The sequence below is a fragment of the Bradyrhizobium guangdongense genome (assembly GCF_006483445.1).
GTDB lineage: Bacteria > Pseudomonadota > Alphaproteobacteria > Rhizobiales > Xanthobacteraceae > Bradyrhizobium > Bradyrhizobium guangdongense_A.
In genome coordinates, this window is sequence record NZ_PPPT01000021.1 from 57,672 (window position 1) to 114,464 (window position 56,793).

Below are 56,793 nucleotides of genomic sequence, written 5' to 3' on the forward strand. Positions count from 1 at the left end.
AACGCGGCCACCGCAGACCTGTAGCGCCGGCTGCCCCCGAGCGTCTGCCCGTTGTCGAAGGTGAGCTCAAAGTCCCCTGATGGTTTGAAGTCGACGCCGCTCACCCGGTCGAGATTGGCCAGCTTCGTACGGTGAACGCGCGCGATGCCGAAGCGCGAGAGCTCGCTTTCGGCCAGTGCGAGCGTGCCGCGGATCAGGTGCTGGGTGCCGTCGGCGAGGCTGTATTCGATGTAGTTGCCGGCGGAAGCGATCCAGAGAATGTCGCGCGGGGCAACGCGAATGCGGCTCGTGCCGTCCCGCAGCCAGATCAGGTCGGGGAGCTCGGATTGCTGCGCAGCGCCGGTCGGGGGCGGAACGACCGCGGCAGCCCGCTTCAGTTCACGCCGGCTTTCGAGCAGCCAGAGCGTGCCGCCGATCAAGAGGACGGCCACGGCATCCTTGCGAAACTCGTACAGAACCGTCGCAAGCGAGAAACGGAAATCGTATTCGCCGCCGGCGAGCCAGAGCGCGAGCTTCCGGATCCAGACCATGCCGGTGATGTGGAGAGCGGAGAACGCGACCAGGGCGACCACAGCGATCCCGGCCCGCAGGGCGAGGCTGGATGTTCCGCGCATGCGCCTGATCGCGAGCACCAGGATCGGCAGCAGCAGGAGGATGACGGCGATGCTCGATGCCTCCCAGAACAGCCGCCGGCCGACGTCGGAGCTGTCGCCGCGCCAGGCGGCGTCCTGCGCGCCGGAGAGCGCATTCACGATTCCGATGGCGAGCGCGACGACCGCGATCGCGGCCAATGGCGTCCAGTCGCCGCCGATCCCCCAAAGGCCACCGCTCGTCCCAGCGACCGGCGTTTCGTCCCCTCGCGCCGGGGCCTGGTCCCAAACCGGCTCGACGCGCTCCGTTTGTGGGGCATTTTCGGTGTCAGCCATGGCCAAAGAACCGTGCTTGGCGTCCCGTCAAGGAGCAGAAAACCATGTCAACACCAGAGCAACTCCCGGCCTCGGAACGGCGCATCGATCTCGACTGGGTGAGGATTTTAGCCTTCGGGCTTTTGATCTTCTACCACGTCGGCATGCTCTACGTGTCCTGGGGATTTCACATCAAGAGCGACCACCGGCTGACCTGGCTCGAGCCGCTGATGCTGGTCCTCAATCCTTGGCGGCTGTCGCTCTTGTTCCTGGTTTCCGGTGTCGCCACCCGATTCATGCTGCGCAAATACGACCTAGGCGCCTTCGTCCGCTCACGCTCGGCCCGGCTCTTGATCCCCCTGGTCTTCGGCATGCTCGTGATCGTGCCGCCGCAGTCCTACCTCCAGATCGTCGAGGCTCTCGGCTATCCCGCCGGGTTCGACGACTTCTATGCCCGGCACTATCTCGCGTTCGGCGCGCAGTTCTGCCCGAACCCCTGCATCGTGCTGCCGACCTGGAACCATCTCTGGTTCGTGGTCTATCTGTGGGTCTACACCATGGCGCTCGTCGGCGTGCTCTGGCTGTGGCCGCGGCTCGTCGATCGGTTCGGTGACAAGCTTGCGGCGCTGCTTGCAGGCCCCCGGATTCTGATCCTGCCGTGCCTGTTGTTCGCCGCCTGGCGTCTGTTCCTGTACCCGGCCTTTCCCTCGACCCATGCGCTGTTCGGCGATTGGTACAACCATGCGGACTATGCGACGGCGTTCCTGATCGGCTTCCTGCTCGCCAAACAGGACGGCATCTGGCGCGACATCGAGCGTCAGCGCTGGACCGCGCTCGCCGCCGCCGCAATCTTCTTCGCCGCGTTCATTCTGGTTCGCACCGGTCTGTTCGCGCCGTCGCCAGTGCTGAGATGGTTCGTGAGCTCGGTGTATGGTTGCTATCAGTGGCTGGCGATGGCCGCGGTGCTCGGCTTTGCGCGGCGCCATTTCGTCGCCGACGGCCCCGTGCGCCGCTACCTGACCGACGCGATCTTTCCCTATTACATCATGCATCAGACCGCGATCATTGTGATCGCGCATGCGTTGAAGGGCGATGGTCTCTCGGCCGGAAGCGAAGGCTTCATCGTGATTGCCGGCACTGCGCTCACCTGCGTCGTCACCTATGAGGTCGTACGGCGGATCGCCTGGCTGCGGCCGTTGTTTGGACTGCGGTGGGAGCCGGGCCGCTCCGCCGGAATGGTGCAGCGGCAGCACGCATGACGGGGGCCGTTGCGATTGGCGCGGCGGCAAAAGGTGCTAAGAGGGCCGCATGCCAACCCGCGTCTATCTCGACTGGAATGCAACCACGCCGCTACGCCAGGAGGCGCTGACGGCGATCGTCGCGGCCTATGAGCTCGTCGGCAATCCCTCCTCGGTCCACGCCGAGGGCCGCGAGGCGCGGCGGTTGGTCGAGGACGCGCGGGCGGCACTGGCAGGCGCGGTCGGTGCCTTGCCGCGGAACGTCGTCTTCACCTCGGCCGGAACCGAGGCCAATGCGCTGGCGCTGTCGCCGGGTCTGCGGCGGGGCGCGGGCGCTCCCGTAGAGCGGTTGCTGGTGTCGGCCATCGAGCACGCCTCGGTGTTGGCAGGCGGTCGATTCCCCACGGCGTCCATCAGCCAGATCAAGGTGACGCCGGCCGGGGTCGTCGACCTCGACCACCTCAGGGCGCTCCTTGCCTCCGGACCGCCGGCGCTGGTGTCGATCATGGCGGCCAACAACGAGACCGGCGCTCTTCAACCCGTTTCTGAAGCGGCGGGGATCGTGCATGAGGCGGGGGGCCTCCTGCATGTCGACGCGATCCAGGCGTTGGGCAAGATTCCCTTCGATATCAAAGCTATAGCTGCCGATCTTGCGACCTTCTCTGCGCACAAGATCGGTGGCCCCAAGGGTATCGGCGCACTGGTCGTGGCGGAGGGCGTGGCGGGACTGGAACCGCAGCTTCGCGGCGGCGGCCAGGAACTCGGCCGCCGTGCAGGGACCGAGAACGTCGCCGGGATTGCCGGCTTTGGCGCGGCCGTTCGGGTCGCGATTGAGGCTCTGGCGGAGGATGCGGCTCGGCTGGCAACGCTCAGGAATCGTTTGGAAAATGGGCTGCGTGAGGTCGCCGGCGCTACGGTGTTTTCAGATGCGGCGGAACGGTTGCCAAATACCGTCCTGTTCACGGCACCCGGCCTGAAGGCCGAGACGGCCGTGATTGGCTTCGATCTGGAGGGCATCGCGGTGTCCTCAGGCTCGGCCTGTTCCTCCGGAAAAGTCCAGCCGTCTCATGTGCTCATCGCCATGGGGCTGGACCCCCAAACGGCCCAGGGAGCGGTGCGCCTCAGTCTGGGCTGGTCCACGCAGGAAGGGGACATCAATCGGGCCCTGGAGGCTTGGCGGAAGCTTGGTAATACCCTACTTAAGGGATGAGCGATGAAACACGCCCAGAATGGTTCTAAGGGCGTGCGTTCCGCGAAAAAACATCGTAGAAGTCGTTCGAGTTTGATCCACCGCGGTCCTTGAAACCGCGAGCGGAGGAATGGATGCCAGCCGTACAAGAGACGGTCGAGCGCGTGAAGCGTATCGACGTCGACCAGTATCGTTATGGGTTTGAGACCCTGATCGAGTCCGACAAGGCCCCCAAGGGGTTGTCGGAAGAGACCGTCAAGTTCATCTCTGCGAAGAAGAACGAACCCGCCTGGATGCTCCAGTGGCGGCTCGAAGCCTATCGCCGCTGGCTGACCATGACGGAACCGACCTGGGCCCGCGTCGACTATCCCAAGATCGACTTCCAGGACCTCTATTACTATTCGGCGCCGAAGCCGAAGAAGACGGTCACCTCTCTCGACGAGATCGATCCGGAGATTCTCAAGACCTACGAGAAGCTTGGCATTCCCCTGCGCGAAGTCGCGATGCTCGAAGGGGTCGAGCCCAAGCCCGGCGAGGAGGATCCTAACCGGCGCAAGATCGCCGTCGATGCGGTTTTCGACTCGGTCTCGGTTGCGACCACCTTCAAGGCCGAGCTGAAGAAGGCCGGCGTGATCTTCATGCCGATCTCGGAAGCCATCCGCGAACATCCCGAGCTGGTGCAAAAATATCTCGGCTCCGTGGTGCCGACCTCCGACAATTTCTATGCGACGCTGAACTCGGCGGTATTCTCCGACGGCTCGTTCGTCTACGTGCCGCCGGGCGTGCGCTGCCCGATGGAGCTGTCGACCTATTTCCGCATCAACGAGCGCAACACCGGCCAGTTCGAGCGCACGCTGATCATCGCCGACAAGGGTTCCTACGTCAGCTATCTCGAAGGCTGCACCGCGCCGCAGCGCGACGAGAACCAGTTGCACGCCGCCGTCGTCGAGCTCGTCGCGCACGATGACGCCGAGATCAAATATTCGACGGTGCAGAACTGGTACCCCGGCAATTCGGAAGGAAAGGGCGGCATTTATAATTTCGTCACCAAGCGTGGCGACTGCCGCGGCAACAATTCCAAGATCTCCTGGACCCAGGTCGAAACGGGTTCGGCGATCACGTGGAAGTATCCGAGCTGCATTCTGCGTGGCGATAATTCGCGCGGCGAGTTCTATTCGATCGCGATCTCGAACGGTTTTCAGCAGGTCGATAGCGGCACCAAGATGATCCATCTCGGCAAGAACACGACGAGCCGGATCATCTCCAAGGGCATCGCCGCCGGCAAATCGCAAAACACCTATCGCGGTCTCGTCACCGCGCATCGCAAGGCGACCGGCGCGCGCAACTTCACCGCCTGCGATTCGCTCCTGATCGGCGACAAATGCGGCGCGCACACCGTGCCGTACATCGAGGCCAAGAATTCTTCGGCGACGTTCGAGCACGAGGCGACGACCTCGAAAATCTCCGAGGACGTGCTGTTCTATTGCATCCAGCGCGGCCTGTCCCAGGAAGAAGCCGTCGGCCTCGTCGTCAACGGCTTTGTGAAGGACGTGCTGCAGCAACTGCCGATGGAGTTCGCGGTGGAAGCGCAGAAGCTGATCTCGATCTCGCTGGAAGGGTCGGTCGGCTGATTGCCGACCCTCGCGGCGCGCCTCTGGCGCCCCCTGTCATTTGAATAGACTGGAACCAAAGATGCCATTGCTTGAAGTGAAAGACCTGAAAGTCCGTGTTGAGGAGCGCGAGATTCTCCACGGGCTGACGCTGACCGTGAACGAGGGTGAGGTGCACGCGATCATGGGGCCGAACGGCTCCGGCAAGTCGACGCTCTCGCACGTCATCGCCGGCAAGCCCGGCTATGAGGTCACCGACGGCCAGATCCTGTTCAGGGGCGAGGACCTCCTGGAGATGTCGCCGGACGAGCGCGCCGCCAAGGGCGTGTTCCTGGCGTTCCAGTATCCGGTCGAGATTCCCGGCGTCGCCACCATGACCTTCCTGCGCACCGCGCTGAACGCGCAACGCAAGGCGCGGGGCGAGAGCGAATATTCGACACCGGATTTTCTCAAGAAAGTCCGCGAAGTCTCGAAATCGCTGAACATTCCGCAGGACATGCTCAAGCGCGGCGTCAATGTCGGCTTCTCCGGCGGCGAGAAGAAGCGCAACGAGGTGCTGCAGATGGCGCTGTTCGAGCCGAGCCTGTGTATCCTCGATGAGATGGATTCCGGCCTCGACATCGATGCGCTGCGCATTGCGGCCGACGGCGTCAACGCGCTGCGTTCACCCAAGCGCGCGATGGTCGTCATCACCCACTATCAGCGGCTGCTCAACTACATCGTGCCCGACGTCGTGCACGTGATGTCGAAGGGCCGCGTCGTGAAGAGCGGCGGCAAGGATCTGGCGCTGGAGCTGGAAGCCTCCGGCTACGCCCAGTTCGAGGACGCGGCGTAAGGGAATTTGAGGGATGAACGTTGCTTTGGCCAAGACCGGGAGCGGCCGCGCGGTGAGCGATCTCTTCGCCAGCGCCGAAGGCCTGCTGCCGGGTTCGCCCGCGATCAAGGCGGCGCGCCGCCAGGCCTTTGAGACCTATGAACGTCTCGGCCTGCCGCATCGTCGGATCGAGGAATGGAAATACACCGACCTGCGCGCGCTGGTCGGCGAGGTGCTGCCGCTGGCGGCGAGCCCCGATGCTGGTGCGCTGTCGAAGGCGGCCGATGCGGTGAAAGCCCATGCCATTGCGGGCGCCCGCAAGCTGGTGCTGGTGGATGGCGTGTTCGCCGCCGATCTGTCCGACGTGAAGGCGATCGCCGCCGAGGCCAGCGTCAAAACGCTGCGCGAGACGCTGGAAAAGGATGCCGGCGATATCCTCACAACCAGCTCGACCGATGCCGTGATCTCGCTGAACGCGGCGCTGGCGACCGACGGCGTGGTGCTTGAGATCGCCGACGGCGCGCAATTGTCCGCGCCGATCCAGATCATCCATGTCGCGACTGCGGCTTCCGCCTCGGCCTACAGCCGTTCGCGGGTGCGGATCGGGAAGGGCGCTCGTGCCACCTTCATCGAAAGCTTCGTTGCGGCCGGCGCTAAAGCCTACCAGGTCAACGACGCCGTTATCGTCGAGATCGGCGACAACGCTGATGTCGCGCATATCCGCCTGATGGACGACGCGCCCGATGCGGTGAACATCACCTCGCAGTTCGTCACGGTCGGCGCCGACACCAAGCTGAACTTCTTCAACATGACGACCGGCGGCGCGGTCAGCCGTCTCCAGGGCTTTATCAAACTGGCGGGCGAGGGCAGCGAGCTCTCCATCAACGGCGTGAACCTGCTCAAGAAGACCGAGCATGGCGATCTGACGCTGGTCGTCGACCACGCCGTCCCCAACTGCACCAGCCGCGAGATCTTCCGCGCCGTGATCGACGATCGCGCCCATTCGGTGTTCCAGGGCCGCATCATCGTGCGTCCCGATGCGCAGAAGACCGACGGCAAGATGATGACCCGGGCGCTGCTGCTCTCTGACGAAGCCGAGGCCGACAACAAGCCCGAGCTCGAGATCTTTGCCGACGATGTCTCCTGCGGCCACGGCGCCACCGCCGGCGCGCTGGATGACACGCTGCTGTTTTATCTGCGTGCCCGCGGCCTGCCCGAGAAGGACGCCCAGGCGCTGCTGATCCAGGCCTTCGTTGGTGAAGCGATCGAGCAGATCGCCGATGACGATCTGCGCGAGCATGTGGTCGGCATGGCCGAACGCTGGCTGGAGCGCCGGTCATGAGCACGCATCCCGCAGTCAAGAACGGCGCCTACGACGTCGCGCGCGTGCGCCAGGACTTTCCGGCGCTCGCCATGCAGGTCTATGGCAAGCCGCTGGTCTATCTCGACAACGCAGCGTCGGCGCAGAAGCCTCTCGCCGTGCTCGACCGCATGACGCAGGCCTATACGAGCGAATACGCCAACGTGCATCGTGGCCTGCACTACCTCGCCAATGCCGCGACCGAAGCCTATGAGGGCGGCCGCACCAAGGTGGCACAGTTCCTCAATGCCCACCGCACCGAGGAGATCATCTTCACCCGCAATGCGACCGAGGCGATCAACCTGGTCGCGTCGTCCTGGGGCGAGCCGAACATCAAGGCTGGTGACGAGATCATCATCTCGATCATGGAGCACCATTCCAACATCGTGCCCTGGCACTTCCTCAGGGAACGCCACGGTGCCGTGATCAAATGGGCGCCGGTCGACGACGAAGGCAACTTTTTGATCGACGAGTTCGAGAAGCTCTTGAGCGCGAAGACCAAGCTGGTCGCGATCACGCAGATGTCGAACGCGCTCGGCACCATCGTGCCCGTCAAGGACGTCGTGAAGCTCGCCCATGCCCGCGGCATTCCCGTGCTGGTCGACGGCAGCCAGGGCGCCGTGCATCTCAATATCGACGTGCAGGACATCGACTGCGATTTCTATGTTTGCACTGGTCACAAGCTTTACGGCCCGACCGGCATCGGCGTGCTCTATGCCAAGTACGACCACCTCGTCGCGATGCGCCCCTACAATGGCGGCGGCGAGATGATCCGCGAGGTCTCCCAGAACGTCGTCACCTATGGCGATCCTCCGCACAAGTTCGAGGCTGGTACGCCGGCGATCGTCGAAGCTGTGGGGCTTGGTGCCGCCATCGATTACGTCAATTCGATCGGCAAGGAGCGCATCGCCGCACACGAGCACGATCTGCTGACTTACGCCCAGGACCGCCTGCGCGAGGTCAACTCGCTGCGGCTGATCGGCACCGCCCGGGGCAAGGGCCCGGTGATCTCCTTCGAGATGAAGGGGGCGCACGCCCATGACGTCGCCACCGTGATCGACCGCCAGGGCATCGCGGTGCGCGCCGGGACCCATTGCGTGATGCCGCTTTTAGAGCGGTTCAACGTCACCGCGACGTGCCGGGCGTCGTTCGGCATGTATAATACACGGGAAGAAGTGGACCATCTGGCACAGGCGCTGCTGAAAGCGCGGGATTTGTTCGCATGAGTGACACGGCCGAAATCAAAGCCAATCCGATGGAGACTCATTCGGCGCTGCCGCCGGAGGAGACCGAGCGTCTGTCGCGCGAGATCATCGCAGGGCTCAAGACGGTGTTCGATCCGGAAATTCCGGCCGACATCTACGAGCTCGGCCTGATCTACCGGGTCGAGATCAAGGACGATCGCTCCGTGGACGTGCAGATGACACTGACGACGCCGAACTGCCCGGCCGCCGGCGAATTGCCGACCATGGTCGAGAACGCGGTCGCCAGCGTCCCCGGCGTCGGCGTGGTCGACGTCAAGGTGGTCTGGGAGCCGGCTTGGACGCCGGAACGCATGAGTGACGAGGCCCGCCTCGTGCTCAACATGTGGTGAGTGTGGGTGAGGCAGGCGTTGCACTGAACTTGCTGGATTGAATTTCACATCCGAACGGACCACATAACCAATATGACCCAGGTAACATCAGCTCCCGTCAAGCCGAAGCGGCCCCGCCCGCAGGTCATGCGTCTCACAGACGCAGCGGCTGAGCGCATCAGTGAGCTGACCAAGCGCGCGGACTCCGAGATCGTCGGCCTGCGCGTCGGCGTGAAGAACGGCGGCTGCGCCGGCCAGTCCTACACGGTCGAATATGCCCACGACATCCGCCCGACCGACGAGGTCGTCGAGGACAAGGGCGTCAAGATCCTGGTCGATCCCAAGGCCGTGCTGTTCCTGCTCGGCACCGAGATGGACTACAAGACCGACAAGATGTCGGCCCAGTTCGTCTTCAACAACCCCAACCAGATTTCGGCTTGCGGCTGCGGCGAGTCCGTGGAGTTGAAGCCGGCCAAGGTTGACGGCTAGACCGTCTCTCGCCAAACACTCCGCTGTCGTCCTGGCGAACGCCAGGACCCATACCGCGTGACCTCTCGTGGCGGGGGGATGGCAGTACCAATCAATCTTACGACTCTAAGTCTTCGCAAAACTCCTCCCTGTGGTAATGGGTCCTGGCGTTCGCCAGGACGACCTTGCGGAGAGAGTTTGCCATGGACCGCGAATTCCTGATCGATCTGTTCGCCGATTTCGGCCCCGTCACCATCCGAAAAATGTTCTCCGGCCACGGCATCTCCGCCGACGGCACCAATTTCGCGCTGTCGCTGCGCGCGGGCCTCTACTTCCGTGCCGACGAGGTGACGATCCCGAGCTTCGAGGCCGAGGGTTCAAAGCCGTTCCAGTACCAGACCCGCGCCAAGACGGTGACCGTCAATTCCTACTGGCAATTGCCGGCACGGCTGTTCGACGATTCCGAGGAGCTTGCGCAATGGGCGAGGGCGGCGCTCGCCGCGGCCCAGCGCGCCAAGGTGAAAAAGCGGCCGAAGAAAGCGAAGAAGGTTGTCCCGAAGAAGCAATCCGCCAAGAAGCGGCCGGTCAAGAAAACGGTTCGTAGGGTGGGCAAAGCGAAGCCATAGCTCGAAGAGCGAGGCATCGCGTGCCCACCATCTTTCCACGATTGCCGCAGACGCGGTGGGCACGCTTCCGTCTCGCTCTTCGAGCGATGCCGGAATTTTTGCCCACCCTACGGCACTTCAGTCCGCGGCCTTGGTCAGGCCGACCCGCATATCCTTCGCCGTGAAGACGCAAGTGCCGTCGGCAAGCACACGGCCATCGGCAATTCCAAGCACCAGCTTGCCGCGCCGGACCATACGCATGGCAACCTCGTAGCGCACGGAGCGCGTCTGTGGGGTCACGGCTCCCGTCACCTCGACCTCGCCGACGCCGATAGCGCGGCCCTTGCCCGGTGAGCCCGACCACCCCAGCCAGTAGCCGACCATCTGCCACATCGCGTCCAGGCCGAGACTTCCCGGCATCATCGCATCGCCGCGATAGTGGCAGTCGAAGAACCAATGCTCCGGCGCAATATCCAGCTCGCCGATGATGTGGCCCTTGCCGAAATCGTCGCCGTCCAAGCTGATCTCGGTGATGCGGTCCATCATCAGCATGGGCGGCGCCGGCAATTGCGCATTGCCTGGGCCGAAGTAACCGCCTTCGCTCGATCTCAGCAGTTCGTCCTTGGTGTAGGACGGCTGCGGCTTGTGAAAATCGTGTGGGTTGGGCACGACGACAAGACCCTCGCGCGCGGTATGGCGCGATGAGGATGTCGGTCGTCTCAGGGTGATGTCAAGGGTGCGAGTGGCGGCTCGCGCCTCACGCCACCTGGCTGCGCGTCTCGCTGACGTATTCCGGATCGACTTCGCAGATCACGCGATTGCGGCCGTTGCGCTTCGCTGCATAGAGGCAGGCATCGGCGCGCTCGATCAGTGAATAGGTGTCGTCGCCCTGCTTGAGCATGGAGACGCCGACCGAGATGGTGACGCGGCCGAGAATCTCGCCGGTCGACTTCTTCTTCAATTCCTTCGCCATGACGGCGCGGCGGATGTGATCGGCGACCGTGAGCGCCTGGCGTAGCGCGGTGTTGGGCAGCACGACAGCGAATTCCTCGCCGCCATAGCGCGCGGTGATGTCCTGGCCCTTGATCGTCTGCTTCAGTGACAGGCCGACGAGCCGCAGCACCTGGTCGCCGGTGAGGTGGCCGTAGGAATCGTTGAACGATTTGAAATGGTCGATGTCGAACAGCAGCAGCGACAGCGGCTCGCCGCTGGCGAGCGCGTTCTGCACGGCCATGCCGATCATGCGGTCGAAATACTTGCGGTTGCCGAGCCCCGTGAGCGGATCGGTCAGGCTCTCGGCGCGGATCGCTTCGAGGCTCTGCTGGAGATTGCTGATCTCGCTCTTGGACAGCGTCAGCCGGTCCTCCAGCGCCTTGTTGGTCTCGCGCATCTCGTGCGTCGACTTGATCAGCGTCTCGACGATCGCCTTGACCTGCTCGGCGCCTTTGGCAGAGGACAGTTTTTTCGTGGCGCCCGACAGGCTCGCATCGTAGACGGCCGACATGCCGAGCGCTTCGCCCAGCAGCTTCATCACGTCGTCGATCTCGCCGATGACGCGCGCGCCGACCTTGTCGATGCGGTCGGTGGTCTTGATGTGGGAGAGATAGGTCTCGTAGATCTGCTCGAGATCGGCCTCGGTCAACTTGCCGTGGCGCGCCAGCGTCTCGTTGATGATCTTGTTGAGGGGGGCATTATATCCGGTCGCGTAGACGTACCAGATCTCGTAGTTGCGGGGAATCGCCGTTTGCCGGAGTGAGCGAATCTGGCCAAGGGCCACTTCGGCAAACGCCATCGTGCGTTCGTGTTCGTCGAGCGCCTTGACCACAGAACATTCCCCACAGCGATCGGTTTCACCCGATCGCAGCAATGCTTAAATTATGGTCTCAGACTAGAGGACGAGTGTGAACGACCCGTAAATTTACGGCCAGCGGCCGTTCACATATCACGCACCTGCGGGAGTGCGAACGGGTCGCAGCAGGAACGCGGGGAGGTGGGAGTGATCGCCGGGCTCGGTGTCGGCCGGACGCTGCGCGCGACGCGGCTCGGGACGGCCGATCGACGGCACGTTTGACGTATCGGCCTGCGGACGCGCGCGCTTGCGCGCATCGGAAGCATGCCGGTGCTCGTGGCTGCGCTGTTCGCGCGGCTCATGATTGCGCTCACGCGATTCCTGATGGCGCTCGCGCGGCTCCTGGCTTCGTTCACGCGGTTGCTCACGCGCTTCCTGGCTGCGCGCTTCACGCGGCTCGTGGGTGCGCTCGCGCGCCTCCTGATTGCGCTCGCGCGCCTCTTGGCCGCGCTCGCGATCGTGTCCGCGCGGTGATCTGCCGCGGCCGCCACGGGAGCGCTCCCGGCCGCCACGCCCTTCGCGCGGACGTTCGGATGCATCAGCACCTTCGCTGCGGATGTCGTAATCGCCTTCGGCGCGCGGAATGGTTTGGCCGATCAGCTTTTCGATGGCCGCCATCGACTTCTGGTCGAGCGGCGTCACCATCGAGATCGCGGTGCCGGTGCGGCCCGCGCGTCCCGTACGGCCGACGCGATGGACGTAGTCGTCGGGATGGTGGGGAACGTCGAAATTGAAGACGTGGCTGACCTCGGGAATGTCGAGGCCGCGGGCGGCGACGTCGGAGGCGACCAGCAGCGGAAGCTCGCCCTTGCGGAACTGCTCCAGCGCCGCCATGCGGGCCGGCTGATCCATGTCGCCGTGCAATGCGCCGACGCTGAAACCGTGCTTCTGCAGCGATTTGTGAACGATGGCGACTTCGCGCTTGCGATTGCAGAAGATGATCGCGTTCTTGAGATCCTTGGCCTCGCGCAGCAGGCGGCGGAGCAGTTCGCGCTTCTCGTGCGCCTCGCGCCCGGCGGGCACCTGGGACTGCGTGACGGTTACGGCGGTCGTCGCGGGCTTGGAGACTTCGACCTTCTGCGGGTTGTGCAGGAAGGTTTCGGTGATGCGCCGGATTTCCGGCGGCATGGTCGCGGTGAAGAACAGGGTCTGCCGCGTGAAGGGGACGAGCTTGCAGATGCGCTCGATGTCGGGGATGAAGCCCATGTCCAGCATGCGGTCGGCTTCGTCGATGACGAGCAGCTCGACGCCGGTGAGCAGCAGGCCGCCGCGCTCGGTGTGGTCGAGCAGGCGGCCGGGTGTTGCGATCAGCACATCGACGCCGCGCGTCAGCTTGGCGTCCTGGTCGCCGAACGAAACGCCGCCGATCAGCAGCGCGACGTTGAGCTTCTGGCCGGCGCCGTAGCGGTCAAAGTTCTCTTTGACTTGCGCTGCGAGCTCGCGGGTCGGCTCGAGGATCAGGGTGCGCGGCATGCGTGCCCGGGCGCGACCCTTTTCGAGGATGGTGAGCATCGGCAGCACGAAGGCCGCGGTCTTGCCGGTGCCGGTCTGGGCGATGCCGAGGACGTCCTTGCGGGCAAGGACGTGAGGGATCGCCTGTTCCTGGATGGGGGTGGGGGTGGTGTAACCTGTGGCCGCGACTGCGGCGAGGACTTTTTCGGATAGTCCGAGATTGGAAAAGGACATTGAGCCTCTGGTCGAAACCGCCGTTCGGAATCGAGGGTAATTAAGGCTGTCGCGTTCCACCCCGAAACGGCGCGCTCTCAAAGAAGCTGGGGGTGCTGACTCACGCGAACAAAGCGCCAAGCTCAGGAATCGCTTTTCGATACCGAGCCGCGTCGACCCGGAACATAGGGTGGAATCGGCCAAAGTCAATGGAGCAGCCGCGGGAAGGTCCTAAAAACCCTAAGGTTTTTGCTCAAATTGCGGGCGAGGCTGAGCTTTTCGGGCCTGGAATGGCTCTAGGCCGAGGCCGCCTGCTGGTTCCGGAAATCGCCCGGCGCCATGCCGAAAGCGGAGTTGAAGGCCCGGTAGAAGGTCGCCAGGCTCTCGAAGCCGGAGGCAAAAGCGATGTCGGCAATCAGCCGCTCAGGCGCATCGACCAGCAGTCGGCGGCTGTGGGTGAGGCGGGCCTCGGTCACGGTCTGGGAGAAGCTCCGCTCCGCCATTTCGAACAGCATGTGCATGTGGCGGACGGAGACGCCGAGCAGGTCCGCCACCATGGCGGGCGACAGTTCGGGGTTGGCCATGTGGCGCCCGATCAGCCGCCGCGCCAACGACAGCCGTCCGACCCGCAGTGCGTGCTGTCCGCGGCGGCTGTTGCGGTTGACGACGCCGCGCTCGATCAGCGCCAGTTGCGCCAGGGCCTGAACCTGCGGCGTGGCGTGATCCCCGGCGGCGGTGCCTTCGACGAGATCTGTGAAGCAGGACGTCACGAGCGGCGCCAGCGTGCCATCCGCAAAGGTCTTCGCGGTGAGGCCGCGCAATTGGCGCGCCGGCGCAGGCACGTGCGCTGCAGGGATCTTCAGGATGCGCAGGTGAAAGCCGGCATTGCCAAGCGGCGCGGTGCGGTAGGGCAGGTCGGTATAGCTCGTCGCGAAGCTGCCGCTGTCGATGGCAAAATCATCGCCGGGCAGGCCGCCGAACCAGCCGCCGCCGCCGAGCTGCTGATAGACGCAGATGCTGTCGCCCGGTGCGTCGGCAATGTCCGCCTCGCTCCGCTCGACGCGGTATGGGGAGGCCCGCAACTCGACGAGACCGGCATCCCCGACCTTGCGCAGTGAGAACTCGCCGAAGAAGTCCGCGCGCTGCTCGCGTTCAAGTTCAGCCGTGACGCCAAACAGTCCCTTGGAGCGCACCTCACGCCAATAGTCGAAGCGGTTCTGCGGTTCGACTTCGTCTGTACACCAGGAGTACACGGAAAACCTCGATGAGACAGGTATTGGCCAAACAGAGAGCAGATTCCAGCCGAACCCGCTAGTTAACATCATGCGGCAGGGTGACCCGGTCAACTCCTGGGGCGGTTTTTGAACCGCCGATATGCCTCGGCCGACTATCCATCAGCGGCGGCAGGAACCGCAAACCTCTCCTGCAACGGGATAACCTTCGATGATGCGACCGCTTTTCAGAATCCTGGCGTCACTCGGCGTTGCCGCGGGCCTGCTGTCGTCAGCGGTCCCCGCAGAGGCCGCAAAGCGCGTGGCCCTCGTCATCGGGAACAATGACTACCGGAACGTGCCAAAGCTGCTGAAGGCGGTGAACGACGCCCGCACCATGGGCGATACGCTGCGCCAGCTCGGCTTTGCCGTGATGGTCGCCGAGAACCAGAGCCGGCAAGCATTCTCCGAGACGCTGCTCGCCTTCGACAAGGCGATCGAGCCCGGCGACACCGCGTTCTTTTTCTACGCCGGCCACGGCTTCGAGATCGCGGGCCAGAACTACCTGCTGCCGACCGACGTGCCGGCGGCGACTGAAGGTCAGGAGGAGCTGGTGCGCGATTCCTCCATCCTCGCCGACCGCATCGTCGAGCGCTTGCAGAACAAGAAGGCGCGCACCTCGATCCTGGTGTTCGATGCCTGCCGCAACAATCCGTTCGAGCGTTCCGGCACGCGCGCGGTCGCCGGTAGCGGCGGACTTGCGCCGATGGTGCAACTGCCAGAAGGTGTGTTCTCGGTATTTTCGGCAGGTCCGCGCCAGACCGCGCTCGATCGTCTCTCCAACGACGACGCCAATCCCAATTCGGTGTTCACGCGCACCTTCGCCAAGGAGCTGCTGCAGCCCGGCATCAACCTCGTGCAGGTGGCGCAGCACACCCGCCGGACGGTCAGCGAACTGGCCGACACCGTGAAGCACAAGCAGGTGCCTGTCTATTTCGACCAGATGGTCGACGACGTGTTCTTGACCGGGACGGCCAAGCCGGCATCTGACAAGGTTGCATCGGATTCGTCGGCGCCGAATCCCAACGCGCGGCCGGCCGATGCACCGATGAAGGTCGCAGCCCTGCCGCCGGTTGCGCCGTTGAAGGTGCCGAAGGAAGAATCCCTCAATGCGCCGATCGCGATGTTCTCGCGCCACAATGGCGGCTGGACCGTCGTGTTCTCGATCGCCGACCCCACGCTCGGCATCTCCTGGCGCATGGGCGAGAGCGGGGACTTCCGCGAGACCGGTTTCCTCGACACACTGGATTCGCGCACGCGCAAGCGCATGCCCAATCCCTCGATCGAGCTTCCCTCCGACGCGCCGGCCGCCACAATCCAGGTGCGCTATGTCGACGCCTCCGGCGAGATGCAGGGGCCGTTCCCGATCAAGTTCGACCCCGAAGCCGCGCTGATCCGCGACCAGCGCAAGATCCTCGACATGACCGCCAATAGCTGGCTGTCGTTCCGCCAGTTCAACGGGCTGCTGGTCTACTACACCCATCTGGTGTCGTATCGGTGCGCGATCCGCGAGGTGAAGATCGGCATCGACAGCGCGGTTCCCAACCAGGTCCTCGCCATGCCGCCCTGCGACATGCGCGACCCGACCGCGGTCTCCGCTGGCATGCCGCTCTACGCGAAGCTCAACCCGGCGACGCAGTTCATCTCGGTCGAGCTGACCTACCGCGACGGCAGCGTCTCCGAGATCAAGAGCTTTCGCACGGCGAACCGCAGCAATAATTGATCTCGTGCCGTTGCGCGGGGATGACGGATCGACTGTGCTGCGCGCTGCATAAACTCGCGCTACAATCCCGGCCGAAGATCAATCCAAAGGCCGGATCATGGATGCAACCTCCCCAGGACAGCCTTTAAGTCGCGCCAAAAGAGTCCGCTGTTGCATCGTCGGCGGCGGGCCCGCCGGCATGATGCTCGGCTATCTCCTGGGACGCGCCGGCGTCGACGTCGTGGTGCTGGAGAAGCACGCCGACTTCTTCCGCGACTTTCGCGGCGACACCGTGCATCCCTCGACGCTTCAGGTGATGGACGAGCTCGGCCTGATCGACGGTTTCCTCAAGCTGCCGCATCAACGCCTGCAGAAGATGGACGGCATGTTCGGCGGCACACCCGTGCGGATCGCCGATCTCGCCCGGCTCGACACGAAATACCCTTTTATAGCCTTCATGCCGCAATGGGATTTTCTGAATTTTCTGCGCGAGGCCGGCCAGCGCTTTACCTCGCTCAAGGTCATGATGAGCACGGAGGCGACCGACCTGATCCGCCGCGGTGACGCGATCGCCGGCGTGCGTGCCAATACGCCAGATGGTCCCATCGACATCGAAGCCGATCTGACCATCGCCTGCGACGGTCGTCATTCGACGGTGCGCGCGCGGGCAGGCCTCGTCGTCGAGGAGATCGGCGCGCCGATGGACGTGCTGTGGTTTCGCGCTGCCCGCAAGGCCAATGAGACCGAGAACGTGTTTGCCCGCGTCGAACCGGGCAAGATGATGATCACCTTCGATCGCGGCGACTATTGGCAATGCGCTTACGTCATCGCCAAGGGACAGTTTGAGTCAGTCAAGGCGAGGGGGCTTCAGGCGCTGCTCGACGACATCGTCCGCATGGCGCCGATCCTCAAGACCGGAATTGCCGACGTCAAGAGCTGGGACGACGTCAAGCTGCTGACCGTTGCGATCAATCGCCTCGCGCGCTGGACGCGGCCGGGGCTGTTGTGCATCGGCGACGCCGCGCATGCGATGTCGCCGGTCGGCGGTGTCGGCGTCAATCTCGCCGTGCAGGATGCGGTGGCGACGGCCAATCTGCTGGCGGCCAAGATAAGGATCGGCTGTCCGTCCGAGGAGGAGCTCGACGCCGTGCGCCGGCGCCGAGAATTCCCCGTGAAGATGACGCAGCGCATGCAGATCGTCGTGCAGAACAACATCATCAGCGGCGCGCTTGCCTCAGGCAATCAACCGCTGAAGGTTCCGCTTGTCGTGCGGCTGCTCACGGCGCTACCCTGGCTGCAGGGAATTCCCGCGCGCTTCATCGCACTTGGCGTGCGGCCGGAACACGTGCATTCCCCGGTCGTCAAGGCGATGTGAGAGTTCGGCAGTGCGAGCGCGATCGACCGGCCGAGAGAGCAGGCAAGGATGTGAGGGGCGTCGGTGGGATATATCATCGAATGGATTTTGGAAGGACAGTCGGCGCCATATCGCGAGACCTTTGCCGACGCACCTAGCGCTTGGGATGCCATCAGTCACTTCCAGCGCGATGGTTACTGGGACTGCAAGATAACCGATCTCGATGGCAGACCTGTAAGCGACGCAGAGTTCTATGAAGCTTTGCTCCCGTACCGGCGCAAATAGGAGGAGGCTCATGCGCGCACCCCAGCCGCAATTTGGTAAGGATAACGGCGCGTTAAAGTGCGCGCCGATCGTTGCCTGCGTGCAACAGCGCATGGGGATTCGAAGCGCGCCGCGCGTCGATCCCGCGGCTTAACTTTGTTGATTCAAATTTGAGTAAGAACTGTCTGTGAGCGTGCGCCCATCAAAGAAACGGGGTGTACCATGCGTTCCAAGTTGATTGCCGCCTTCGCCTGCACGACCGCGCTCGTCGCGAGCGGTGCTGCTTCCGCCGCCGACCTTGGCGCGCGGCCCTACACGAAGGCGCCGATCTACGCCGAGCCGCTTTTCAACTGGACAGGCTTCTATGTCGGCGGTCATGTCGGCGGCGCCTGGACCAATCAGCAGTGGATCAACAGCGCCAACACCACGGCGTTCGGCGATCTCGCGCCGGGGCAGGGCTTTCGTCAGCGCGGCGCGGGCGTCCTGGGCGGCGCGCAGATCGGCTACAACTGGCAGGCCAGCCAGTTCGTGTTCGGTCTTGAAGGCACCATTTCCGGCCTGAGCAATTCCGGCACCGTCAACAACACGGTGTTCGGTGTCGGTCTCGACGACCAGTTTAGCTGGCGCACCAACGTGCTCGCGACGATCGTCGGCCGCGCCGGCGTCGCCGTGAACAACAACCTGTTCTACGCCAAGGGCGGCTACGCCGGTGCGAACAACCGTCTCTCCGTCGTCGACAACGTCGCTAACCCGTCAACCGGCTCGGGCGGTCAGACGCACTGGGCCAATGGCTGGACCGTCGGCGCCGGCTGGGAATACGGCATCACCCCGAACTGGATCGTCGGCCTCGAATACAACTACGCGTCCTTCACGAGCCAGAGCTATCAGCTCGCGGGCACCGCGGCCGGCACCTACACGTTCGACGCAAAGCCCCGCGACATGCAGTGGGCCGTGGTTCGCGCGAGCTACAAGTTCGGCAACCCCGTCGTCGCGCGCTACTGATATTTTCGAAGCTGCCGATATTCTCGAAGAAGTCTGGTCACTGCCAACAACTGAAGGCCCCGGCATCGTCCGGGGCCTTTTCTTTGTCGGTGTGGATCCTCACGCCATCACGGAAAATCCGCCATCGACCGGGATCGCGGTGCCCGTGACGAAGTTCGAGGCCGGCGAGGCCAGGAACACCGCAATGCCGGCGAAATCGTCGATGTGGCCCCAGCGGCCGGCGGGCGTGCGCGCGAGGACGCGCTCGTGCAGGCCCGTGACCTCCTTGCGCGCCCCGCGGGTGAGGTCGGTGTCGATCCAGCCCGGCAAAATGGCGTTGACCTGGATGTTGTCGGGCGCCCAGGCATTGGCGCAGGCGCGGGTGTACTGCACGATGCCGCCCTTGCTTGCCGCATAGGCGGTGGCGAAGCTCGCGCCGAAGATCGACATCATCGAGCCGATATTGATCACCTTGCCGTTGCCCGACGCCTTCAGCGCCGGATAGGCCAGCTTCGAACACACGAAGGCGCTGGTGAGGTTGGTATCGATCACCTTGTTCCACTCGTCGAGCTCGAGCTCGTGCGGCGGCTTGCGGATGCTCATGCCGGCGTTGTTGATGAGGATGTCGATACGGCCGAGTTCCTTCACGACGCGATCCACCATCGCGGCGACCGCCGCCTTGTCGGTGACGTCGGTGGTCACCGCGATCGCCTTGACACCGCGCTGCCTGAGGTCCGCCACAGCCGCTGCCGATTTGGCTTCATTGCGCCCGACCACGGCGATATCGGCACCGGCGTCGGCGAGCCCGTGGGCCATGCCGAGCCCGATGCCGCCATTGCCGCCGGTGACGACCGCAACCTTGCCGCGGAGATCGAATGGACTGGATGTCATGCTGTCATTCCTTTTCTTAAGTCGTTGCTTGCCAGATCAGCACCAGTCCGAAACCGGCCATGGCGGCGCCATAGCCGGCCCATTGCAGTTGCGCGATCATGAAGCTCGATCGAGGCCAGGGAAACGTCCCCGTGCCTTGTCCGATCCAGAGCAAGCCGATGGCGAGCGCGAACAAGCCTGCGATCAGCAGAAATCTGCGCATGTGTCCCTCCCATGGTCTGCTTTGTCGCGGTGCAGCATCGCCACGCCTTCGTGGCTGGCCGTGTCGCGAAAACCTGGAGCGCAGACTAGCCGTAGCTTCGGTTTGGATACAATGGCCGGGGAAGCAGGAGCGTGCTCACGTCGATGCGAAAGACCGTCTTGCGCGCCGTGTTGGTCGGTGGGCTGGCTGGCGCGCTGATCCTGGCCTATGCGGCCGTGCCGCGCCGGGCCGATCTGCGCGCCTTCGATCCCGCCGGCATGGCGCGGCTCGAGACAGCGATGTGGCGCGACTATTACGACAAGCGCTATGGCGCGCTGTTCTACCACCTCTATGAATCGACGCGGACCCAGTTCGGCTTCTCGCCGCTCAGGAGCCTGCACATCGCGTTTGCCGCGGCCAATGCCGCGCAGTTATTCCAGCCGACACGATCGCGTGCTGAAGCCGATGCGGCCTTGCCGCCGCTGATCGTCTATTACTGGGATCTCGCGTCCGCTGCGCCAGTGGGTTTCGACGTCGAGGAGGCCGCGCGCCTCGAACTCGACTGGTGGCAGGCCCGACGCGAGGCGATCGCTCCGCAGACCTATGGGCTGACCATCGCGCGCGTCACTTCGCTGACCTATGGCAAGAGCGCCGATGATGAAGGCATCAAGCAGTTCGGCACGCTGCGCGCGGAGGCCATGGCGCTTCGCGATGCAAGGGGCTCTGCGATTACCGACGCCGATTGGGCCGACATCGAGGCAATGCTCGGCAAGGCCTATCAGGCGCTGAAGGAGAGTGTCCGCAACCGAGCCTCATAACGAAAAAGCCCCGGACGATGCCGGGGCTTTTGACGTTTGAGATCGAGGTCGGATCAGTACTTCGCGACGACCGGACCGCCCCAGTTGAAGCGATAAACCAGCTCGGTCTTCGCCGTGTAGACGATCGGCTTACGCGAGTCGGTATCGAGGCCGCCGTTCAGGAGGCCCGGACCTGCGCAGATCGAACCAGCCGTGGCGCAGAACGGGACCGAGTCCTTGCGGTTGTACCAGGCTGCGCGGCCTTCGGTCTTGATGAAGAGACCCGGCAGCCAATCGAACGCGTATTCCACACCAGACCCGAGGAAGAGGCCATCAAATGTCTGGCCCGGCAGCGCAACGCCGGTCACCGTCGAAGGCAGGAAGGCGGTGTTGAAGTTCTGCTGCTTGAAGTGGGCTTGCGTGTAACCGCCGCTGAAGTAGGTCAGGAAGTTCGGGTTCACGACGTAACCGACGCGGCCGCCGACGGCCCAGCTCCAGTCGTTGGTCAGCCGGCCGATCGCGGCGTCGCCGACGCCAAAGATGCGGGCCATGCCGTCGCCCTTGATGTCGGACCAAGTGCCGTCAGCGAAGGCGCCAACCACCCAGCGGTTCGAGAATTGGTAATCGCAACCGCCGCCCACCGTGGCCAGCCAACCGTCACCGCCCGCTGTTGCGTTGTCGATGGTGGCGACGCCAGCAACCCGCTCGTCATGATTGACGCGGAACAGTCCGTAGCCGCCGCCGCCGCTGATCCAGCAACCGGTCCACGAGGCCGCGGGAGCCGGCGGGGGAGCCTTGGCATAGGTGCGCGGAGCCATATCAGCGGCAAAAGCCGATCCGGTCATCGCCGCAGCCGCGGTCAAAGCGAGCAAAATCTTTTTCATATCGAAATCCCCAACCTTGGTTCGTCTATGGCGCGAGCGCACCGATTCCGTGTCAACTGATGCCCAGATCATAGACGGTCTCGGCGGAAATGCTGTTGCCGGGCGGGCACAGTGAGCGGAAAACGCTCCGCAGTTGTACGGAGGACACACTTTCCCGCGCCCCGCGGTGGGACGGCATTATGATTTGATTTCAATGGATTAGACGGGGCGACCTGCTTTCGGCGCCGCCGCCCTGTCTCACACGTCCAGCATTTCTTCGCTGGCGAACTCGGCCTTGTCCGAAATGAAGGCAAAGCGTGCCTCGGCCTTGGTGCCCATCAACCGCTCCACCGAATCGGCCGTGGTGTCACGGTCATCGGCGAGCAGCACCACCTTCAGCAGCGTGCGCCGCGCCGGGTCCATGGTAGTTTCCTTCAATTGCGCCGGCATCATCTCGCCGAGGCCTTTGAAGCGGTTCACCTCGACCTTGGCGTTGGCATTGAACTCGCTCTTGATCAGCGCCTCCTTGTGCGCGTCGTCGCGGGCGTAGACCGATTTGGAGCCGTGGGTGAGCTTGTAGAGCGGCGGCACCGCCAGGAAGAGGTGACCCTGGTCGATCAGCGGCCGCATCTGCTGATAAAAGAAGGTGATCAGCAACGAAGCGATGTGGGCGCCGTCGACGTCAGCGTCGGTCATGATGATGATGCGCTGGTAGCGCAGATCCTCTTCGCGATACTGCGCGAGCATGCCGCACCCAATCGCCTGCACAAGATCGCTGAGCTGGGCGTTCGCCGCCAGCTTGTCCTTGCCGGCGGAGGCGACGTTGAGGATCTTGCCGCGCAGGGGCAGCACGGCCTGGGTCTTGCGATCGCGCGCCTGTTTTGCGCTGCCGCCTGCCGAGTCACCCTCCACGATGAAGAGTTCTGAGCCTTCGGTGCCGGCGTCGCTGCAGTCGGCGAGCTTGCCGGGCAGGCGGAGTTTTTTGCCCGCGGTTTTCCGCGCGGTTTCCTTTTCCTGGCGTCGGCGCAGGCGCTCTTCGGCGCGATCGACCACGAAATCGAGCAGCCGGTTCGCCATGTTCGGATTGCCGGACAGCCAATGGTCGAACGGATCCTTCATCGCCTGCTCGACAATGCGCTGCGCTTCGGCAGTGGCGAGGCGGTCCTTGGTCTGGCCCTGGAATTCAGGCTCGCGCACGAACACAGAGAGCATCACGGCCGCGCCCACCATCACGTCCTCAGACGTGACGGAGGCCGCGCGCTTGCCCTGGCCGACACGCTCGGCGTGATCCTTCAGGCCGCGCAGCAGCGCGCTGCGCAGGCCGGATTCATGGGTGCCGCCATCGGGCGTCGGCACGGTGTTGGTGTAGGAAGACAGGAAGCCGTCGGCATCCGCGGTCCACGCCACGGCCCATTCGCAGGCGCCATGCGCGCCGTTGCGGCCCGACTTGCCGGAGAAGATGTCGGGATGCACCAGCGTGTCGGCGTGGATCGCGGCGGCCAGATAATCCTTCAGGCCGCCAGGGAAGTGGAAGGTCGCTTCCGCCGGCACGTCCTCGACGCCCTTGAGAAGCTCGGGCGCGCAATTCCAGCGGATCTCGACGCCGCCGAACAGATAGGCCTTGGAGCGCGTCATCTTGAACAGACGCTGCGGCTTGAACGCGGCCTTGGCGCCGAAGATGTCGGTATCGGGCTTGAAGCGTACGCGCGTGCCGCGGCGGTTGTTGATCTTGCCGAGATCCTCGAGCTTGCCCTTGGGATGGCCGCGCTCGAAGGTCATGCGATAGAGTTTTTGGCTGCGCGCGACCTCGACCTCGAGCAATGAGGAGAGGGCGTTCACGACGGAGATGCCGACGCCATGCAGGCCGCCCGAGGTCTCGTACACCTTGCTGTCGAACTTGCCGCCTGAATGCAGCGTGCACATGATGACTTCGAGCGCCGACTTCTTTGGAAACTTCGGGTGCGGATCAATCGGAATGCCGCGGCCGTTGTCGGTGACGGTGAGGAACCCGTCCGCGCTGAGTTCCACCCCGATGAAGGTCGCATGCCCCGCCAGCGCCTCGTCCATCGAGTTGTCGATCACTTCGGCAAAGAGGTGATGCAGCGCCTTCTCGTCGGTGCCGCCGATATACATCCCGGGACGGCGGCGCACCGGTTCCAGACCCTCGAGTACCTCGATGTCGGCAGCCGTGTAGTCGGCCTCGCCGCCGGTTCCACGCGAGGCTACTTTGACCGGCGCGCGCGGCTTCGGCTCCGCCCCCTCGAAAAGGTCGGTGTCTTTTGATTTTGCAGGTTTTTTCAATGGTTTGGACATTTATCTTGATGTAGCTGGAGCAGCGCCGCGGCGGCGAATCGATTGGGCCGACTATGCCATGGATGGGCTGAAAAGGTGACCGTCGCGGGCCGGAGAGGCGCGTCGTTGCCGGTCAATCCCGGCGATTTTACGCACAATGGGTCCAATATCCCGGCAATGTGACGCTGTGGCCGGGGCGAAGCCGCCCGTTGCCGGGCTTTGTGACTTGAAGTCACGCAAGGGGCTGGCTTACCAGTTTTGGTCGGTTGACCAAGACAAGCGGTCGACGACGCGGCGGGGGCTGCGGTTCGGACACATTGCGGGGCAGGGAAGGCTTTTTCGCAGATGGAGCAGTATGCGCACGCGCTGGCTGAATTCGTGCGCGAGCATCAGGCCTGGGCGGCACCGATTGTGTTCCTGCTGGCATTCGGTGAATCGCTCGCCTTCATTTCGCTGCTCATCCCGGCCTGGGGTGCGCTCGTTGCGATCGGCGCGCTGATCGGCGTCAGCGGCATCAGCTTCTATCCGATCTGGATCGCCGGCGGCATTGGCGCCGCGCTCGGCGACTGGGTCTCCTACTGGTTCGGCTTCCGCTACAAGGAGCACGTCGCGCAGATGTGGCCGCTCTCGCGCTATCCGGAGCTATTGCCGCGCGGCGAGGCCTTCGTCAGAAGCTGGGGCGTACCGAGCATCTTCATCGGCCGCTTCTTCGGCCCCTTGCGCGCCTCGGTGCCGCTCGCCGCCGGCATTTTCGAGATGCCCTATTGGAGCTTTCAGACCGCCAATTTCATCTCGGCGCTGGTGTGGTCGGCAGCGCTGCTCTTGTTCGGCGACGTCATGGCCAAGATCATGGAATGGATCTGGCGCCTGTTCTGACCGGGCAGGCACGCTGCCCGGTCAGAGCCTGCAGAGCTTCTACAGCGACGCGTTCCAGATCGACGGGATCCAGCGATAACCATTGCCGTCCTTCTCGACGCGTACGAGGCCGGGGAAGGCGGCGTGAAAAGCCTGGATCGGCATCTTCTCGGCGATTGCCATGTCGTAGAGCTTGCGCCGCGTCGCTTGTGCCAGCGGCTTGTCGACGTCGGAGGCGATGTTCCACTCTGGATGCTTGACGAACAGGAACGCCGCGCCGGCGGTGATGTCGACCTGCACCAGCACCTTCTCCGAGCCGGACGCGACCACGAACGAGTTGTGACCCGGTGTATGACCGGGGCTCGCGACTGAGGTGATGCCCGGCGCGACCTCCTTGCCGCTCTCATATTGTGTCACCTTGCGGCCGAGCGCGTCGAACACGCGGCGGATGTTCTTGAAGTTGTTTTCGAGGATGGGATTGCCCATTCCCTTGCTCATCTCGCCGTCGTCCATCCAGAACTTCCATTCCACCGCCGGCACCATGATCTCGGCATTGGGGAAGGCCGGCTTGTTCTCGGCCGCGAGTAACCCGTTGATGTGGTCGCCGTGGAAGTGCGAGATGATGACGGTGTCGACCGCCGCGCGGTCGATGCTGGCCGCCGCAAGGTTGTTGTGGAACTGGCCGACCTTGCCCTTGGTCTGCACGAACTGGTCCGGTCCCAGGCCAGTGTCGATCACGACGAGTTTCGGCCCGGTATTGACGACGACCGGGTTGAAGGTGTGCGTGACCTTGTCGGTCGGCAGATGGTTCTCTGCAAAGATCTTGTTGATCTCGTCCTTGGTGGCGCCGGCCGCATAATTGTCGGCGAGGTTGACGGTGGCGACGCCGTCGCAGACCACCGTGACCTGATGGGTGCCGACATTGTAGCGGTAGAAGCTCGCATTCTGCTTCTCGGCCAGGGGCGCGGCGGCGTAAGCGGGCGGCACCTTCGCGAAGGGCAAATCCGTGAAAGGCAGGAGCGCCGAGGCGGCGGCGCCGGCTAGCGTGGCACGACGGGTGATCTCGGTCATGGCGGGGTCCTGAGACGTTGTTGCGCTGAAGGCACGGACTGGAGCTTTGGCGGCGTCAGTCCCTCTCCGGAACCCCCTTTGCGAAAGGAAATTCCGCTGCAACCTCCAATTTAGCCCGCATCTTGCGGAAGACCATGCTGCTGTCGTGTCGCAGCAATTTTGGCTTGACCGCGGAACCCGCCGGCGTTATAGCCGCGCGCCATGATCAACGCCGCGACCATTTTGTTCGCCCGTCGCCGCCGCCGCAGTTTTGCGGTTTGGGCGGTCGATCGCGTTTGAGATCATCGTCTTTGCCGCTGGACTCGATCCGCGGCATTCTCTCTCCTGTCAGCGCGATCTGATCCGGCGGCCCCCAACAGGAGGCCGAGCAGGAGACCACGATGTACACGCCACCCTTTTTCAAGCAGGACCGCGCCGCGAGCCTCGCCTTTGCCGAGGCACGCGGTTTCGGCACCTTCTGCGCCTTCGACGGCAACAAGCCGGCCGCCTCCGCGCTGCCGTTCTATCTGACCTATGCCGCCGACGGCACGCCGCAGGCCGCCTTTCATGTCGCCCGTCACAATCCGCTGGTAAAGCTGGCGGACGGCGCGACCTCCTGGCTGCTCGCGGTCAACGGTCCGGATGCCTATGTCTCGCCGGACTGGTACGTCTCGCCCGATCAGGTGCCGACCTGGCTCTATCAGGCGGTGCATCTGAGCGGATCGGTGCGTGCGTTGTCGGACGATGAGCTGACGGTGCAGATCGACACGCTCAGCGCCAAGTTCGAGGACCGGCTGTTACCGAAAAAGCCCTGGACGTCGGCGAAGATGACGGCCGGGCGGCTGCAAGCCCTGAAGAAGGGGATCGTGGCCCTGCTCATGACGGTGGAAGAAGTCGAAGGAAGCTTCAAGTTCAGCCAGCACAAATCCGAGGCCGATTACGCCGAAATCGCCGGCGCGCTGGCGTCGCAGACTGATCCCGGCTCGCAGGCGATTGCGGGCCTGATGCGGCAGGCGCGGCCCGACGCGTTTGCAGGTGAAACCAACAAGCTCGAAAGGAGCGTACCATGAGCCTCACCGACACCAAGCAGGCGCCCACCGCCGGGGCCACGACAAAGCCCTCAGTGTTCGTCGATGGCGGCTCCGGCACCACCGGGCTCGGCATCAACGAGCGGCTGCGGCTCTCGAACGACGTCGTGGTCAAGACGATCCCCGACGACAAGCGCAAGGATCCCGCGGCAAAGAAGGCGCTGATGGCGGAGGTCGATCTCGTGATCCTCTGCCTGCCGGACGATGCGGCGAAAGAAACCGTCGCGCTGATCGACAGCATGGGCGCTGCGGGTCCAAAGGTGCTGGACGCCTCGACCGCGTACCGTGTCGCGCCCGACTGGGCCTATGGTTTTGCCGAGCTCGCGCCCGACCAGGCCGACAAGATCAAGGCCGCGAAAAAGGTCTCCAATCCCGGCTGCTATCCGACCGGCGCGATCGCGCTGCTGCGGCCGATCGTCGATGCCGGCTTGTTGCCGCCGGACTATCCCGTCACTGTCAATGCGGTGAGCGGCTATTCGGGTGGCGGCAAGTCGATGATCGCGAGCTTTGAGGATGGCAGCGCGCCGTCCTTCGAGCTCTACGGCCTCGGCTTCGAGCACAAGCATCTGCCGGAGATGCAGCTCTATTCGAAGCTGACCCGGCGGCCCATCTTCATTCCCTCCGTCGGCAATTACCGGCAGGGCATGCTGGTCTCGGTACCGCTCCAACTCGACGCGCTGCCGGGCAAGCCCAGCGGCGCCGATCTGCAGGCCGCGCTCGCCAAGCACTACGCGGGATCGAAATACGTCTCGGTGATGCCGCTCCAGAACGAGGCGAGCAAGACCGGCCGACTCGAGCCGGAAGCGCTCAACGAGACGAATCAGCTCGAGCTCTACGTCTTCGCCAGTGACAAGTACCACCAGGCAGTGCTGGTCGCGCGGCTCGACAATCTCGGCAAGGGTGCATCGGGTGCTGCCGTGCAGAACATGCATCTTATGCTGGGGCTGCCGGAGAAGTAGGGCTGTGTCGTGCCCCGGACGCAGCGCAGCGCATCTTCAGCGCTGCGCTGCTGAGCCGGGGCCCAGTCAGGTCGCCAAGGAGTTCAGTTCCTCTGTCAGATCACGCCAAGTTGGGTTGAGCTTCTCGATCAGCGTCAGCTTCCAGGCGCGCCGCCAACGCTTTAACGAATGCTCGCGGGCCCGTGCTTCGAGGATGGATTCGTACGTTTCGAAATAGACTAGCAAGGTCACCCCGTATTGCCGGGTGAACCCGGGGATGAGCTTCGCCTTATGTTCGGCAATTCGCCGGACGAGATCGTTGGTGACGCCGACATAGAGCGTCCCGTTTCGCTTGCTCGCTAGGATGTAGACGAAGAAGCATGTCTGCATGGAACTGTCGTCGGCTGCCCCTTACCGCCTAAAGTTGCAGATTTCGGCGGTGCTGCCAACGCTTTCTGGGTCCCGGCTCAGCGGCGCGTCACTTCGTGCCGCACCGCGTCCGGGACACGATATCTGTCTTTGATCCGATCCTGTAGGGTGGGCAAAGGTGCAAAGCGCCGTGCCCACCGCTTCTGCAGAAGCACACGCGGTGGGCACGCTTCCGCTTTGCCCACCCTACGAAGCCAGGCTCCTGTGCGGATGATGTCAGCCGAACGCAATCTTCAAACCCTGCTGCAACACATGCAGCCCGAGATGCAGGACGGCGTCTTTGTCTTCGCCACGTTACCTGATGACGAAAAGATCGCCGACACGATCAACCCGCTGCTGACCTTCCGCGAGCGCGAGGGCACGACGCTCGTCCTCCGGCGCGATGACGCCGACAGCATCGGCCTGTCCTGGCAATTCGCCTCGCGCCTGATCACGCTGAACGTCCATTCCGCGCTCGACGCGGTCGGCTTCCTCGCGGCGGTCACGGCGCGGCTGGCGGATGCCGGCATCAGCGTCAATGCCGTGTCGGCGTTCCATCACGATCATCTGTTCGTGCCGGTCGAGAAGGCCGATGAGGCGCTCGCGCTCCTGCGGGACATGTCGTGCCGGGCAGGGTCGTAGCCCGGGTGAGCGCAGCGATACCCGGGTCAAGCGTCCCGCATGTCGCTTGCGCTCATGCGGGCTACGCGTCCCGCATCACGTCGACGAAAACATCTCGACGAACGCCCTGATCGTGCCGGACACCTTGTCCTCGGAGACGTGCCAGGCCGCACCGTCGTCGGCGGCGTAGAAATCGCTGGCATTCGAGCCTGCCCATCGGAACACCTCGAACGATGGCCAGTAGAAGATGTCGGAAATATCCGAGTTGTTCACGACTTCATGGGCGACCAGCCGCATGGTGCTCTTGGACAGGCAATCGGCCTGGACCACCGACTCGAATTCGAACGAGGCCTGCAGCGGCACCGGAGAGACCGTGACGACGATCTTGATGCCGGGGGCGGTCTGCCGGATAAAGTCGATGAGATAGCGGACGTTGTCGACGTTCTCCTGCACGCTCGTCGTCCGGAACAGATATTTCTCTGCCAGCGCCCTGGAATTCAGTGCCGACGGCCGCGGCAGGACGAACGCGCCGGTTGCCCTGTCGAAGAAGGCGGGCGCAACGCCCAGCGTCAGGATGAAGACATCGCTCTTCCTGATGGCCTCGAGCGTGGTTTCCTTGCTCCAGCCCGGCGGCAGCAGCTCGACGAACCTGCGCAGGATGCCGTCGTCGATCGGAGCGTCGCGCAGCCAGTCGACGAACACCTTGTTGGCGTAGGTCGAATTGACGTATTCCGAGATCTCCATGTGCTGGCTGGCGTAGCCATTGTCGCTCAGGTTCTTCGACAGGTTCCTGGCGAAGCACGATCCCATGGTGAAGAAGCGGGTCGTCTTCGCGATGAATTTCGGCGCGCCGTTCAGGTTCACGGCGATGTGGTTGCGGATCAGCTTGCCGAGATCGCCGGTGAAGTCGGTGGTTTCAGGGTAACGGCCGACCTTCCTCGCGTCGGCCGCCCCGGACGACTTTCCGGTTTGCGACTTTGCGGACCGCAGCGTCTCCCAGTTTGCCTCGGTGCCGAAGCGCGCAGGGTCCAGCGCAATCGCCTTTTCGAGGCTCGTGATCGCCTCCTCGAAGGCATTGCACCGGACCAGAACTTCGCTCAGATGAAAATAGTCGTCGGCGCGGTTCGACGCGCGCGCCAGCTTGCGAAACAGATCGATGGCCCTGACATTGGGCCCGATATTGCTGCACCTGAGCGCCGCGCCCCGGATCAGGTTGAGATTGTCTTCCGTCGGATTGTTGAAGATGTCGGGGTGATCGTCCAGGATCGACAGCAGCAGGTCGCGCGCCTCGGCGTGCTTCTTGTGGGTGCCGTCCTCGATCAGATGCGCGTAGATGAAGCGCGCGTTGACGTCCTTGCTGTCGAGCTGAAGCAGCTTCCGAAACGTCAGTTGGGCGCTGATGTAGTCCTTGTCCTCGATGTATTTGTTGCCGAGGTCCCTGAGCTGACCGGTCACGGCCTCAAACTGGGTGGGAGCGGCGGGTTTTGTGGTCTTGGACAAGATGCACCCTTGATTTTCCGACGGCAGATACAGCCAGGCACAGACGCAGGTACACGCACGGGTACGAAGACGAGCCGCGCAACGGGCAGCGAACGCGCCCGTTGGCAGGCCGCCAAGTGGCGTTGATTCGTCTTAAGGGAATCTTAACCGAGATGCCCGGGGAATTGCGGGCTGCATCCGGCTCCCTTTAAGTGCCACGCGTCAAGCGTTCCACTGCCGTCAAGTCCTTCGGCAGCAGCGCCTTGAACAGCGCGAGCGTCCGGCGGGCCTCGGCAGGCGGCAGCGCGATTGCCTGGCGGACCGCGGCTGCGATCAGCACCATCGTCAGCTCGGCGAAACTCGAGAGCGCCACGGCCGGCGCCTTCGGCGCGACGCGCTGCAGGGCCTCGCGGAGCAGGCCGGCGAGGTAGGCGACATCGTCCTGGTCGATCCTTTGCAGGGCGCGGTCGGCCTGCGTGGCCTGCCAGATGTGGTGCATGGTCGGGTGCTCCTGGAACATCCTGACATAGCCGTCGGTGATCCGGCACAGGGCTGGGTGGAGGTCTCCGAGCTTTTTCATCTCGGTGAGGTCGCGCCGCACGCAGTCGCGCCCGATCGCATTGTAGCGCTCGGCCAGCGTTTTGATGATCGCGCTCTTGTCGGGAAAATATTGGTAGAGCGAGCCGAACGCGATGCCGGTGCGTTCGACGATATCGCTCATCCGGAACGCGTCGCTGCCCTTTTCGCTGATCAATTCGGCCGCGCAGGCGAGGATGCGGTCGAAACGCTCGCGGCTGCGCTCCTGGGTCGGAACCAGCGCCGCCCGGCCCGCAGGCGCAGCCTTCTTGTTCACGCGTCGTCCCGCCATCGGCTCCTCGCCCAAAAAGAGTTGACGGCAAGAATACGAGAGTTTATCGCTTTTATCAAATGCGAGAAACTATCGTATTATTGGAGGTGCCGCATGCGCCAGCTTCTCACCACGGGCCTGCTCTGGTTGTCGGCGATCGGCTGCGGCCTGATCGGCGGGCTCTATTTCGCCTTCTCGGCCTTCATCATGACCGCGCTCGGCCGTATCGATCAGGCGGCCGGCATCGCCGCCATGAACAGCATCAATGTCGAGATCGTGCGCTCGCTGTTCATGCCGGTGTTTCTCGGCACCACGCTGTCCTGCGCCGTGCTCGTCGTGATGGGCCTGTTGCGTCTGAACGAGCCGGGCGCAGCCGCCATGATCATCGGCGGCACCGCTTATGTGATCGGGATGTTCGTGGTGACGGCCGTGTTCAACGTGCCTCTGAACAACGCGCTCGCCGCCGTGCAGCCGTCGAGCGCCGAGGCGGCGTCATTGTGGGCGACATATCTGAAGGACTGGACGTTCTGGAATCACGCCCGCACGGTCGCCTCGTTGGGGGCGTCAGTGCTGTTCATCGCGGTGCTCGCTTCGTAGCTTCGTAGCCCGGATGAGCGCAGCGATATCCGGGTTAAGCACCGCGCATGTCGCGGAGCCCGTCATCGGGCGGCGCTTTGCGCCGACCCGTTGGCTCATGCGGGCACCGTAGCTACAATCCCGGTGATCTCGCGGCCCATGCCTTGGTGGCCTGGCAGAGCATAATTAAGCGTTCCTGGATTGGTCTGGAGAGACTAACTCGCAGAGGTCGGCCGGTCACGCAATGGACCATTGTGGGCGCATCATGTGCTCAAGGTTTTGCGCATATTCGTCATCCTGCAACGCGTGGGCCGCCTTCATGGCCGATGCGGAGTGGACCGAGATCAAGCGGGTGACGCACGCGGAACGCGGATTCATGGTCGGGTAGATCGACGACCGCTTGCTCGTGCCAGTGGACTATTCACCGGCCCACAGTCTGCTACGCTCATCATCCTCCCGGGAACAGGCGCATGATCGATCTGACCACCCTGATCACATACATCCTCATCGTGCTCGGCTTCGTCTTCATTCCGGGGCCGGCGACGCTGCTGACCATGGCGCGGGCGGCCAGTTCCGGAACGAAGGTCGGGATCGCGACGGGCGCCGGGATCGCGGCCGGAGATCTCGTCCATACGACCATGGCGATCGCGGGCCTCTCGGCGATCATCGCCACCTCCGCGCTGCTGTTCAGCATCATCAAATATGCCGGCGCGGCCTTTCTCGTCTATCTCGGCATCCGCGCGATTCTCGAAAGGGTGCCGATGGACACCGTGGAGCGCGCATCGCCGATTACTGCGGGGCGGGCCTTTCGCCAGGCCGTCGTGACCGAGGTGCTCAATCCCAAGACGGCACTCTTCTTCCTCGCCTTCCTGCCGCAGTTCGTGCATCCCGCGAACGGACCGATTCCGCTTCAGCTCGCCACGCTCGGCGTCATCTTCGTGCTGCTTGGCCTCGTCAGCACCATCGTGTTCGCGGTCGGCGCGGGCCGTCTCGGCAACCTGCTTCGTCGCCATCCGACGGTCGTGAAGTGGCAGGGCAGGGTGGTCGGGACGATCTATTGCGCGATCGGGGTCCGCCTGGCGCTGCAGGAGCGTTGAGCGCGCTCACGGTTTCGGAGCGCTGGCGCTCTTCTTGGCATTGGCTGGTGGCGTGGCTGCGGCCGTCTCCGGCGGCGCCTGCGGTGTTGCGACCGAGATGCCGTAGAGCCGCCATTGATTGCCGACGTTCTGGAACGTCAGGTCGAAATTGATCTGCAGCGGACGGGTCGGGAAATAGCCCGTCAGCCGCAGCATCTTTCCGGGGTCGAGAAAGGGTGGCGTCGACAGCTGGGGCGCGGCGAGCGCGACCGAGAACAGGTCAAAATTTCGACGCCGCAGGTCGGTGAAGCCGAGCGCGAGGTCGGCCGCGGTGTTCTTGGCCTGGAAGTCGGGCGCGGCGAGGTCGCGCAGCACGGAATAGTTGCCCGTGCGGTTGGCGTCGTTCAGCGTCAGCAGGGTCGAGCGGATCAGATACAGCGCCTGCTCCACGCTGACCGGGAGCTGCGGCTGCTGCGGCCATTGCGGAGCGGGCGCAGGCTTGTCACTCTGGGCCAGCGTCGAATGGGTGACGGCCACGGCGACTGCCAGCGCCAGCGCAAGGGCCACCACGACGGTCGCGGCCGGAGCCAGCAGGGAGCGCGTAACGCGCATGCGCGAGTGCATCTCGGTCTGCCGCCCTACCACCCGAGCCGCACGCCGACGCGCGCGCCGAACAGGTTCTGGTTGGCGCCGTAACCGACGCCGGCATTGAGCTGCACCTGGTCGGTCACGCGCGCCGCGGCGTTGAACGCGAGCCCGTTGGCGCTCTGGAAATTGCCCCAGTTCGCGGTCACCGCGAAGCGTTCCTGCGGCATCAGTGTCGGCACACCCGCCATCGCGAAGGCCATTGCCACGCCGGTCGTCGCCTTGCCGGTGCGCGTGTTGAGGTCGTCCAGCCGGGCATTGATCGCCGAGACATCGCCCGCCGACGCAAGCCCAAGGCCGGCGAGCGTCGTCGTCGCGAGATTGCCGGCACCGTCAGACGTCACGATCTGCGTGGTGCCGGATTGCGCGGCCTTGCTTGCGGCCGAGGTGATGCCGCTCATCGTATAGGTGCTGGTGGCCGTGCCGACCGCGACCTGGTTGGCGCGCGTCGTCGCCGCGCCGCTGCCGACGGCGGTGGAGTTGGCGAAATTGGCGCTGGCGCCGGTGCCGATCGCGATTGCATCGGTGCCGGTGACCGAGGTGCCCTGGCCGATCGCGATCGCGTTGGCGCCGGATACCGTGCTGGTGTTGCCCATCACCACGGCATTGGTGGCGTTGACGGCATTGCCGTTGCCGAACACGGAGGAGCCGGCGGCGCTCGACGTGCCGGCAATCACGTTGTTCGAGCCGACGAGCTGGATGTTGTCGCCATTGCCGGCAACGTTCGGCCCGTTCACGGTGTTGTTGTCGCCGAGCACGAAGCTGTTGTTGCCGTTGACGGTGTTGGGATCGCCGATGGCAAAACTGCCGTTGCCGTTGACGGTCTGCCCGGTGCCGAAGGCGCCGCTGTTGTTGCCGACGATGCTGTTGAGCGAGCCGACGGACGTGCTGTTGCTGCCGTTGGCGAAACTGTAAGTGCCGAAGGCCGCGCTCTGGCTGCCATACGCCTGCGCGTTATGGCCGAACGCCGAGCTGTCGGTGCCCGTCGCCCGCGATTGATTGCCCACCGCGGTGTTGTGCGCATTGTTGCCGGTGGCGTTGGCTTGATAACCGATCGCAATATTGCTGCTGCTGTTGCCGTTGGCGAAGGAGTTCATCCCCATCGCAACGTTGGAGCTGCTGTTGCCATAGGCCCGCGCGTTTCCGCCCGTTGCGGTATTGAAACTGGAATCGCCATGCGCATCAGCGGCGTAACCGGTCGCGACGTTGACGGTGACTCCGACGGAGCTACTGGCATTCGAGCTGGAGCCGATTGCAGTGTTGAAGGTAGCGCCGCCCAGACCGAACGCATTGGCGCCGGGGCCGCAGCCCAGGTCGGATGTGTTCGTCGCAGTGGCGGCACCATCCGGGACGGTCACGTTGCCGCCGGCCACTGCGTAGGTGCCGGCCTGACCGCACAAGAATTGCGCCACCGCCGGGTGCGGGGCGAGCACGGCGCAGATCGCGAGGACGTTCATCACCAGCAACTTCATCGCCAGCAGCCATGTCGCCCGGCATTTTGCGAAAGTCATGGCTCGCGATTCTCCTGTGCCCGCCTTGGCCGGTCCGTGCCAACAGGCAGCAGGTGCACCCGTGACATTGCGCACCACTGTGTTTCCGGAACGTTTCTGACTTTATTGAGGGCTGGGGAGTCGAGCTATGGCGCCTGCGCCACACAAGGAAAATAATCCGCTGGCTTCCGCCGTCCACGGAGCCGCGCAGCCTGCCGGCCGCGACCGTCAGCGCAGAATCGGCCGTTTCATTCCGTCAATTCAGCGTCCACGATGCGCCGGCCCGCACGCCGATGGCGCCCTGCTGGGCGGCGGTGAACGCCGCGTTGAAGCGCGTGTTCATCGAATAGGCATAGCCGAGACCGACCGCGAGGCCGGACTGCCCCTGGAAATTGCCGAAGCCGCCTGAGATCGAGACCTTGCCGGGGCGGGGGTCGAATTGCAGGCCGGAGGCCGCGAGCGCCAACGCAACGCCGCCGCGCGATTCCCGCGTCAGGTTGTCGACACGGCCGTTGAGGGCAGCCAATTGGGCGTTGATGCCGTTGATGTCGGCGGTGGAGGCAAGCCCGAGGCTTGCCGCCGTCGTCGTCGCAAGGTTGCCGGCTCCATCCGACGTCACGATCTGCGTGGTGCCGGATTGCGCGGCCTTGCTCGCAGCCGAGGTGATGCCGGCCAACGTGTAGGTGCTGGTTGTGGTGCCGACCGCGACCTGGTTGGCGCGCGTCGTTGCCGCATTGCTGCCAACAGCGGTGGAGTTGGCGAAATTGGCGCTGGCGCCGGTGCCGAGTGCGATCGCGTTCGCGCCGGTGACCGACGTCCCTTGGCCGATCGCGATCGCATTGGCGCCCGAGACCGTGCCGTTGTTGCCCATCACCACCGCATTGGTTGCGTTGACGGCGTTGCCGCTGCCGAACACGGAAGAGCCGGCGGCGCTTGCGGTGCCCGCAATGGCGTTGTTGGAGCCGACGAGCTGGATGTTGTCGCCATTGCCGGCGACGGCGGGCCCGTTCACCGTGTTGTTGTCGCCGAGCACGAAAGAGCCGTTGCCGTTGACGGTGTTGGGATCGCCGATGGCGAAGCTGCCGTTGCCGTTGACGGTTTGCCCGGTGCCGAACGCGCCGCTGTTGTTGCCATTGATGGTGTTGCTGGAGCCAACCGCCGTGCTGTTGCTGCCGTTGACGGTCTGTCCGGTGCCGAAGGCGCCGATGTTGTCACCGGTAACGGTGCTGCTGGAGCCCACGGCCGTGCTGTTGTTGCCGTTGGCGACGCTGCTGACCCCAAGGGCCGTGCTCCGGCTGCCAAGCGCCTGTGCGATTGGGCCGAAGGCCGACGAAAGGAAGCCGGTTGCAACCGAAATGGCGCCCACCGCGACACTGGAATTGGAGTCGCCGCTGGCGTCGGCATTCCGGCCGATCGCGATATTGTTGCCGAAATTCCCGTTCGCGTTCGCGTTCCCGCCCACAGCGATGTTGAAACCCAGGTCTCCGTTGGCGGTTGCCGAGACACCGACCGCCACGTTTCTACCGATATCTCCCGTCGCGGAGCTGGACGTTCCGAGCGCCGTGTTTTGGGAGTTGGAGGCAAACGGGCTGCTTGCATTGGCGTTGATGCCGCAGGCTAAATTGCTGCCGCCGGACGCATTGGCTCCTCCATCCGACCCGGTCCCGGCCTGACCGCAGATGAACTGGGCCGCGGCCGGCCGCGATGCCAGCAACTGACCCGCGGCGGCGAGGGCAAACAAGGCCCAGGCGAGATACCTCAGGCGCCGGCTCGCGAAGGCTCGCACCAGACCTGCCTGCCAGACCCCGACGGAAATACCGCCGCTCGTCGCCGAGCCCAACCGCACCAGCATCATCATGCCCCAGCCCAATTCCACAATTGCGTACGACGTCAGTTGCTGGATCGGAGCGCGGCTCTAACCACCGGGCAACAATGCAAACTCAACTCGTGCTTCGGTTCAGCGTCCCCTCAGCCGCCGTCGTGCCGGCCCCAGTCTAAAATGTGCGCCGGGCAGTCACTACCGCCTGGGGCGCAAGCACGTTGCGTCTATTGCAAATCATTGCCGGAGGGTGCGAAGTTCTCCCTCCCGGTCTTCTTGTCTTGGTTGCCAGCGGAGCATTGATGTCGGTTTTTCAAAGTCTGGCCTTCGACACGACCGCGCTTGAAAATGTCAGTGATCCGGAAGTCCGGGCCAGAATCTGGGCCCAATTCTTCGACCAGATCGTCACCAACATGGAGATGGGCTTTGCCGAGGACGATGCGCGGATCATCGGGTCGCACAAATTCCTGCTCAACGACAAAATCGCCCTCGGCGAGATGTTCAGCTCGTCCTTCTGCGGCGCGCGAACCAGGAAGCACATCAACCGCGACGACGAGGATCACGTCTATCTAAGCTTCAACATCGGCTCGACGCCCCAGATCGCGCGGCAGCTCGGCAGGGAGCTCGAGATTCGTCCGGAGCAGGCCGGTCTGGTCGTGATGGACGCGAGCATGCAGGCCGTCGCGCCGAGAGATGGCTACTGCGTGAGCCTGAAGATGCCGAATGCGGTGTTCAGGGAATGGGGCCTGTCTCCGGTCGACTTGGCCTGCCGTCCGCTCGACTGCACCGGCGCCGACTATCAGCTCCTGACCGGATATGCGCGCCTGCTCATCGCCAACGGGGCGGGGCTCGATGCAAAGGGCGCCGCGGAGGCGACGGAGCATCTGGTGCGGCTCACCGGCCGCTGGCTCGGCGCCGTGAACGGTGTGGAAGGCGCCGAAGGTGAGGAGGCCGTCTACCAGGCCCGACTCGCTCTTGTCAGGCAGACGATCAGCAAGCAGGCGTTCGATCCCGAGGTCAGCCTGGCGCGGGTGGCGCGCCGGCTCGGCATGCCGTCCCGCACCGTCCAGCACATGCTGGCCAAGGCCGGCGAGAGCTTTTCGCAAATCGTGATGGCGGCGCGGTTGCGGCGGGCCCGCGTCTACCTGCTCGATCCCGTCAACGCCGATCTGTCGATTTCCGACATCGCCTTCCGCTGCGGCTTCCTCGACGTATCGAGCTTCTACCGCGCCTTCCGCGCCGCCTTCGACATCACTCCGAAGGCGCTGCGCGAGCAGGCAGGTGCGTCGGGCACGGAATGAGGCGAGCAAGACTGCCGGAGCAGAACGCAATTCGTGGGGTGGGCAAAGGCGCGCACTTCGCGCGACGTGCCCACCGCGTCTGTTGAAGCACATGAGGTGGGCACGCTTTCGCTTTGCCCACCTACGAAGCTATGCTTCCGTCGCCGCGCAATGCGCGATCAGCCCGGCGACGAACTCCCCGCACTTCAACAGCTCCGACATCTCCACGAACTCGTCCGGCGTGTGCGCCTGCGCGATTCCGCCGGGGCCGATCACCACCGAGGGCACGTCGGCCATGCTGACGAACAGGCTCGCCTCGGTGCCGAAGGCGACCTTGGCGTGCTCGTTGCGCCCTGCGAGCTTTTTCGCAAGCGTGACGATGGCGGCGTCGGCCGGCGTATCGAGCGCGGGATAGTCGAGGATCTCCTCGAAATCGATGCCGCAATCGGGATGGCGCTTCTTCATCGCGGGCTCGATCTCGGCCTTCGCCCAGACTACGATTGCATCCGTCACCTCCTTCGATTCCGTGATGCCTATGCCGCGGCATTCGAATTCGACGGTGCAGGTATCGGGCACGATGTTGAGCGCGGCGCCGCCATGCACGATCGAGGTCAGTAGCGTCGAATGCGGCACGTCGTAGAGGCTGTTCGCCTCGCGCTTTGCGGCCAGTGCCTCGGCGCGGCGGCGGATCTCGGTGATCAGCTCGGCCGCATATTCGATCGCGTTGACGCCGTCGGGCGCGATCGAGGAGTGTTTTGCAAGGCCCCTGAACGTTGCCTTCACGCCGTGCTTGCCCTTGTGGCCGATGATGACCTTCATCTCCGTGGGCTCGCCGACGAAGCAGCCGATCGGCTTGACGGGCTTGCGGTCGACCTCGCGCAGCATCGGGCGCACGCCGACGCAGCCGATCTCCTCGTCATAGGAGATCGCGAGGTGAATGGGGGTCTTGAGTTTTGCCTCGACCATCTCTGGCACCATGGCGAGGCAGACCGCGACAAAGCCCTTCATGTCTGTCGTGCCGCGGCCGTAGAGACGGCCGTCGCGCTCGACCAGCTTGAACGGGTCGTGCGTCCAGTTTTGCCCTGCGACCGGCACGACATCGGTATGTCCCGACAGAACGAAACCGCCGCGGTCCTGTGGCCCGATCGTCACCCAAAGCGACGATTTCTGCCCGGTTTCGTCAACGATCCGCTGTCCCCTGATGCCGAAGGAGGCGAGGTAGGTTTCGATATAGGCGATCAAGGCGAGGTTGGAGCGATCGCTGACGGTTTCGAACGCAACGAGGTCGGAAAGCAGCGTGCGGATGCGGTCAGATGTTGGAATTTGCATGGTCCAGTTCGTTTTCGAATGTCTGGTCGGATCGACCGCCAGACGGGAGGCACGAACCATACCAACCCCATGGTGTGGCGGGCAAATCAGCCCGATCGGCGCAACGATCCACGTCGTCACGCGGCTGCCGCGTTCCTACTGTGCATGGGGTTGTTTTCGACCGAAAAATGCCCGGGCCTTGCCCGGGCATGTCGAAGAGCAGGTGCCTAGACCGGCTTGCCCGTATACGGCATCGACGCGGTGAGCCCGCCGTCGACCGGGAAGGCCTGCCCATTGACGTAGGAAGCCTCGTCGCTCGCCAGGAACAGCCCCATGGCCGCGAGCTCGTGCGGCTGGCCGGGGCGCTTCAGCGGGTTCAGCTGGCCGATCTTGTCGGCGGTGCCGCGCTCCTTGGCGCGGTCGAAGATCGGCTTGGTCATGCCGGTCTCGATCAGGCCGGGGCACACCGCGTTGATGCGCACGCCCGTGCCTGAGAGCGAGTAGGCGGTGGTCTGCACCAGAGAGATCACGCCGGCCTTGCTGGCGGCGTAGGGATGGCCGCTGGCGCCGGCCTTGAGGCCCGCAACCGACGCGGTCAGAACGATCGCGCCATATTGCTGCTTCACCATGTGCGGCATCGCGTGCTTCACGGCGAGGAACGGTCCGATCAGGTTGATGCGCAGCACCTCCTGCCACTGCTCAACGGTCTGCTCGCCGAGCGGCACCAGCCCGCCGGAGACGCCGGCATTGGCCCAGATCACGTCGAGCCGCCCATGCGTCTTCACCGCGCGGTCGATCACTGCGATCACGTCCTTCTCGGAACCCGCATCGGCCAGCATCGCCTCGGCGACGCCACCGGCCTTCTTCACCTCCTCGACAGTCTCCTTCACCGCCTCGGTGCGATCGACCGCGATGAGCTTGGCGCCTTCCTTCGTGAACAGGAGCGAGGCTGCGCGACCGATGCCGCTGCCTGCGCCAGTGATGATGACGGATTTCCCTTGCAGGCGGCCCATGCGTTTCTCCCTTTTGGCTCGCGCGCGACGCTTGCCGCGCGACGGAATTTCAAACAGAATTTCAAACACGCTAGCGACTTGAGACGCGTTCGCTACTGACGTACAGCGACATGAAACGGGATGGAAGAGTTTCGATGGACAAGCCGAAAGTGGTCACGACACGATGGTGGTGGGTCCGTCATGCGCCGGTGCGCAATGACGGCGGCAACATCTACGGGCAGAGCGATCTCGCCTGCGACACCAGCGACACCTACGTGTTCAACGCGGTCGCAAAGGTTCTGCCGCGTCACGCGGTCTGGTACTCCAGCAATCTGATGCGCACGCACCAGACTGCGGAAGCGATCTGGGCGGCCGGTTATCCGAAGCCTGCGTCGATGACGCGGGAGGCCGATCTCGCCGAACAGCATCTCGGCGAGTGGCAGGGCACCAGCCGCGCCGCGTTCCTGGCCAGCCGTCCGCCGGGCAGTAGCTGGTTCGCCGACATCAACGTGCCCGCGCCCGGCGGCGAAAGCTTCATGGATCTCTACAACCGCACCCGCCGTACCATCGAGCGGATCAACGTCGAGGCGGCCGGACAGGACATCATCGCGGTCGCGCATGGCGGCACGATCAAGGCGGCGCTCGGTTTCGCGCTCGACGGTCAGCCGGAGCGGGGCCTGTCCTTCGATATCGACAATTGCTCGGTGACGCGGCTCGACTATTTCCAGGCGCCCGAGCGCTCGGTCTGGCGCCTGCCGATGGTCAATCAGCAGCCGTGGATCGACGATGACGCGCATGCGGCGATGCATCAGCCGGCGGGGCCGGAAGTCAAGAAGCTCGCTTGAGTTCAAAATCAAACTAACGTCGTCAATCGGGAGAGAAACATGACCTTGTTCGACATGAAGGGAAAAGTCGCCGTCATCACCGGCTCGACGCGCGGCATCGGGCTCGCGATCGCCGAGCGCATGGCCGAGCACGGCGCCAAGGTGGTGATCTCCTCGCGCAAGGCCGATGTCTGCGAAGAGGTCGCCAAAGGCATCAACGACAAGTTCGGCAAGGGCACGGCAGTCGCGATCGCCGCCAACATCTCCTCGAAGGAGAACCTGCAAAACCTGATCGACGAGAGCAACCGCGCCTTCGGCAAGATCGACGTTCTCGTCTGCAACGCCGCGTCGAATCCGTATTACGGTCCGCTCGCCGGCATCTCCGACGATCAGTTCCGAAAAATCCTCGACAACAACATCGTCGCCAACAACTGGATCATCTCGATGGTGGTGCCGCAGATGATCGAGCGCAAGGACGGCTCGATCATCATCGTATCTTCGATCGGCGGTCTCAAGGGCTCGACCATCCTCGGTGCCTACGCGATCTCGAAGGCCGCCGACATGCAGCTCGCGCGCAACCTCGCCTGCGAATACGGCAAGCACAATATCCGCGTTAACTGCATCGCGCCCGGCCTGATCAAGACCGACTTCGCGAAGGCCTTGTGGGACAATCCGGAGAACCTGAAGGCATCGACCTCGCGCTCGCCGCTGCTCCGCATCGGCATCCCCGACGAGATCGCGGGCGCGGCGGTGTTTCTGGGCTCCAAGGCCGGCGACTTCATGACCGGCCAGACCATGGTGATCGACGGCGGCGCCACGATCAGCTGACGCACGCTCGTGTCCCGGACGCGGTGCGGCGCGCAGTGCCGCTCCGCAGAGCCGGGACCCAGAAAGTCACGGAGATCACGGAGGCATGGGCCCCGGCTCTGCGCAGCAACGCTACGGCGTTGCAGCGCGTCCGGGGCACGAGACCTCACTCCACCGCCGCGTTCACGAGGTCCCGCACCAGCGTGCGCGTATAGTCGCGCTGGCCGGGGCCGTGGCTCATGAACACCGTGAACAAATCCTCCTGCGGATCGATCCAGAAGAAGGTGCCCGCAATGCCGCTCCAGAAATACTGACCGACGCTGCCCGGGAACGGCGCAATCCCGGCCTCGCGGCGCACGGCGAAGCCGAGACCAAAGCCGTGGCCGGGCGACAGCAGCGTGCCGTTGGTCGGAACGTCGGTGCCGAGATGGTCTGACGCCATCAGCTCCAGCGTCTTCCGGCCGATGATCCTGTTGCCGTCGAGCGAGCCGCCATTGCGCAGCATCATGCAGAAGCGAGCGTAGTCCATCGTGGTGGTGACGAGACCGCCGCCGCCCGACTCCATCACCGGCTTCTCCAGCATATTGAAGAGCGCCACCTTGTCGCCGGTCCAGGGATCGGTCGGGAAGGCTTCTGCGAGCCGGCCGGCATTGGCCTCGTTGGTCGAGAAGCCGGTGTCGATCATTTGCAACGGTGCGAGGATGCGCTCGTCGAGGAAAGAGCCGAGCGACTTACCGCTGACGACTTCGATGATGCGGCCGAGGATGTCGGTCGAGCGGCTATAGTTGAACTCCGCGCCCGGATGGCAGACGAGGGGGAAGCTCGCGACCAGCGCCGCGTGCTCGGCATTGGTGATCTTGCGGCTGCGGACCCGGGACTCCTGGTAGAGCTTGTGCACGGGGCCATCGCCCTGGTGCTCATAGGTCAGGCCCGAGGTATGGCGCAGCAGGTCCTGGACCGTCATCGGGCGCGCCGGTGGAACCAGTTCGAGCTTGCCGTTCACGACGATGCCGACCTTCTGGTCGGCGAATTCCGGGATGAACTTTGAGACGGGATCGCTGAGCAGAAAGTGACCGTCTTCAATCAGCATCATGATGCCGACCGAGACGATCGGCTTGGTCATGGAGAAGGCGCGGAAGATCGAATCATGGGCCATCGGCGCCGGCGAGGCCGGGTTTTGCTTGCCGAGCGCCTCGAACCAGCCGACTTGGCCGCGGCGGGCTACCAGCACGGTGACGCCGGGAATGGTTCCCTTGTCGATCTCGCGCTTGAAGGCGTCCGACATCACCTGCAGCCGGGCAGGGGACAAACCGATCGTTTCGGGCTTGGCCTGCGGCAGGGATGGGGTCTGCGGGGCGGTCGCGGGTTTTGCGGCGGCTTGGGGGTTCATGGTCTCTCCCGGGTTGCTCTTCTTGTTGAAGATGAACTGTGGCTCAGAAGTCGCGGTCCGAACAAGCCGTCTCCTCGCGCTTCTCCCTTGCAATCCGGCCGCCCCCTGTGCTTGAAAGCGGCGCTGATCCGCGGCGACGCGGTCCGCGCTAGGAGTGTAGCTCAATTGGTAGAGCACCGGTCTCCAAAACCGGGGGTCGCAGGTTCGAGCCCTGCCACTCCTGCCAGCGAACCCCGCCTCTAACCCGTTGATCCCCGAACCTTTCCGAGCTGACCTCCCGTAGCCGGGCGTATCGGCTGCACCGGGCGCGACCTTGACCTTTGGCCCCATCCGCAGTAGATAGCCGCCACCTGCAGCCGGCCCGTTAAACGCGGATCTCCGGCGCGGCTTTGAAATCCCCGAACAATCGAGCCCGGTTTCCGGCTCATCCTTCTGATTGAGGGCTGGGCCCAAGGCGGCTGTTCGGATCCCCTGAAATTCTTGAGCCGTCTCGCGACGGATGTTGGACACCGAACGATGGCGATCAGCCCGTTTAAATTCTTGCAGGAAGTGCGCTCGGAGACCGCCAAGGTCACCTGGCCGACCCGCCGTGAGACCACGATCACCACCATCATGGTGTTCGTCATGGTCGCCTTAGCGTCGATCTTCTTCTTCGCCGCCGACCAGATCATCCGCTACCTCGTCACCCTCCTTCTGGGCGTTCACTGATGGCAACAGCAACGGCTCAATTGTCTGACAAGCGTTGGTATATCGTCCACGCCTACTCGAACTTCGAGAAGAAGGTCGCGGAATCGATCCGCGAGCAGGCGAAACAGCGCGGCCTCGAGGATCTGTTCGAGGCGGTCCTGGTGCCGACCGAGAAGGTCACGGAAGTGCGCCGCGGCCGCAAGATCGACGCCGAGCGGAAATTCTTCCCGGGCTATGTGCTGGTGAAGATGAAGCTGACCGACGAGGCGTTCCATCTCATCAAGAACACGCCGAAGGTGACGGGCTTCCTCGGCGCCGAAAACAAGCCGATGCCGATCTCGGAGAACGAGGCGATGCGCATTCTGCATCAGGTGCAGGAGGGCGTGGAGCGGCCGAAGGCGTCGGTGTCGTTCGAGATCGGCGAGAACGTGCGCGTGGCCGACGGCCCGTTCGCATCGTTCTCCGGTGTGGTCGAGGAAATCGACGAGGCGCGTTCGCGCCTGAAGGTCGCGGTGTCGATCTTCGGCCGTGCAACGCCGGTCGAACTGGAATTCGGTCAGGTCGAGAAGGTCTGATCGGGTACGTGTGAGGCCGAGGGCTTCACACAAAACAAGGCCGTGGGAGGAAGAGGGCGGTTGCCAGCTGCACTCGATCCCAACCACGGAACCTGAAACCGCTGGCCGATGAGGCCGGCACAACAGGAGTGATACATGGCAAAGAAAGTGACCGGATACCTGAAGCTTCAGGTCCCGGCCGGTGCGGCGAACCCGTCGCCACCGATCGGTCCCGCGCTTGGTCAGCGCGGTCTCAACATCATGGAGTTCTGCAAGGCGTTCAACGCCCAGACCCAGAAGGAAGAGAAGAACACCCCGATCCCCGTGATCATCACCATCTATGCGGACCGTTCCTTCACTTTCGAGATGAAGACGCCGCCGATGTCCTACTTCCTCAAGCAGGCTGCGAAGATCCAGTCCGGCTCGAAGGCGCCGGGCCGTGACAAGGCCGGCAAGGTGACACGCGCGCAGGTGCGCGAGATCGCCGAGAAGAAGATGAAGGATCTGAATTGCGACACCATCGAGTCGGCCATGAAGATGGTCGAGGGCTCTGCCCGTTCGATGGGTCTGGAAGTGGCGGGGTAAGCGGTCATGGCAATCGGAAAGCGTTTGAAGAAGGCCCGCGAGGGCGTTGACCGCGAAAAGCTCTATCCGCTCGCGGAGGCCATCAAGATGGTCAAGGAGCGCGCCAAGTCGAAGTTCGACGAGACGATCGAGATCGCGATCAATCTCGGCGTCGATCCCCGTCACGCCGACCAGATGGTTCGCGGCGTCGTCAACCTGCCGAACGGCACCGGCCGTACGCTGCGCGTCGGCGTGTTCGCCCGTGGCGCCAAGGCTGACGAAGCCAAGGCCGCGGGTGCCGACGTCGTCGGCGCCGAAGACCTGGTCGCGAAGGTGCAGGAAGGCACGATCGATTTCGATCGTTGTATCGCCACTCCCGACATGATGCCGCTGGTCGGCCGTCTCGGTAAGGTGCTCGGCCCGCGCGGCCTGATGCCGAACCCGAAGATCGGCACCGTGACCATGGACGTCACCAATGCCGTGAAGGGCGCCAAGGGCGGTTCGGTCGAGTTCCGCGTCGAGAAGGCCGGCATCGTGCAGGCCGGCGTCGGCAAGGCCTCGTTCTCCGAGGAGAAGCTGGTCGAGAACGTCAAGGCGCTGACCGATGCGGTCGCCAAGGCGAAGCCGGCTGGTTCCAAGGGTACCTACATCCAGCGCGTTGCGGTGTCCTCGACCATGGGCCCCGGCGTGAAGGTCGAGCCGGGCACCATCCTCGGCTAAGGCGATATATAAAGAGATGAAGGCAGGGGCGGAATTGGGCAACCGATTCCGCCCCTTCCGTTTGTGAGGCGAGCTTCGGGAGAAACAACAACAATGGCTGACAAGGTCCTGATCTACTCGCGCTTTCCGAAGACGATGATGACGCGCTTTGCGGAAGCGTTCGAACTGCTCGACACCGCGGGGAAGTCGGCGCACGAGGTGTTTCCGGCCGAGATCGCGAATGTCCGCGCGATGCTCACCGCGGGCGGCACGCCGCTTGGCGCCGCCGAGATGGATCGCTTTCCGAAGCTGGGTGCGATCGTCTGCTACGGCACCGGTTATGACGGCGTCGACCTGAAGGCGGCCGCGGCGCGCAACATCGCGGTGGGCCATAGTCCGGGCGCCAATGCCGCTTCGGTTGCCGACATCGCGATGACGCTGATGCTGGCGACGACAAGGCGGATCCTGGTCGCCGATCAATATGTCCGGAGCGGCGACTGGGCCGGCTCAAAGCAATCGCCCTTGATGCGGCCGCAGGCGGGGATGCCGAGCCGTCGCATCGGCGTCTACGGCATGGGCGAGATCGGCCGCAAGATTGCCGTGCGCTGTGCCGCATTCGAGTCAGAGGTCGGTTATTTCAGCCGCAGCCGGCATGACGTGCCGTACCAGTATTTTCCGACGCTGGAGGCGCTGGCCGACTGGTGCAGCGTGCTGATGGTGGCGGTACGGGCGAGCGAGGAGACCAACCACCTCGTCAACGCCGACATCCTCAAGCGCTTGGGTGCCGACGGCTACGTCGTCAACATCTCCCGCGGCTCGGTCATCGACGAGGCCGCACTGGTCGCGGCGCTAAGCGACGGGACGATCGCGGGCGCCGGCCTCGACGTCTACGCCAGGGAGCCCCACGCGCCCGACGCGCTGACGGCGCTGCCCAACGTGGTCCTCAGCCCCCATATCGGTGGTCACACCCTCGATTCGCACGTCGCGATGCAGAATTGCGTGCTGGCCAACCTGACCGCGTTCTTCGGCGGCAAGCCGCTACCTTATGCGGTCCGCGAAGGGGGCAAATCGTCCTGAATCGGACGCTTTGGGCCCGGGTCAAGTGATCCGGCCAATCGATTGGAACTGGTGTGAATTTTGCTCTTGGCAAGCGCCGCCGGAGCGGTTAAAGAACCGCCTCCGGACGTGCTGGCCGTTGCTGGCGCGTTCGTGCGCGCATTCCGAAAACCCGACACGGTAGGAGATCATTCCTTTTCAGGACGTCCGAAAGGATTTGCCCGAAAGGAAAGAGAACCCATCGGTAGGTGGAAGGCGCGCAGGGGTTAGCCGGCATGCCGGATGACCTCGTCCTGTCCAAGACTGCAGGCGCCCGCGGAGAACTTAGGTTCTTCAACGGCTTAATCGCATGGCCTGCACAGACGGGTGAAGACCGGATTTCACTCCGCAGCCTTGCCTTTGGGCGGCTCGGAAGGGTCTGGTTCGGACCTCGACACCCCGCGGGCCCAAAAGGCTTTCGGGAGGGCAGGCTTCAATTGTCGTCTCGCCCCGGCGTGTCCAAAGGGTTTTGACCCAGAGGTTCAGGTTTGGGTGGGACGATGGGTGCAACCCGGCGGTCCCGCTTTTGCGATGACCGCCAACCGGAAAGAGCTTGCTGTGGAACGAGCGGCAAAAAAGGAAGCGGTCGAACAGCTCAATGGGGTCTTCAAGACCACGAGCGTCGCGGTCGTTGCCCAATATTCCGGCCTGACCGTTGCCCAGATGCAGAAGCTGCGCATGCAGATGAAGCAGGCTGGCGCCTCGGTGAAGGTCTCGAAGAACCGTCTCGCCAAAATTGCTCTTGAAGGCACTGACGTCGTTGCCATCGGTCCTATGCTGAAGGGACCGACCGTGATCGCCACTTCGAACGATCCGGTAGCGGCGCCGAAGGTCGCCATCGAATTCGCCAAGGCGAACGAAAAGTTCGTCATCATTGGCGGATCGATGGGTAAGACCGTCCTGAATGTCGACGGCGTGAAGGCGCTTGCCTCGCTGCCGTCGCTTGACGAACTGCGCGGCAAGATCGTCGGCCTCATCGTGGCCCCGGCGACCAAGCTGGCCCAGCTCGCCAACGCGCCCGCGGGCAAGCTCGCGCGCGTCATCCAGGCTCATGCCTCAAAGGGCGAAGCGGCCTGACGCCCTTCGCAAAACTCAAACCCGAACCAGACATACACGTAAGGAAACTGAACAATGGCTGACTTGCAGAAGATCGTTGACGACCTCTCGAGCCTCACCGTGCTCGAAGCTGCCGAACTCGCGAAGCTCCTCGAAGAGAAGTGGGGCGTTTCGGCTGCCGCGGCTGTCGCCGTGGCCGGCCCGGCTGGTGGTGGCGCTGCCGCCGCTCCGGCGGAAGAGAAGACCGAGTTCACGGTCGTTCTCGCCTCCGCTGGCGACAAGAAGATCGAGGTCATCAAGGAAGTCCGCGCCATCACCGGCCTGGGCCTGAAGGAAGCAAAGGACCTCGTCGAGGGCGCGCCGAAGCCTGTCAAGGAAGGCGTGAACAAGGACGAAGCCGAGAAGATCAAGGTCCAGCTCGAGAAGGCTGGCGCGAAGGTCGAGCTCAAGTAAGCACGGCTCACTTGAGCGGGATCCCGGGCGAGCGCGAGCGAGACCCGGGATCTTGGTCCGCAAGTTCAGTGGCCGGGTTCCGGCCGTGGGCAGGCGGTTCCAATGCAAAAGGCGTGCGACGGGACAACCCGACGCAGGCCGAACACGAAAAAGTGTGGGGATTTGAGGGCTTACCCCTCGAATCTCCACTATTGTCGCCCCATATCGGGTCGGCAGCACGAAAGCGCGGCGGCGGGAAAGGCGAGTTTCTCCGCAAGCCGTTGGGAGAGCAGGCTATTTCGGGCTTTTGCAGTCCGTGAAGACAATCGTTGTGACGGGCGGGTGCGCCTTCGCGCCCCGCGCGTCGTTTTGCGTTTTGAAGGTCTGAAGAACAGTTCAGGACTCTTCCGTCCTGAATTGGACTTCTGGCTCTCGAAACGGGTTCGAAAAATTCAACCCGGGGAGCGGTGGCAGCCGTGTCCCGGATGGCGCGCCCAGATCGGGCGCCGAAATGAGAGGCCACGATGGCGCAGCAGACATTCACCGGTCGCAAACGCGTTCGCAAGTTCTTCGGACACATCAAGGAAGTCGCCGAGATGCCGAACCTCATCGAGGTTCAGAAGGCGTCCTATGACCAGTTCCTGATGGTTGACGAACCCGCGGGCGGACGCCTCGACGAGGGCCTGCAGGCCGTGTTCCGCTCCGTGTTCCCGATCTCCGACTTCTCGGGCACCTCGATGCTGGAATTCGTCCGCTACGAGTTCGAGCAGCCCAAATATGACGTCGACGAGTGCCGCCAGCGCGGCATGACCTTCGCGGCCCCGCTCAAGGTGACGCTGCGCCTCATCGTGTTCGATATCGACGAGGAAACCGGCGCCAAGTCGGTGAAGGACATCAAGGAGCAGGACGTCTACATGGGCGACATCCCGCTCATGACGATGAACGGCACCTTCATCGTCAACGGCACCGAGCGCGTCATCGTCTCACAGATGCACCGTTCGCCCGGCGTGTTCTTCGACCACGACAAGGGCAAGACCCACTCCTCGGGCAAGCTGCTGTTCGCTGCCCGCGTGATCCCGTATCGCGGCTCCTGGCTCGACATCGAGTTCGACGCCAAGGACATCGTCTATGCGCGTATCGACCGTCGCCGCAAGATTCCGGTGACGTCGCTGATGTTCGCCCTCGGCCTCGACGGCGAAACCATCCTGTCCACGTTCTACAAGAAGATCCTCTACAAGCGGACCAAGGAAGGCTGGCGCGTTCCGTTCGACGCCAATCGTTTCCGCGGCTACTCGACCATCAACGACCTGATCGACGCCGACACCGGCAAGGTCGTGCTCGAGGCCGGCAAGAAGCTCACCGTCCGTGCCGCCCGCCAGCTCCAGGAGAAGGGGCTGAAGGCGTTGCGCCTGTCGGATGAGGAGCTCGTCGGCAACTACCTCGCCGAGGACCTCGTCAATCCGAAGACCGGCGAAATCCACGCCGAAGCCGGCGAGGAGATCACCGACAAGTCCATGAAGGTCCTGAACGAGCACGGCTACAAGGAACTGCCGCTGCTCGACATCGACCACGTCAATGTCGGCGCCTATATCCGCAACACGCTCTCGGCCGACAAGAACATGACGCGTGAAGACGCGCTGTTCGACATCTACCGCGTGATGCGTCCGGGCGAGCCGCCGACGCTGGATTCGGCACAGGCGATGTTCCAGTCGCTGTTCTTCGACGCCGAGCGTTACGACCTGTCCGCGGTCGGCCGCGTCAAGATGAACATGCGCCTCGACCTCGATGCGCCCGACACCCAGCGCACGCTGCGCAAGGAAGACATCCTCTCCGTCATCAAGACGCTGGTGGACCTGCGCGACGGCAAGGGCGAGATCGACGACATCGACCATCTCGGCAACCGCCGTGTGCGCTCGGTCGGCGAGCTCATGGAGAACCAGTACCGCATCGGCCTGCTGCGCATGGAGCGCGCGATCAAGGAACGTATGTCCTCGGTCGACATCGACACGGTCATGCCGCAGGACCTGATCAACGCGAAGCCCGCGGCTGCCGCCGTGCGCGAGTTCTTCGGCTCCTCGCAGCTCTCGCAGTTCATGGACCAGACCAACCCGCTGTCGGAGATCACCCACAAGCGCCGTCTCTCGGCGCTTGGACCGGGCGGTCTGACCCGCGAGCGCGCCGGCTTCGAAGTGCGCGACGTGCATCCGACGCATTACGGCCGTATCTGCCCGATCGAGACGCCGGAAGGCCCGAACATCGGTCTGATCAACTCGCTCGCGACCTTCGCGCGCGTCAACAAGTACGGCTTCGTCGAGACGCCTTACCGCAAGGTCAAGGACGGTCGTGTCACCGATGAGGTCGTGTACCTCTCGGCGATGGAAGAAGGCCGCTACACCGTCGCGCAGGCCAACGTGCCGCTCGACGCCAAGGGCCGCTTCACCGAAGACCTCGTGGTCTGCCGTCACGCCGGCGAAGTCTTGCCGGTGACGCCGGACAAGGTCGACTACATGGACGTGTCGCCGAAGCAGCTCGTTTCGGTCGCCGCGGCGCTGATCCCGTTCCTCGAGAACGACGACGCCAACCGCGCGCTGATGGGCTCGAACATGCAACGCCAGGCGGTGCCGCTGGTTCGCGCCGAGGCGCCGTTCGTCGGCACCGGCATGGAAGGCGTGGTTGCGCGTGACTCGGGTGCTGCGATCGCGGCGCGCCGTTCCGGCGTGATCGACCAGATCGACGCCACTCGCGTCGTCATCCGCGCCACGGAAGATCTCGATCCGACCAAGTCGGGCGTCGATATCTACCGCCTCATGAAGTACCAGCGCTCGAACCAGTCGACCTGCATCAACCAGCGTCCGCTGGTGAAGGTCGGCGACATCGTCAGGAAGGGCGACATCATCGCGGACGGTCCGTCGACCGACCTCGGCGAGCTCGCGCTCGGCCGCAACGTGCTCGTCGCGTTCATGCCGTGGAACGGCTACAACTTCGAAGACTCGATCCTGCTCTCCGAGCGGATCGTGAAGGACGACGTCTTCACCTCGATCCACATCGAGGAATTCGAAGTCATGGCCCGCGACACCAAGCTCGGACCTGAGGAAATCACCCGCGACATTCCGAACGTCTCGGAAGAAGCGCTGAAGAACCTCGACGAAGCCGGTATCGTCTATATCGGTGCGGAAGTGCGCGCCGGCGACATCCTCGTCGGCAAGATCACGCCGAAGGGCGAGAGCCCGATGACGCCGGAAGAGAAGCTTCTGCGCGCCATCTTCGGCGAAAAGGCCTCCGACGTGCGTGACACCTCGCTGCGCGTTCCTCCGGGCGTGCAGGGCACCATCGTCGAAGTCCGCGTCTTCAACCGTCACGGCGTCGACAAGGACGAGCGTGCGCTGGCGATCGAGCGGGAAGAGATCGAACGTCTCGCCAAGGACCGCGACGACGAGCAGGCGATCCTGGACCGCAACGTCTACAGCCGTCTGGCCGACCTTCTCGAAGGTCGCCAGGGCATTGCCGGCCCCAAGGGCTTCAAGAAGGACACCAAGATCACCCGTGCGGTGCTCGAGGAGTACCCGAAGTCGCAGTGGTGGCTGTTCGCATCGCCCAACGACAAGCTGATGGCCGAGATCGAGGCCATGCGGAAGCAGTACGACGAGTCGAAGAAGGGGCTCGAGCAGCGCTTCCTCGACAAGGTCGAGAAGCTGCAGCGTGGCGACGAGCTGCCGCCCGGCGTGATGAAGATGGTCAAGGTCTTCGTCGCGGTGAAGCGCAAGATCCAGCCCGGCGACAAGATGGCCGGCCGCCACGGCAACAAGGGCGTGGTGTCGAAGATCGTGCCGATCGAGGACATGCCGTTCCTCGAAGACGGCACGCATGCCGACATCGTGCTCAATCCGCTGGGCGTGCCGTCGCGCATGAACGTCGGTCAGATCCTCGAGACGCATCTCGGCTGGGCCTGCGCCGGCCTCGGCAAGCGTATCGGCCAGACCGTCGATGCCTATCTGTCGAAGCAGGACATCAAGCCGCTCAAGGAGACCTTGAAGAAGGTCTACGGCGAGGACGAGACGATCAAGTCGCTCAACGACGGCGAACTGATCGAGCTCGGCCGCAATCTGAGCCGCGGCGTGCCGATCGCGACGCCGGTGTTCGACGGCGCCAAGGAAGCCGACATCGAGGAGATGCTGAAGCTCGCGGGTCTCGACGCTTCGGGCCAGTCGACCGTCTATGACGGCCGTACCGGCGACCCCTTCGATCGCAAGGTGACGGTGGGCTACATCTACATGCTCAAGCTGCACCATCTCGTGGACGACAAGATCCACGCGCGTTCGATCGGTCCGTACTCGCTCGTCACCCAGCAGCCGCTGGGCGGCAAGGCGCAGTTCGGCGGCCAGCGCTTCGGCGAAATGGAGGTGTGGGCGCTCGAAGCTTACGGCGCGGCCTACACGCTGCAGGAAATGCTGACCGTGAAGTCGGACGACGTCGCGGGACGAACCAAGGTGTACGAGGCGATCGTGCGCGGCGACGACACGTTCGAGGCCGGTATTCCGGAATCGTTCAACGTGCTGGTCAAGGAAATGCGCTCGCTCGGCCTCAACGTCGACCTGCACAATTCTAAGGTCGGCCCGGCGCCGACGTCAGAGGCGGCCGAGTAACGCGACTTTTCATGCCCGGCCTCGCGGCCGGGCATCGGCGCCTTCGCCCCGATGTGAGGGCAGGGCGCCCCGCAAAGTGATTTTCGAATTTGCTGCCGGCCTCGACCGGCACGCGAGGAGAAGACGATGAACCAAGAAATTATGAATCTTTTTAACCCGACGACGCCGGCTCAGGTCTTCGACCAGATCCGGATCTCGATCGCGTCTCCAGAGAAGATTCTGTCCTGGTCCTACGGCGAGATCAAGAAGCCGGAGACCATCAACTACCGTACCTTCAAGCCCGAGCGCGACGGCCTGTTCTGCGCCCGCATCTTCGGGCCGATCAAGGACTACGAGTGCTTGTGCGGCAAGTACAAGCGCATGAAGTACAAGGGCATCATCTGCGAGAAGTGCTCGGTCGAGGTCACGCTGTCGCGCGTCCGGCGCGAGCGCATGGGCCATATCGAGCTCGCAGCGCCCGTCGCCCACATCTGGTTCCTGAAGTCGCTGCCGTCGCGCATCGGCTTGCTGCTCGACATGACGCTGAAGGATCTCGAGCGGATCCTCTATTTCGAATATTACGTCGTGCTGGAGCCGGGCCTCACCGCGCTGAAGGACCGTCAGCTGCTGTCGGAAGACGAGTACCTGAAGGCGCAGGACGAGTACGGCCAGGATTCCTTCACCGCCATGATCGGCGCGGAAGCGATCCGCGAGCTGCTCAAGGGCATGGACCTTGAGAAGCTCGAGGTGACGCTGCGTGCCGAGATGGCCGACACCGACTCGGACATCAAGCACAAGAAGCTCGCCAAGCGCCTGAAGATCGTCGAGGCATTCCGCCACTCCGGCAACAAGCCGGAATGGATGATCCTGACCGTCGTTCCCGTGATCCCGCCGGATCTGCGTCCGCTGGTGCCGCTGGACGGCGGCCGCTTCGCGACGTCGGACCTCAACGACCTCTACCGCCGCGTCATCAACCGCAACAACCGCTTGAAGCGGCTGATGGAGCTGCGCGCGCCGGACATCATCATCCGCAACGAGAAGCGCATGCTTCAGGAAGCGGTCGATGCTCTGTTCGACAACGGCCGCCGCGGCCGCGTCATCACCGGCGCCAACAAGCGTCCGCTGAAGTCGCTCGCCGACATGCTGAAGGGCAAGCAGGGCCGGTTCCGTCAGAACCTGCTCGGCAAGCGCGTCGACTATTCCGGCCGTTCGGTGATCGTGGTCGGTCCCGAGCTGCGCCTGCATCAGTGCGGCCTGCCGAAGAAGATGGCGCTCGAGCTGTTCAAGCCGTTCATCTATTCGCGGCTCGACGCCAAGGGTCTGTCCACCACGGTGAAGCAGGCCAAGAAGCTGGTCGAGAAGGAGCGGCCCGAGGTCTGGGACATCCTGGACGAGGTCATCCGCGAGCATCCGGTGCTGCTCAACCGCGCGCCGACGCTGCATCGCCTCGGCATCCAGGCGTTCGAGCCGGTGCTGATCGAGGGCAAGGCGATCCAGCTTCACCCGCTGGTCTGCTCGGCGTTCAACGCCGACTTCGACGGCGACCAGATGGCCGTGCACGTTCCGCTGTCGCTCGAAGCGCAGTTGGAAGCGCGCGTCCTGATGATGTCGACCAACAACATCCTGCATCCGGCGAACGGCCAGCCGATCATCGTGCCGTCGCAGGACATCGTGCTGGGTCTCTACTACGTCTCGATCATGCGCGAAGGCCTGCCCGGCGAGGGCAAGGTGTTCGGCGACATGGCCGAGCTCGAGCACGCCCTGCATGCGAAGGTCATCCACCTCCACACCAAGATCAAGTACCGGTGGGAAGGCATGGACGAGGCCGGCAAGATCTCCAAGCGCTGGATCGAGACCACCGCCGGTCGCGTCATGCTCGGCAACCTGCTGCCGCGCAACCCGCGCATCTCGTACGAGATCATCAACAAGCTGATGACCAAGCGCGAGATCTCGGGCGTCATCGACCAGGTCTACCGTCACTGCGGTCAGAAGGAGACCGTGATCTTCTGCGACCGCATCATGGCGCTCGGCTTCTACAACGCGTTCAAGGCCGGCATCTCGTTCGGCAAGGACGACATGGTCGTGCCGCACGGCAAGTGGAAGATCGTCGACAGCACCCGTACGCTGGCGAAGGATTTCGAGCAGCAGTACAATGACGGCCTGATCACCCATGGCGAGAAGTACAACAAGGTCGTCGACGCCTGGTCGAAGGCCACGGAAGAAATCGCCAAGGCGATGATGAAGGAGATCTCCGCCACCAAGAAGACGGCGAGCGGAGCCGATGCCGACATCAACTCGATCTACATGATGGCCCACTCCGGTGCCCGCGGTTCGCCGGCCCAGATGCGCCAGCTCGCCGGCATGCGCGGCCTGATGGCCAAGCCGTCGGGTGAGATCATCGAGACGCCGATCATCTCGAACTTCAAGGAAGGCCTCTCGGTTCTCGAGTACTTCAACTCGACCCACGGCGCCCGCAAGGGTCTCGCGGACACCGCGTTGAAGACCGCGAACTCGGGCTACCTGACCCGTCGTCTGGTCGACGTCGCGCAGGACTGCATCATCACGCAGTCCGACTGCGGCACCAAGCTCGGCATCAAGATGCGCGCCATCGTCGATGCCGGCACCGTGGTCGCTTCGCTCGGTTCGCGCATCCTCGGACGCACGGCCTGCGAAGACGTCAAGGACGCCTCGGGCAAGGTGATCATCAAGCGCGACACGCTGATGGAGGAAAGCCATCTGGACGCCATCCAGCAGGGTGGTGTGCAGGAGGTGAAGATCCGCTCGGCGCTGACCTGCGAGCTCGTCAACGGCATCTGCGGCAAGTGCTACGGCCGCGACCTCGCCCGCGGCACGCCGGTCAACCACGGCGAAGCGGTCGGCGTCATCGCGGCGCAGTCGATCGGCGAGCCGGGCACCCAGCTCACCATGCGCACCTTCCACATCGGTGGCGCGGCGCAGCTCAACGAGCAGTCTTTCGTCGAAGCCAACTTCGACGGCAAGATCGTGATCAGGAACAAGGCCATCGCCCGCAACAGCGAAGGTCACCTGATCGCGATGGTGCGCAACATGGTGGTGGCGATCGTCGATGCCGACGGCACCGAGCGTGCGACGCACCGCGTCCAGTACGGCTCGCGCCTGCACGTCGACGAGGGCGACAACGTCAAGCGCGGCCAGCGCATCGTCGAGTGGGATCCCTACACCCGTCCGCTCCTCACTGAAGTCGAAGGTACGATCGGCTTCGAGGATCTGGTCGAGGGGCAGTCGATCTCGGAAACGCTCGACGAGGCGACCGGTATCGCCAAGCGCGTGGTCATCGACTGGCGCTCGACCCGTGGTGGCGCGGATTTGCGTCCGGCCATCGTGGTCAAGGGCAAGGACGGCAAGGTGCTCAAGCTCGCCCGTGGCGGCGATGCCCGCTACATGCTGTCGGTCGACGCCATTCTCTCGGTCGACGTCGGAGCCAAGGTCAATCCGGGCGACATTCTCGCCCGTGTCTCGACCGAAAGCGCCAAGACGCGTGACATCACCGGCGGTCTGCCGCGGGTGGCGGAACTGTTCGAGGCCCGGCGTCCGAAGGATGCGGCGATCATCGCCGAAATCGCGGGCACCATCCGGTTCGGACGCGACTACAAGAACAAGCGTCGCATCTCGATCGAGCCGATGGACAAGACCGACGAGCCGCGCGAGTACCTGATCCCGAAGGGCAAGCACATCCACCT

Annotated in this window: 50 protein-coding genes and 1 tRNA gene (2 of these 51 running past the window's edge); 32 read left to right on the forward strand and 19 right to left on the reverse strand. The window is 63.9% G+C overall.

Features of this window, described 5'->3' with window-relative positions; translation table 11 throughout:
- Window positions 1-926, reverse strand: the 5' portion of a protein-coding gene (locus C2U70_RS03440; protein ID WP_140976460.1) for a LytTR family DNA-binding domain-containing protein. 25 nt of this gene lie to the left of the window's left edge; only the first 926 of its 951 coding nucleotides appear in the window; its start codon is at window positions 924-926; its stop codon lies beyond the left edge, outside the window.
- A 44-nt stretch (window positions 927-970) separates the two neighbouring features.
- On the opposite strand from C2U70_RS03440, the gene C2U70_RS03445 reads away from it, so the two are divergent.
- From C2U70_RS03445 to C2U70_RS03490, 9 genes are all read left to right on the forward strand, one after another.
- On the forward strand, window positions 971-2,164 hold the full coding sequence (locus C2U70_RS03445) for an acyltransferase family protein (protein ID WP_140976461.1): 1,194 nt from the start codon (window positions 971-973) through the stop codon (window positions 2,162-2,164).
- Between the two features lie 49 nt (window positions 2,165-2,213).
- Window positions 2,214-3,353 (forward strand): cysteine desulfurase family protein, encoded by a 1,140-nt coding sequence (locus C2U70_RS03450; protein WP_140976462.1) that lies wholly within the window; start codon window positions 2,214-2,216, stop codon window positions 3,351-3,353.
- 113 nt (window positions 3,354-3,466) lie between these two features.
- On the forward strand, window positions 3,467-4,963 hold the full coding sequence (gene sufB, locus C2U70_RS03455; RefSeq protein ID WP_140976463.1) for a Fe-S cluster assembly protein SufB: 1,497 nt from the start codon (window positions 3,467-3,469) through the stop codon (window positions 4,961-4,963).
- Window positions 4,964-5,024: 61 nt separating this feature from the next.
- The gene (gene sufC, locus C2U70_RS03460) at window positions 5,025-5,777 is read left to right on the forward strand and encodes a Fe-S cluster assembly ATPase SufC (RefSeq protein ID WP_140976464.1); all 753 of its coding nucleotides are present in this window, start codon (window positions 5,025-5,027) and stop codon (window positions 5,775-5,777) included.
- Between the two features lie 13 nt (window positions 5,778-5,790).
- Window positions 5,791-7,098 carry a Fe-S cluster assembly protein SufD gene (gene sufD, locus C2U70_RS03465; RefSeq protein ID WP_140976465.1) on the forward strand — a complete coding sequence of 436 codons (1,308 nt, stop codon included), beginning with the start codon at window positions 5,791-5,793 and terminating at the stop codon, window positions 7,096-7,098.
- On the forward strand, window positions 7,095-8,342 hold the full coding sequence (locus C2U70_RS03470; protein WP_140976466.1) for a cysteine desulfurase: 1,248 nt from the start codon (window positions 7,095-7,097) through the stop codon (window positions 8,340-8,342). Before sufD ends, C2U70_RS03470 begins: the two co-directional genes overlap by 4 nt.
- Window positions 8,339-8,710 carry an SUF system Fe-S cluster assembly protein gene (locus C2U70_RS03475; RefSeq protein ID WP_140976467.1) on the forward strand — a complete coding sequence of 124 codons (372 nt, stop codon included), beginning with the start codon at window positions 8,339-8,341 and terminating at the stop codon, window positions 8,708-8,710. Before C2U70_RS03470 ends, C2U70_RS03475 begins: the two co-directional genes overlap by 4 nt.
- A 72-nt stretch (window positions 8,711-8,782) precedes the next feature.
- The gene (locus tag C2U70_RS03480; protein ID WP_140976468.1) at window positions 8,783-9,178 is read left to right on the forward strand and encodes a HesB/IscA family protein; all 396 of its coding nucleotides are present in this window, start codon (window positions 8,783-8,785) and stop codon (window positions 9,176-9,178) included.
- 182 nt (window positions 9,179-9,360) lie between these two features.
- Window positions 9,361-9,783, forward strand: coding sequence for a TfoX/Sxy family protein (locus C2U70_RS03490; RefSeq protein WP_140976469.1), 423 nt, complete (start codon window positions 9,361-9,363; stop codon window positions 9,781-9,783).
- Between the two features lie 117 nt (window positions 9,784-9,900).
- Here the strand turns inward: C2U70_RS03490 and fabA are convergent, their stop codons facing one another.
- From fabA to C2U70_RS03510, 4 genes are all read right to left on the reverse strand, one after another.
- The gene (gene fabA / locus C2U70_RS03495) at window positions 9,901-10,431 is read right to left on the reverse strand and encodes a bifunctional 3-hydroxydecanoyl-ACP dehydratase/trans-2-decenoyl-ACP isomerase (RefSeq protein WP_140976470.1); all 531 of its coding nucleotides are present in this window, start codon (window positions 10,429-10,431) and stop codon (window positions 9,901-9,903) included.
- Between the two features lie 88 nt (window positions 10,432-10,519).
- On the reverse strand, window positions 10,520-11,587 hold the full coding sequence (locus tag C2U70_RS03500; protein WP_140976471.1) for a GGDEF domain-containing protein: 1,068 nt from the start codon (window positions 11,585-11,587) through the stop codon (window positions 10,520-10,522).
- Between the two features lie 117 nt (window positions 11,588-11,704).
- Complete coding sequence (locus C2U70_RS03505) at window positions 11,705-13,297, reverse strand: DEAD/DEAH box helicase (protein WP_140976472.1); 1,593 nt, start codon at window positions 13,295-13,297, stop codon at window positions 11,705-11,707.
- A gap of 275 nt (window positions 13,298-13,572) precedes the next feature.
- Window positions 13,573-14,529, reverse strand: a complete 957-nt coding sequence (locus C2U70_RS03510; protein WP_140976473.1) for an AraC family transcriptional regulator — start codon at window positions 14,527-14,529, stop codon at window positions 13,573-13,575.
- Between the two features lie 190 nt (window positions 14,530-14,719).
- On the opposite strand from C2U70_RS03510, the gene C2U70_RS03515 reads away from it, so the two are divergent.
- The 3 genes from C2U70_RS03515 to C2U70_RS03525 all read left to right on the forward strand — a co-directional run bounded on the left by C2U70_RS03515 (window position 14,720) and on the right by C2U70_RS03525 (window position 18,869).
- Window positions 14,720-16,270 carry a caspase family protein gene (locus tag C2U70_RS03515; protein ID WP_140976474.1) on the forward strand — a complete coding sequence of 517 codons (1,551 nt, stop codon included), beginning with the start codon at window positions 14,720-14,722 and terminating at the stop codon, window positions 16,268-16,270.
- Between the two features lie 97 nt (window positions 16,271-16,367).
- Window positions 16,368-17,624, forward strand: coding sequence for an FAD-dependent oxidoreductase (locus C2U70_RS03520; RefSeq protein WP_140976475.1), 1,257 nt, complete (start codon window positions 16,368-16,370; stop codon window positions 17,622-17,624).
- Between the two features lie 465 nt (window positions 17,625-18,089).
- On the forward strand, window positions 18,090-18,869 hold the full coding sequence (locus C2U70_RS03525) for an outer membrane protein (protein WP_140976476.1): 780 nt from the start codon (window positions 18,090-18,092) through the stop codon (window positions 18,867-18,869).
- A 99-nt stretch (window positions 18,870-18,968) separates the two neighbouring features.
- On the opposite strand, the gene C2U70_RS03530 is transcribed toward C2U70_RS03525, so the two are convergent.
- Together C2U70_RS03530 and C2U70_RS03535 are read right to left on the reverse strand one after the other, a co-directional pair.
- Window positions 18,969-19,739 carry an SDR family NAD(P)-dependent oxidoreductase gene (locus tag C2U70_RS03530; protein WP_140976477.1) on the reverse strand — a complete coding sequence of 257 codons (771 nt, stop codon included), beginning with the start codon at window positions 19,737-19,739 and terminating at the stop codon, window positions 18,969-18,971.
- Between the two features lie 16 nt (window positions 19,740-19,755).
- A complete protein-coding gene (locus C2U70_RS03535) occupies window positions 19,756-19,941 on the reverse strand; it encodes a hypothetical protein (protein WP_140976478.1) in 186 nt (61 codons plus the stop codon).
- 143 nt (window positions 19,942-20,084) lie between these two features.
- Between C2U70_RS03535 and C2U70_RS03540 the strand changes: the two genes are divergently transcribed.
- Complete coding sequence (locus tag C2U70_RS03540) at window positions 20,085-20,738, forward strand: hypothetical protein (protein WP_140976479.1); 654 nt, start codon at window positions 20,085-20,087, stop codon at window positions 20,736-20,738.
- A 53-nt stretch (window positions 20,739-20,791) separates the two neighbouring features.
- Here the strand turns inward: C2U70_RS03540 and C2U70_RS03545 are convergent, their stop codons facing one another.
- Both C2U70_RS03545 and parE read right to left on the reverse strand, forming a co-directional pair.
- Window positions 20,792-21,601: an outer membrane protein gene (locus C2U70_RS03545; RefSeq protein ID WP_140976480.1), complete on the reverse strand. Its 810-nt coding sequence runs from the start codon at window positions 21,599-21,601 to the stop codon at window positions 20,792-20,794.
- 237 nt (window positions 21,602-21,838) lie between these two features.
- Window positions 21,839-23,893, reverse strand: a complete 2,055-nt coding sequence (parE, locus tag C2U70_RS03550) for a DNA topoisomerase IV subunit B (RefSeq protein WP_140976481.1) — start codon at window positions 23,891-23,893, stop codon at window positions 21,839-21,841.
- A gap of 324 nt (window positions 23,894-24,217) precedes the next feature.
- On the opposite strand from parE, the gene C2U70_RS03555 reads away from it, so the two are divergent.
- Window positions 24,218-24,748, forward strand: a complete 531-nt coding sequence (locus C2U70_RS03555) for a DedA family protein (RefSeq protein WP_140976482.1) — start codon at window positions 24,218-24,220, stop codon at window positions 24,746-24,748.
- A gap of 39 nt (window positions 24,749-24,787) precedes the next feature.
- On the opposite strand, the gene C2U70_RS03560 is transcribed toward C2U70_RS03555, so the two are convergent.
- Window positions 24,788-25,798 carry an MBL fold metallo-hydrolase gene (locus C2U70_RS03560; protein ID WP_140976483.1) on the reverse strand — a complete coding sequence of 337 codons (1,011 nt, stop codon included), beginning with the start codon at window positions 25,796-25,798 and terminating at the stop codon, window positions 24,788-24,790.
- 380 nt (window positions 25,799-26,178) lie between these two features.
- On the opposite strand from C2U70_RS03560, the gene C2U70_RS03565 reads away from it, so the two are divergent.
- Together C2U70_RS03565 and argC are read left to right on the forward strand one after the other, a co-directional pair.
- Window positions 26,179-26,847, forward strand: a complete 669-nt coding sequence (locus C2U70_RS03565) for an FMN-binding negative transcriptional regulator (RefSeq protein ID WP_140976484.1) — start codon at window positions 26,179-26,181, stop codon at window positions 26,845-26,847.
- Window positions 26,844-27,824 carry an N-acetyl-gamma-glutamyl-phosphate reductase gene (argC, locus tag C2U70_RS03570; RefSeq protein ID WP_140976485.1) on the forward strand — a complete coding sequence of 327 codons (981 nt, stop codon included), beginning with the start codon at window positions 26,844-26,846 and terminating at the stop codon, window positions 27,822-27,824. The genes C2U70_RS03565 and argC overlap by 4 nt, the downstream gene beginning before the upstream one ends.
- 66 nt (window positions 27,825-27,890) lie before the next feature.
- On the opposite strand, the gene C2U70_RS03575 is transcribed toward argC, so the two are convergent.
- Complete coding sequence (locus C2U70_RS03575; RefSeq protein ID WP_140976486.1) at window positions 27,891-28,193, reverse strand: GIY-YIG nuclease family protein; 303 nt, start codon at window positions 28,191-28,193, stop codon at window positions 27,891-27,893.
- A 252-nt stretch (window positions 28,194-28,445) separates the two neighbouring features.
- On the opposite strand from C2U70_RS03575, the gene C2U70_RS03580 reads away from it, so the two are divergent.
- Window positions 28,446-28,853, forward strand: coding sequence for an ACT domain-containing protein (locus C2U70_RS03580; RefSeq protein ID WP_140976517.1), 408 nt, complete (start codon window positions 28,446-28,448; stop codon window positions 28,851-28,853).
- A 75-nt stretch (window positions 28,854-28,928) separates the two neighbouring features.
- On the opposite strand, the gene C2U70_RS03585 is transcribed toward C2U70_RS03580, so the two are convergent.
- Window positions 28,929-30,332, reverse strand: a complete 1,404-nt coding sequence (locus C2U70_RS03585) for a GSCFA domain-containing protein (protein ID WP_140976487.1) — start codon at window positions 30,330-30,332, stop codon at window positions 28,929-28,931.
- Window positions 30,333-30,519: 187 nt separating this feature from the next.
- Window positions 30,520-31,179: a TetR/AcrR family transcriptional regulator gene (locus C2U70_RS03590; RefSeq protein WP_140976488.1), complete on the reverse strand. Its 660-nt coding sequence runs from the start codon at window positions 31,177-31,179 to the stop codon at window positions 30,520-30,522.
- Window positions 31,180-31,272: 93 nt separating this feature from the next.
- On the opposite strand from C2U70_RS03590, the gene C2U70_RS03595 reads away from it, so the two are divergent.
- On the forward strand, window positions 31,273-31,755 hold the full coding sequence (locus C2U70_RS03595; protein ID WP_140976489.1) for a DUF1772 domain-containing protein: 483 nt from the start codon (window positions 31,273-31,275) through the stop codon (window positions 31,753-31,755).
- Between the two features lie 449 nt (window positions 31,756-32,204).
- Complete coding sequence (locus C2U70_RS03600; protein ID WP_140976490.1) at window positions 32,205-32,831, forward strand: LysE family translocator; 627 nt, start codon at window positions 32,205-32,207, stop codon at window positions 32,829-32,831.
- A 6-nt stretch (window positions 32,832-32,837) separates the two neighbouring features.
- Here C2U70_RS03600 and C2U70_RS03605 read toward each other — a convergent pair whose 3' ends face one another.
- From C2U70_RS03605 to C2U70_RS03615, 3 genes are all read right to left on the reverse strand, one after another.
- Entirely contained in the window at window positions 32,838-33,422 is a 585-nt protein-coding gene (locus tag C2U70_RS03605) for a hypothetical protein (protein ID WP_140976491.1), read from the reverse strand.
- Between the two features lie 26 nt (window positions 33,423-33,448).
- Window positions 33,449-34,966 (reverse strand): YadA-like family protein, encoded by a 1,518-nt coding sequence (locus tag C2U70_RS03610; RefSeq protein ID WP_246666654.1) that lies wholly within the window; start codon window positions 34,964-34,966, stop codon window positions 33,449-33,451.
- A 235-nt stretch (window positions 34,967-35,201) separates the two neighbouring features.
- Window positions 35,202-36,797 carry a YadA family autotransporter adhesin gene (locus C2U70_RS03615; protein WP_140976492.1) on the reverse strand — a complete coding sequence of 532 codons (1,596 nt, stop codon included), beginning with the start codon at window positions 36,795-36,797 and terminating at the stop codon, window positions 35,202-35,204.
- A 269-nt stretch (window positions 36,798-37,066) separates the two neighbouring features.
- Between C2U70_RS03615 and C2U70_RS03620 the strand changes: the two genes are divergently transcribed.
- Window positions 37,067-38,065, forward strand: a complete 999-nt coding sequence (locus C2U70_RS03620) for an AraC family transcriptional regulator (RefSeq protein WP_140976493.1) — start codon at window positions 37,067-37,069, stop codon at window positions 38,063-38,065.
- Between the two features lie 129 nt (window positions 38,066-38,194).
- Here C2U70_RS03620 and argE read toward each other — a convergent pair whose 3' ends face one another.
- The gene (gene argE, locus C2U70_RS03625; RefSeq protein ID WP_186294044.1) at window positions 38,195-39,367 is read right to left on the reverse strand and encodes an acetylornithine deacetylase; all 1,173 of its coding nucleotides are present in this window, start codon (window positions 39,365-39,367) and stop codon (window positions 38,195-38,197) included.
- 212 nt (window positions 39,368-39,579) lie between these two features.
- Window positions 39,580-40,365, reverse strand: coding sequence for an SDR family NAD(P)-dependent oxidoreductase (locus C2U70_RS03630; RefSeq protein WP_140976495.1), 786 nt, complete (start codon window positions 40,363-40,365; stop codon window positions 39,580-39,582).
- Between the two features lie 134 nt (window positions 40,366-40,499).
- On the opposite strand from C2U70_RS03630, the gene C2U70_RS03635 reads away from it, so the two are divergent.
- Together C2U70_RS03635 and C2U70_RS03640 are read left to right on the forward strand one after the other, a co-directional pair.
- On the forward strand, window positions 40,500-41,189 hold the full coding sequence (locus tag C2U70_RS03635) for a histidine phosphatase family protein (RefSeq protein ID WP_140976496.1): 690 nt from the start codon (window positions 40,500-40,502) through the stop codon (window positions 41,187-41,189).
- Between the two features lie 39 nt (window positions 41,190-41,228).
- Window positions 41,229-41,996, forward strand: a complete 768-nt coding sequence (locus C2U70_RS03640; protein ID WP_140976497.1) for an SDR family NAD(P)-dependent oxidoreductase — start codon at window positions 41,229-41,231, stop codon at window positions 41,994-41,996.
- A gap of 145 nt (window positions 41,997-42,141) precedes the next feature.
- Here the strand turns inward: C2U70_RS03640 and C2U70_RS03645 are convergent, their stop codons facing one another.
- Window positions 42,142-43,365: a serine hydrolase domain-containing protein gene (locus tag C2U70_RS03645; protein WP_140976498.1), complete on the reverse strand. Its 1,224-nt coding sequence runs from the start codon at window positions 43,363-43,365 to the stop codon at window positions 42,142-42,144.
- Between the two features lie 150 nt (window positions 43,366-43,515).
- Between C2U70_RS03645 and C2U70_RS03650 the strand changes: the two genes are divergently transcribed.
- From C2U70_RS03650 to rpoC, 10 genes are all read left to right on the forward strand, one after another.
- Window positions 43,516-43,591, forward strand: a tRNA-Trp gene (locus C2U70_RS03650).
- A gap of 290 nt (window positions 43,592-43,881) precedes the next feature.
- Window positions 43,882-44,073: a preprotein translocase subunit SecE gene (gene secE, locus C2U70_RS03655; protein WP_140976499.1), complete on the forward strand. Its 192-nt coding sequence runs from the start codon at window positions 43,882-43,884 to the stop codon at window positions 44,071-44,073.
- Window positions 44,073-44,627 carry a transcription termination/antitermination protein NusG gene (gene nusG / locus C2U70_RS03660; RefSeq protein WP_140976500.1) on the forward strand — a complete coding sequence of 185 codons (555 nt, stop codon included), beginning with the start codon at window positions 44,073-44,075 and terminating at the stop codon, window positions 44,625-44,627. The genes secE and nusG overlap by 1 nt, the downstream gene beginning before the upstream one ends.
- A 135-nt stretch (window positions 44,628-44,762) precedes the next feature.
- Complete coding sequence (gene rplK, locus C2U70_RS03665; protein ID WP_057745528.1) at window positions 44,763-45,191, forward strand: 50S ribosomal protein L11; 429 nt, start codon at window positions 44,763-44,765, stop codon at window positions 45,189-45,191.
- A gap of 6 nt (window positions 45,192-45,197) precedes the next feature.
- Window positions 45,198-45,890, forward strand: a complete 693-nt coding sequence (rplA, locus tag C2U70_RS03670) for a 50S ribosomal protein L1 (RefSeq protein ID WP_140976501.1) — start codon at window positions 45,198-45,200, stop codon at window positions 45,888-45,890.
- Between the two features lie 93 nt (window positions 45,891-45,983).
- The gene (locus C2U70_RS03675; protein ID WP_140976502.1) at window positions 45,984-46,946 is read left to right on the forward strand and encodes a 2-hydroxyacid dehydrogenase; all 963 of its coding nucleotides are present in this window, start codon (window positions 45,984-45,986) and stop codon (window positions 46,944-46,946) included.
- 576 nt (window positions 46,947-47,522) lie between these two features.
- Window positions 47,523-48,041 (forward strand): 50S ribosomal protein L10, encoded by a 519-nt coding sequence (gene rplJ, locus C2U70_RS03680; protein WP_140976519.1) that lies wholly within the window; start codon window positions 47,523-47,525, stop codon window positions 48,039-48,041.
- A gap of 54 nt (window positions 48,042-48,095) precedes the next feature.
- Window positions 48,096-48,473, forward strand: coding sequence for a 50S ribosomal protein L7/L12 (rplL, locus tag C2U70_RS03685; RefSeq protein ID WP_008136432.1), 378 nt, complete (start codon window positions 48,096-48,098; stop codon window positions 48,471-48,473).
- A gap of 503 nt (window positions 48,474-48,976) precedes the next feature.
- A complete protein-coding gene (gene rpoB, locus C2U70_RS03690; RefSeq protein ID WP_140976503.1) occupies window positions 48,977-53,095 on the forward strand; it encodes a DNA-directed RNA polymerase subunit beta in 4,119 nt (1,372 codons plus the stop codon).
- A 126-nt stretch (window positions 53,096-53,221) separates the two neighbouring features.
- Window positions 53,222-56,793, forward strand: partial view of a DNA-directed RNA polymerase subunit beta' gene (gene rpoC / locus C2U70_RS03695; protein WP_140976504.1) — the 5' portion only. It continues 625 nt past the right edge of the window; only the first 3,572 of its 4,197 coding nucleotides appear in the window; the start codon lies at window positions 53,222-53,224; its stop codon lies beyond the right edge, outside the window.

Bases quoted from the DNA above. Each gene is read 5' to 3' on its own strand.
- parE (WP_140976481.1), bottom strand. From the start codon at position 23,893: ATGTCCAAACCATTGAAAAAACCTGCAAAATCAAAAGACACCGACCTT.
- C2U70_RS03540 (WP_140976479.1), top strand. From the start codon at position 20,085: ATGCGAAAGACCGTCTTGCGCGCCGTGTTGGTCGGTGGGCTGGCTGGC.
- rplL (WP_008136432.1), top strand. From the start codon at position 48,096: ATGGCTGACTTGCAGAAGATCGTTGACGACCTCTCGAGCCTCACCGTG.
- nusG (WP_140976500.1), top strand. From the start codon at position 44,073: ATGGCAACAGCAACGGCTCAATTGTCTGACAAGCGTTGGTATATCGTC.
- C2U70_RS03620 (WP_140976493.1), top strand. From the start codon at position 37,067: ATGTCGGTTTTTCAAAGTCTGGCCTTCGACACGACCGCGCTTGAAAAT.
- sufB (WP_140976463.1), top strand. From the start codon at position 3,467: ATGCCAGCCGTACAAGAGACGGTCGAGCGCGTGAAGCGTATCGACGTC.
- C2U70_RS03470 (WP_140976466.1), top strand. From the start codon at position 7,095: ATGAGCACGCATCCCGCAGTCAAGAACGGCGCCTACGACGTCGCGCGC.
- C2U70_RS03635 (WP_140976496.1), top strand. From the start codon at position 40,500: ATGGACAAGCCGAAAGTGGTCACGACACGATGGTGGTGGGTCCGTCAT.
- C2U70_RS03445 (WP_140976461.1), top strand. From the start codon at position 971: ATGTCAACACCAGAGCAACTCCCGGCCTCGGAACGGCGCATCGATCTC.
- C2U70_RS03580 (WP_140976517.1), top strand. From the start codon at position 28,446: ATGTCAGCCGAACGCAATCTTCAAACCCTGCTGCAACACATGCAGCCC.
- C2U70_RS03490 (WP_140976469.1), top strand. From the start codon at position 9,361: ATGGACCGCGAATTCCTGATCGATCTGTTCGCCGATTTCGGCCCCGTC.
- rplK (WP_057745528.1), top strand. From the start codon at position 44,763: ATGGCAAAGAAAGTGACCGGATACCTGAAGCTTCAGGTCCCGGCCGGT.
- C2U70_RS03605 (WP_140976491.1), bottom strand. From the start codon at position 33,422: ATGCGCGTTACGCGCTCCCTGCTGGCTCCGGCCGCGACCGTCGTGGTG.
- C2U70_RS03450 (WP_140976462.1), top strand. From the start codon at position 2,214: ATGCCAACCCGCGTCTATCTCGACTGGAATGCAACCACGCCGCTACGC.
- sufC (WP_140976464.1), top strand. From the start codon at position 5,025: ATGCCATTGCTTGAAGTGAAAGACCTGAAAGTCCGTGTTGAGGAGCGC.
- C2U70_RS03480 (WP_140976468.1), top strand. From the start codon at position 8,783: ATGACCCAGGTAACATCAGCTCCCGTCAAGCCGAAGCGGCCCCGCCCG.
- C2U70_RS03575 (WP_140976486.1), bottom strand. From the start codon at position 28,193: ATGCAGACATGCTTCTTCGTCTACATCCTAGCGAGCAAGCGAAACGGG.
- C2U70_RS03590 (WP_140976488.1), bottom strand. From the start codon at position 31,179: ATGGCGGGACGACGCGTGAACAAGAAGGCTGCGCCTGCGGGCCGGGCG.
- C2U70_RS03530 (WP_140976477.1), bottom strand. From the start codon at position 19,739: ATGACATCCAGTCCATTCGATCTCCGCGGCAAGGTTGCGGTCGTCACC.
- C2U70_RS03565 (WP_140976484.1), top strand. From the start codon at position 26,179: ATGTACACGCCACCCTTTTTCAAGCAGGACCGCGCCGCGAGCCTCGCC.
- C2U70_RS03505 (WP_140976472.1), bottom strand. From the start codon at position 13,297: ATGTCCTTTTCCAATCTCGGACTATCCGAAAAAGTCCTCGCCGCAGTC.
- C2U70_RS03645 (WP_140976498.1), bottom strand. From the start codon at position 43,365: ATGAACCCCCAAGCCGCCGCAAAACCCGCGACCGCCCCGCAGACCCCA.
- rpoB (WP_140976503.1), top strand. From the start codon at position 48,977: ATGGCGCAGCAGACATTCACCGGTCGCAAACGCGTTCGCAAGTTCTTC.
- C2U70_RS03520 (WP_140976475.1), top strand. From the start codon at position 16,368: ATGGATGCAACCTCCCCAGGACAGCCTTTAAGTCGCGCCAAAAGAGTC.
- C2U70_RS03535 (WP_140976478.1), bottom strand. From the start codon at position 19,941: ATGCGCAGATTTCTGCTGATCGCAGGCTTGTTCGCGCTCGCCATCGGC.
- C2U70_RS03630 (WP_140976495.1), bottom strand. From the start codon at position 40,365: ATGGGCCGCCTGCAAGGGAAATCCGTCATCATCACTGGCGCAGGCAGC.
- C2U70_RS03515 (WP_140976474.1), top strand. From the start codon at position 14,720: ATGATGCGACCGCTTTTCAGAATCCTGGCGTCACTCGGCGTTGCCGCG.
- rplA (WP_140976501.1), top strand. From the start codon at position 45,198: ATGGCAATCGGAAAGCGTTTGAAGAAGGCCCGCGAGGGCGTTGACCGC.
- C2U70_RS03675 (WP_140976502.1), top strand. From the start codon at position 45,984: ATGGCTGACAAGGTCCTGATCTACTCGCGCTTTCCGAAGACGATGATG.
- C2U70_RS03615 (WP_140976492.1), bottom strand. From the start codon at position 36,797: ATGCTGGTGCGGTTGGGCTCGGCGACGAGCGGCGGTATTTCCGTCGGG.
- C2U70_RS03525 (WP_140976476.1), top strand. From the start codon at position 18,090: ATGCGTTCCAAGTTGATTGCCGCCTTCGCCTGCACGACCGCGCTCGTC.
- sufD (WP_140976465.1), top strand. From the start codon at position 5,791: ATGAACGTTGCTTTGGCCAAGACCGGGAGCGGCCGCGCGGTGAGCGAT.
- C2U70_RS03545 (WP_140976480.1), bottom strand. From the start codon at position 21,601: ATGAAAAAGATTTTGCTCGCTTTGACCGCGGCTGCGGCGATGACCGGA.
- C2U70_RS03600 (WP_140976490.1), top strand. From the start codon at position 32,205: ATGATCGATCTGACCACCCTGATCACATACATCCTCATCGTGCTCGGC.
- C2U70_RS03555 (WP_140976482.1), top strand. From the start codon at position 24,218: ATGGAGCAGTATGCGCACGCGCTGGCTGAATTCGTGCGCGAGCATCAG.
- C2U70_RS03610 (WP_246666654.1), bottom strand. From the start codon at position 34,966: ATGACTTTCGCAAAATGCCGGGCGACATGGCTGCTGGCGATGAAGTTG.
- C2U70_RS03595 (WP_140976489.1), top strand. From the start codon at position 31,273: ATGCGCCAGCTTCTCACCACGGGCCTGCTCTGGTTGTCGGCGATCGGC.
- C2U70_RS03640 (WP_140976497.1), top strand. From the start codon at position 41,229: ATGACCTTGTTCGACATGAAGGGAAAAGTCGCCGTCATCACCGGCTCG.
- secE (WP_140976499.1), top strand. From the start codon at position 43,882: ATGGCGATCAGCCCGTTTAAATTCTTGCAGGAAGTGCGCTCGGAGACC.
- C2U70_RS03475 (WP_140976467.1), top strand. From the start codon at position 8,339: ATGAGTGACACGGCCGAAATCAAAGCCAATCCGATGGAGACTCATTCG.
- argC (WP_140976485.1), top strand. From the start codon at position 26,844: ATGAGCCTCACCGACACCAAGCAGGCGCCCACCGCCGGGGCCACGACA.
- C2U70_RS03560 (WP_140976483.1), bottom strand. From the start codon at position 25,798: ATGACCGAGATCACCCGTCGTGCCACGCTAGCCGGCGCCGCCGCCTCG.